Source organism: Cryptosporangium aurantiacum (assembly GCF_900143005.1).
GTDB lineage: Bacteria > Actinomycetota > Actinomycetes > Mycobacteriales > Cryptosporangiaceae > Cryptosporangium > Cryptosporangium aurantiacum.
In genome coordinates this window covers 1-55,308 of record NZ_FRCS01000016.1, presented here as the reverse complement: position 1 = coordinate 55,308, position 55,308 = coordinate 1, and the positions used below count along the sequence as shown (strand labels likewise).

The following is a 55,308-nucleotide window of genomic DNA, read 5'->3' as shown; positions in this document are numbered from 1 at the left end:
GGTTCTCGACCGCGGGCGAGCGGTCGGCGTCGCGGTGGGGGACGAGCTGATCCGGGCCGGTGAGGTCGTGCTGTCCGCCGGGTCGGTGAAGTCACCGCACCTGCTGATGCTGTCCGGGCTCGGCCCCGCCGACGCGCTGCGGGCGGCCGGGATCGCCGTCGTCGCGGACCTGCCGGGCGTCGGCCGGGACTTCTCCGACCACCCCGACGTCTACGTGGGGTTCACCGCGTCCGGCGACGTGCCGTTCGACCCGGACACGCTCACCGCCCAGGTCGCGCTGAACCTCGACTCCGGCTCCGACCCGGCCGGTGACCTGGAGCTGCTGCTGTTCGTCATCCCGCTCGGCGCGATGATGACCGACACCGGCAGCGGCCGGACGTCGTTGCGCAAGGGGGCCGCGGACGTCCTGCGCCGGCCGCGCCGGACGTTCTCCGCGCTGCGCGGCGTCTCGCTGCGGCGCCTGGCCACCCAGATGATCCGCCAGGGGGATCTGAACCTGATGGTCGCGCTCCAGCACCCGGAGAGCCGGGGGCGGTTGCGGCTGATCTCCGCCGACCCCGGCACGCCGCCCGAACTGCACTTCGACTACCTGGCGCCGGCCGGCGACCGGGCCCGGTTGCGCACCGGCGTCCGGGCGGCGGTCGAGCTGCTCCGCACCCGGCCGCTCGCCGACCACGTCGCGTCGATCACCGCGCCGGACACCCGGACGCTCGCCGACGACGCCGCACTCGACCACTGGCTGCGGCTCAACCTCAACTCGAACTTTCACCTGTCCGGCAGCGCCCGGATGGGTCCGGACGGCGACTCCGGCGCGGTCGTCGACCAGACGCTCGCGGTCCGGGGCGTCACCGGCTTGCGGGTCGTCGACACGTCGGTGCTGCCGGTCGTGCCCCGGCGCGGCACCAACGCGACCGCCGTGATGCTCGCCGAACGCGCGGCGATGTTCTACTGACCGCGCGGGGTGCTACCTCGCCCGTCGTCCACCAGACAACACCCCTGTCGGCTGCCCGAACGGCGGGTTAGGTTGACCGGCGTGACGTTTGCCCTGGTCGTACGCGGTGTACGGAAGACGTTCGACCAGGACTCCGCCGCCCCCGTCCCGGCGCTGCGCGGTGCGGACCTGACCGTCGAGCCCGGCGAGTTCGTCGCGGTGACCGGTCCCTCGGGGTGCGGCAAGTCGACGCTGATCAACGTCGTCGCCGGGCTGGAGCGGCCGGACGACGGGACGGTCGAGGTCGGCGGCGTCCGCGTCGACACGCTCGGGGCCGACGCCGCGGCCCGGTTCCGGCGGCGCCACGTCGGCCTGGTGTTCCAGTTCTTCGAGCTGCTGGACGACGTGTCCGCGGCCGACAACGTCCGGCTCGCGGCGCTGCTGGGCGGTGTCGGCCGACGCCGCGCGGGGCAGCGGACGCTCGACGTGCTCGACCTGCTGGGCCTGCTGGACAAGGCCGACGCCGCTCCGCACGCGCTGTCCGGCGGGCAGCGGCAGCGGCTGGCGATCGCCCGCGCGCTGGCCAACGAGCCGCCGCTGCTGCTGGCCGACGAGCCGACCGGTGCCCTCGACTCGGCCGGTGCCGCCGAGGTGCTCGAGCTGCTGCAGCGGTTGAACGCGTCCGGCCAGACGATCGTCGTCGTGACCCACGACGCCGCGGTCGCGTCCGCCGCCGCCCGGGTCGTCCGGATGCGCGACGGGTGCGTGGTGACCGAGGACGTCCCGGCGTGAGGTCTCGGCTCACGGTGCTGCTCGCCGGGGCGCTGTCCGGGCTGGTCGCGGCGGGCGGGGCGGTGGTGCTCGGGTGGGCGGGGTGGCTGCCCGGCGTCGTCGCGCCGCTCTGCCTGGTGGCCGGACTGGTGGCCGGCGCGCTGGGTGGTTTCGTCCCGGTCGCGCGGCGGCACGCGACCGCGACGCTCACGGTCGCGGCGTCGGTGGCCGCGGTCGGGACGGCCGCGGCGATCGGACCCGCGGTCGCGCTGCTGGCGCTCGGCCGGCTTCCGGACGCCAGGGAGAGCCGGATCGGCGCGGCGGTCGGGCTCGGCATGCTCGCGGTGGCGGCGATCGCCCCGGTGCTGCTGCGCTGGGCCCGGCGCGCCGCGGGGCGGGTCGGACGCGGTGGCCGCCACACCACCGAGGCGGTGCTCGACCGGTTCGTCAGCCAGGCCGCGACCGGCGTGCCGGTCGAGGAGCTGCTACGCGAGCTGGCAGTCGCGGTGCGGAGACAGTGGCGGGCGTCCAGCGTGGAGATCTGGGTCGGTGACGGAGGCGCGCTGGAGCGCCGGATCCGGGTTCCGGGGGGCGGCCCGGTCCGGGCGGACGCGGTGGGGGTGGCGGCGGTCGAGCGACTGCGGCGGGTCGGCGTGGTCGGCCCGGGCTGGCTGCGTACCTGGGTTCCCGAGCTGCTCGCCGACGAGCCGGGTCCGCAGGTCCGCGCGGCCCCGGCCCGGCACGGCGACCATCTGCTCGCGCTGCTGGTCGTGCGCCGGGCCCGCGACCAGGAGCGGTTCAGCCCGCCCGACGACCGCGCGCTGGCCGAGACCGCCCGGCGGCTGGGCGGCGTCCTGCACAACCGCCAGGTGGACGGGCGGCTCCAGCAGACGCTGCGCGAGCTGCGCCGCTCCAACGCCGAGCTGCGCGCGTCCCGGTCACGCCTGGTCTCGACCGCCGACGCCGAACGGCGGCGGATCGAACGCGACCTGCACGACGGTGCCCAGCAGCATCTCGTCTCGCTGGCGGTCGGGCTGGGCCTGTTCCGCGAGCTGCGGGCGGGCGACGATCCGATGCTGGACCAGCTCGACGCGCTGGCCGAACGGGCGCTGGCGGACCTGCGGGACCTCGCGCACGGCGTCTACCCGGCGCTGCTGCGGGATGCCGGCCTCGCGCAGGCGCTGCCCGGCGCGGTCGAGCGCAGCGGGCTGCGCGCCGACGTGGACTGTGTCGACGAGCGGTTCGCCCCGGAGATCGAGGCGGCGCTGTACTTCTGCTGCCTCGAAGCGCTGCAGAACGTCACCAAGCACGCGCCGGGTGCGGCCGTGACGATCCGGCTGTGGCGCGCCGGGGACGGCGTCCTCACCCTGCGGGTGGCCGACGACGGGCCCGGCTTCGACCCGGCCGCGAGGCCGACCGGGGCCGGCGTGCAGAACATGACCGACCGCGTCGGCGCGGTCGGCGGCGAACTGGACGTCCGGTCCGGCCCGGGTGCCGGCACCGCGGTCACGGCCCGGGTGCCGGTCGCCGACGAGGTGGCCTGACGTGTCGTGGGCGGCGATAGTCCTGGTGGCGCGCCTCGAGTGGCGACGCCGCCGCGCGGCCCTGCTCGCGCTCGGGCTGGTGATCGGGCTCGCCGGCGGGCTCGTCGTCGCCGGTGCGGTGGTGACCCGGCGGACGACGTCGGCCTACCCCCGGCTGGTCGAGGCCGTTCACCGCGACGACGCCCGGGTGTTCGCCCCCGTCGATCACCCCGGGCTGAGCGAGGCCGTTCCGAGCCTTCCCGAGGTCCGCGCGTCGTGGACCGCTCGCATGTGGGTCGGCGAGGTCGCGGCGACCGGGCTCGACCTGCGGTATTCGACGGTCACCGCGCCGGTGGAACGCGAACGGCCCGACCTGGCGAGCCCGGTCGTCCTGCGCGGGCGGGCACCGGATCCGGCGGCAGTGGACGAGGTTCTGCTCTCCGAGGCGTTCGCGGGGCACGCGGGCCTGTCGGTCGGCTCGGCGTTCACGCTCCGGATGCTGACGCTCGACCAGTTCCACCGGTTCGCCACCGGCTTCGGCGCCCCGGCCGGTCCTGCGATGCCGGTGCGGGTGGTCGGGATCATGCGGATGCCGTCGTGGGGAACGCTGACCTCGCACGTGCTGTCCACTCCGGCGTTCGCGGCCCGGTACGCCGCCGCCGAGCTGGGCCGGATCACCTACGTCCGGCTCGACCGGCCGGTCGCCGACCGGACCGCGTTCCGCACCGGGCTCGACCGGCTCGCCGCGGCCCGGCCGGTGGTGCGGCGGGAGGGCGCCGGACACACCGACTACGAAGTCGTGTTCCCGGCCGAGTCCGAGGACGCCCTGGTGCGGCCGGCCCGGCGCGCCGCTGCGGCCGGGCTGCTGCTCGCCGACGCCGTGGCCGCCGCCGTCGTGCTGCTCGTCGTCGTCCAAGCGCTGGCGCGCCATCACGCCGGCTCGGCCCGGGCGCAGCGCATCGAGGCGATGCTGGGCCTGACGACGGCGGAACGGGTCACCGCGCGGCTGCTGCCGATCGTCGTCACCGCCGTCGTGGCGACGGCCACCGCGCTGGCCTGCGGAATCGCGGCAGGCCTGGTGCAACCGATCGGCGGGCTCGCCGGCTTTGATCCCCGGCCGGGGTTCCGCGCGGATCCGGCGGCGGCGGGCCTGGGCGCCGCGGCGGTCGGCCTGACCGTGGCCGTCGTGGCGGCCGGCGCGTCCGCGCTCGCCGGTCGGTCGGCCCGCGGCCGGCGCCGGCCGGGGCGGGGGCCGGTGCCGGGTGGTCCGGCGGTGCTGGCCGGGCTACGGCTCGGTGCCGCCGGAACGGGCCGCGGAACGGTCGGGCTCACCGCGGCGATCGCGGTCGCGGTCGCCGCCCTGACCGTCGGTCTCAGCCTCGACCGGCTGGTCTCCACACCGGACCGCTGGGGTGGCTCGGCCGACCTCGTCGTCTCCGACGTGCTCGACGAGGACCTCGTCCGGTTCCGCGCCGACCCGCGGGTGGTCGGGCTCGCCGAAGCGCTCTCGGGGTCGGTGCTGATCGACGGCGAACGGGTCGAGGCCTACGCGCACCGGTCATGGAAGGGGTCCGTCGGCCCGACCGTCGTCGACGGCCGGCTCCCCGCCACCGTCGACGAGGTGTGCCTGGGCGTCCGGTTCGCCGAGCGGCACGGGCTCCGGGTGGCGGATACGCTGACGGTCACGGCCCGCGACGGCACGACGCGGCGGCTGCGTGTCGTCGGCGTGGGCGTCGGGGCGTCGCTCGGTGACGGCAGCCGGCTGGGCGGCGGCGTGCTGCTGCACCCGGACACGATCGGCACCGTGGTGTTGTCCGAGGGGTACCGCGAGGGCCACCTGCGGGTGGCGCCCGGCGCGCTCGACGACCTGGTGGACGACCTCGGAGCGGACCGGGAGATCTACCCGCGTGAGCTGCCGCCGGAGATCGGGGTGCTGGACGGGCTGCGGGTGGTGCCGTCCGCGGTCGCGGCGGTGATGGCGCTCGCGGTCGTCCTCGTGCTGCTGCACGCGCTGCGCGGCGCGCGCCGCCGGTCGCGGCGGAACCTCGCGGTGCTCGGCGCGCTCGGGTTCACCGCGGCCGGGCAGGCGACGGTGCTCGCGATCGTGGCGCTGCGGATCGCGCTGCCCGCCGTGCTGGTCGGTGTTCCGGTCGGGTACGGCGCCGGGCGGATCGTCTGGCACGAGGTCGCGACCGGCTCGGGCGTCGGCGGTGACGCGTGGCTGCCGGTGCGGATCGCGGTCGCGGGGGCGGTGGCCGTGCTGGGCCTCGCCGTGGTGCTGGCCGTCGCCGGGCGGCGGACCGGCCGCGATCGGAGTGCCCGCTACTTGCGGTGATCGAGGAACATCAGCACCGCCCTGACCCGGCGGTTGATGTCGGGTTCGGTGGCCAGGCCGAGCTTGCCGAAGATCTGGTTGGCGTGCTTCTCCACCGCGCGTTCGGTCAGGTGCAGCGTTCGCGCGATCGCGAGGTTGTTCTTGCCCTGCGCCATCTCGGCGAGCACCTCGGTCTCGCGCGGGCTGAGCACGTCGAGCGCGGTGCGGGTGGCGCCGTGCGTGCGGACCAGCGTGGCCACCACCGCGGGATCGATCACCGAGCCGCCGTCGGCGACCCGGTGCACGGCCTCGGTGAGCTCCCGCACGTGGGCGACGCGTTCCTTGAGCAGGTACCCGCGGCCCTCCACCCCGTCGCCCAGCAGCGCCAGCGCGTAGGCCGGTTCGTGGTACTGGCTCAGCACGATGACGCCGATCGCCGGGTGGTCGCGCCGGAGCCGGGTGGCGAGCTGGATGCCCTCGTCGGTGCTGGTCGGGGGCATCCGGACGTCGGTGATCACCAGGTCGGGTCGCTCGGCCTCGACGAGCTCGACGATCGAGGGCAGATCGGCGGCGGCACCGACCATCTCCAGCCCATCGGCGATGGTGATGAGCTGCGACAACCCCGCCCGCAGCAGGACGTCGTCTTCGGCGATCGCCACCCGGACCGGCACCGCGTCATGATAGCCGCGCGCGCCAGATGTCCCGGAGCAGCGCCGGGCGCAGCGCGGACTTGTGGAAGTAGCCGGCCACCTCCGTGGTGCGGACCGCGGCGGGCAGGTCACCGGGGTAATACGTCGAGAAGACCACGACCAGCACGTCGGGGCAGACAGCCCGCAGCCGCCGGGCCGCCTCGACGCCGTCCACGCCGGGCAGCCGCAGATCCATCAGCACCAGGTCGGGCCGGAGCGCGGGTCCGCGGCGGACCGCGTCCTCCCCGCTGGTGGCGGCGCCGACGAGCGTGAACCCGCCGGTGTGCGTGACGACGGCGGTCGCGGCGGCGCGGAACGGCTCCTGGTCGTCGACGACCAGGACCCGGACCGTGCCGCTCTCGTCCACGGAAACAGCATCCGCTCCTCGCGGGCGTCCGCGCGGGGGTGCTGCCACCCCATCCGGGTCGCCAGGCAGCACCCGCGCGGGCGACACCCGTCCGCCGACATGCTCGTCGGCAACGGTTTCCGCAGGTCCCGCACCCCCGAAGGAGCACCATGACCACCTACACCGCTGCGCACGACCGGAGCACCGCGCCGCCGGACGCGGCCCGGCGCCGTCGGCCCTGGGCGGTCACCGGCGTCGTCACCGGCGTTCTCGGTCTCGTGGCCACGATGAACGTGTTCGCGAAGAGCGTCTACCCGGAGGACGGCAGCGGGCTCGACATCACGGTCGTCGACCGGGTCGACTCGGGTGGCACCCGGATCGGGTTCGTCCTCGGCTACCTCGCGGTCGCCGGGCTGCTCGTGCTCGCCGGGCAGTGGCGCCGTCACGTCGAACCGCAGCTGCCCGGCAGCTCGGCGAGCCGGGTCGTGAGCAACGGGCTCCTCGCGTCGGCCGCCGCGCTGACGTTCGCCTACGGCTGGATGGGCGCGCTCGCGCTCTACTCCGCCGACGGTCCGGAGGCGGGCAGTTTCGACCAGCAGGGCCTGTACGTGTACTTCATGCTGACCGACTTCGGTGCGTTCATCGGGTGGCTGGGCGTCGTCGTCGCGGCCGGTGCCGCCGCCTGGATGGGGCTGGTCGAACGCAGCCTGCCGCTGTGGATCGGGATCGTCAGCGTGCTGCCGGTCCTCGGGACGCTGCTGATGATCGTGCTCACGTCCGTGCCCGGCGCGCCCGGCCTCTTCGGCGCGCTGTGGCTGATCGTCACGTTCCTCGGCGTGGCGCTGAGCCGGCGCCCGTTCACCGCCGGGTCCCGCGCGGCCTGAGCGTTCGACGGCCCGGCGCCCGGTGACCGCCGGGCCTCCCCGACGGCCCGGCACCCCGTCGGGCCCGGTCCCGGCCGGCTTGGTCCCTGCCGGCCGGGACCGTTTCTCGCGCGCCGTCGCCGGCCGGGTGGCTGCTCACCCGGCCGGCGACGGCGTGCGTGTGTCACGGTGAAGGGACGGCCACCGCGGAGGGACGGTCACCACGGGTGGGCGGTCACTCCGCCCAGGCGCCGGAGGCCGCGGCGTCCCTGGCGTACGCGGCGAAGTCCTTCGGCGGACGCCCGAGCGCGCGCTGCACACCGTCGCGCACCGACTCGTTACGCCCGTCGAGCACCTCGGTGAACAGGAACGTGACCAAGCCGATCACCTCGTCCGGGTAGCCCGCCGCGCGCAGCCCGGCCTCGTACTCCGCGAGGCTCACCGGCTCGAACCGCACGGTGCGCCCGGACGCGGCGGTGATCGCCTCCGCGGCCTCCGCGAACGTCAGCGCCCGCGGCCCGGTGAGCTCGTACAGCTGCCCGGCGTGCCGCGGATCGGTGAGCGCCGCGACGGCGACGTCCGCGATGTCGTCGGCGTCCACGAACGGCTCGCGGACGTCGGTGACCGGCACCCGGAGCGCACCGCCGAGCACGTCGTCGAGGAAGTAGTCCTCGCTGAAGTTCTGCGAGAACCAGCTGCAGCGCACGATCGTCCACTCCCGAGCGTTGGCCTGCACGATCCGCTCGCAGTGCTCGGCCTCGGCTTCGCCTCGCCCGGAAAGCAGAACCAGGCGGTGGACGCCCTGGCGAGCGGCCTCGGCGGTGAACGTCTCGATCGCCTTCGGAGCGTCCGGGACGGCGAGGTCCGGGACGTACGCGACGTACGCGGCGTCGACGCCCGCCAGCGCGTCGGCCCAGGTAGCGGGGTCGGTCCAGTCGAACGGCGGCGTCCCGGAGCGGGAGCCGATGCGGGTCGGGACGCCGAGGGCGTCGAGGCGGGCCGCGATGCGGCGGCCGGTCTTACCGTGTCCTGCGGTCAGGAGAATTGTCATGTCTTGAGGAAACCGTCCGGCGTGAGACGGAACCATCGCTGCGAGCCGCATCCCCATACGCGAGCGTCTAACCTGTCTTCGTGGACACTCTCGCGGGTCTGCTCGACGGGCCGAGGGCGCGCGGCGCGTTCCTGCTCCGCTCGCTGCTGACACCACCGTGGTCGCTGCGGATCGAGGACGAGTCGCCGCTGGCGCTCTGCGCGCTCGTCCAGGGAAGTGCGTGCATCCTGCCCGCGTCCGGCGGTCTCATCCGCGTCGAGGCGGGCGACGTCATGATCTTCCGCGGGCCGGACCACTACACGGTCAGCGACCACCCGGACACCGTGCCGCAGGTGCACATCCTGCCCGGCCAGGAGTGCCGGACGCCGGACGGGATGCCGGTCGGGCAGCTCACCGACCTGATCTCGCCGCCGGGCGCGTTCGGCGTCCGGACCTGGGGCAACGACGCGACCGGTGGCACCGAGATGGTGACCGGTGCCTACCAGGTGCACAGCGAGGTCAGCAGCCGGCTGCTCGCGACGCTGCCGCCGGTGCTGGTGATCCGGCACGACAGCTGGGACAACCCGCTGGTGGGCTTCCTCGCCGACGAGATCGTCAAGGACGCGCCCGGGCAGGCCGCGGTGCTGGACCGGCTGCTCGACCTGCTGCTGATCGGCGCGCTGCGGACCTGGTTCGCCCGTCAGGACAGCGCCGCACCCGGCTGGTACCGCGCGCACAGTGACCCGGTCGTCGGCCCGGCCGTGCGGATGCTGCAGAGCGAGCCGGCCCGGCCGTGGACCGTCGCGCTGCTAGCCCGCGAGACCGGCGTCTCCCGTGCCGCGCTCGCCCGACGCTTCACCGAGCTGGTCGGCGAGCCGCCGATGGCGTTCCTGACCGGCTGGCGGCTGGCCCTCGCCGCGGACCTGCTGCGCGAGCCGGACGCGACGCTCGCCGCGGTCGCCCGCAAGGTCGGGTACGGCAGCCCGTTCGCGCTCAGCTCGGCGTTCAAGCGGTTTCACGGCGTCAGCCCACAGGAGTTCCGCTCAGCCGGGTGACGTCCGCCGGTGGCCGGGGTTACGTTCAGCTGATGAGGGAACTACCGCACGTGGTGGCCCACGTCGCCGTGTCGCTGGAAGGTGCCACCACCGGATTCGAACCCGACCTCGCCCGCTTCTACGCGCTGGCACAAACCTGGCACGAGGACGTCACGCTGGTCGGCGCCGACACGATCCTCGCGCAGAAGGCCGCGCTCGCCCACGGTCCGCGGCCGGGCCCGGCGCCGGACGGCCCGCTGCTCGCCGTCGTCGACAGCAGCGCGCGGGTCCACGAGTGGAGGGCACTGCGCGACGCCGGCCACTGGTCGGGCGTCCTGGCGCTGCGGGCGGCGTCCACACCGAAGAGCGGGGGCGAGCCGCCGGAGAAGCTCGTCGTCGGCCGGGAGCGCGTCGACCTCCGCGCGGCCCTGGCCGCACTCGCCGCCCGCGGCGCCGCGACGGTGCGGGTCGACAGCGGCGGTGCGCTGATCGGCGCGCTGCTCGCCAAGGGCCTGCTCGACGAGGTGAGCCTGCTGGTCCACCCGGTGTTCGCCGGCCACGGCGGCGGCCACCACCACTGGTACGGGCCGTCGCACCCGCCCGCGGGAACGTTCGTGCTGGCCGGCAACGAGACGATCGGCGACCTCGTCTGGCTCCGCTACCAGGTCTCCCGCTGAGCGCGCGGGCTGCAGTGTGATTGTGGCCGTTTCCGTGTCCTGGCACGGAATCCGTCGCAACCATGGGGCGAGGCAGGCGGAGAACGCCGCAACCATTCCCGCGCAGCCCACCCGTACCACCCGGCTCCCCGCTCCCCACGGCCGGCGTTTCGGGGTGAGGAGTGGTTGGTACGGAGACCGTACGGACGAGACGCAGGGGAGCAGCCATGGCTCAGGTCACCCAGGAGCACACTGCGGAACTGCGGAAGGGCCTGCGTCCACGTCACCTCCGGATGATCGCGATCGGCGGCGTGATCGGCGCCGGGCTGTTCGTCGGATCTGGCGCGGTGATCAACGACGTCGGCCCGGCGGCGTTCCTCACCTACGCCGTCACCGGGGTGCTCATCGTCCTGGTCATGCGGATGCTCGGCGAGATGGCCACCGCCCATCCGTCCACCGGCTCGTTCGCCGACTACGCGCGGCAGGCGCTCGGGAGCTGGGCCGGGTTCTCGGTCGGCTGGCTGTACTGGTACTTCTGGGTCATCGTCGTCGGGTTCGAGGCGGTCGCCGGGGCGGAGATCCTCCGCCGCTGGGTCGACGCACCGCTGTGGACGCTCGCGCTGGTGCTGATGGTCCTGATGACCGTGACGAACCTGTTCTCGGTCCGCTCCTACGGCGAGTTCGAGTACTGGTTCGCCGGGGTCAAGGTGTTCGCGATCTGCGCGATGCTGGCGCTCGGCGCCTGTTTCGTGCTGGGGCTCTGGCCGGGACGCGGTAGGGACTTCTCGAACCTCACCGACGAGGGTGGCTTCCTGCCGAACGGGCCGGGCGTGATCTTCTCGGCGATCGTCGTCGTGATCTTCTCGATGGTCGGTGCGGAGATCGCGACGATCGCCGCTGCCGAGTCGGACGACCCGGCGCGCGCGATCTCGAAGGCGACGAACTCGGTCGTCGTCCGGATCTCGATCTTCTACGTCGGTTCGGTGTTCCTGCTCGCGGCGATCCTGCCGTGGAACTCGACGCGGCTCGGGGAGTCGCCGTACGTCAGCGCGTTCGAGGTGATGGGCATCCCCGGTGCCGCCGACCTGATGAACGCCGTCGTGCTCACCGCGGTGCTGTCCTGTTTGAACTCCGGGCTCTACACCGCGTCCCGGATGATTTTTGTCCTGGCCGCGCGGAACGAGGCGCCGCAGCGGCTGACGCGCGTGTCCGGCCGCGGGGTGCCGGTGGCGGCGATCTTGGTGTCCACAGTGGTCGGGTTCGCCTGCGTGGTGGCGGCCTACGTCGCTCCGGACACCGTGTTCCTGTTCCTGCTCAACTCGTCCGGAGCGGTCATCCTGTTCGTCTACCTGTTCATCTGCGTCTCGCAGCTGATCCTGCGACGACGGACGCCGGACGACGAACTGCCGGTGAAGATGTGGGGCTTCCCGGCGCTGACGCTGATCGTCATCGTCGCGATCGTCGTCGTGCTGGCGTCGATGGCGATCGGCTCGGACACCCGTTCCCAGCTCCTGTTGAGCCTGCTGTCGCTGGGGTTCGTGCTGGGTGCGCACGCGGTGGTTGCCCGCCGTCGGCGCGCTGTATCGGTCACGCGTTGACGCCGCGCGACGCGCGCGGCTAGCGTAAATAACGCTCGCGTTACTTACCTGGCGGGGATGGGGCGACGTGAAGGTTCCGTTCACCTGGAAACCCACCGGCTGGTACATGATCGGCTGGTCGGCGGAGTTCACCCAGGGAGAGGTCCGCCCGCTGCACTACTTCGGCGAGGAACTCGCGGCCTACCGCGACGACAACGGCGAACTGCACGTGCTGCAGGCCCACTGCCGGCACCTGGGCGCTCACCTCGGGCACGGCGGGAAAGTCGAGGGCGACTGCGTCGTCTGCCCGTTCCACGGCTGGCGCTGGGCCCCGGACGGCACCAACCGCTCGATCCCGTACCAGGACCGGCCCAACCGCGCCGCCCGTATGCGCGTCTACCCGGTCGTCGAACAGCACGAGTGCGTGTTCCTCTGGCACCACCCCCACGGCGAACCGCCGAGCTGGCAGGTGCCGGACATCTTCGAGTCGTTCCCGCAGTTCGACACCGACGACACGCATTTCTACCCGGCCTACCCGACGTTCTCCAGCCGGGCCGAGAAGGAGCCGGTCCACCCGCAGATCGTCGCGGAGAACGGCCCGGACAGCGTGCACTTCGAGTACGTGCACCACGCCACGGTCACCCCGCGGATGCTGAAGTACGAGGCCGTCGACCACGAGTGGCGCTTCCTCACCGGCTGGCCCAATACCCGCAGCGCCGACCCCGACGCGATGGTCTTACGCATCCACAGCAACATGTTCGGGCTCGGCGGCGCGATCAGCGCGTTCGAAGGGGTCCAGCAACACCGGCTGATCTTCGCCTGCACACCGGTGGACGACGGCGTCTCCGACCTCTTCTACTCGATCTGGTGGCCGCGTCTCGAGGGCGACGAGAACCCGGTTCCCCCCGACGACCTCCGCGAACGCATCGAGAAGCAGTTCCTCTCCACGGTCTGGGACGACCTGTCGATCTGGCGTTACCAGGAGTACATCGAGCACCCCACGCTGGCGACCCAGGACGCCGCCGCCTACACGAGCGTCCGCCGCTGGGCCAAACAGTTCTACGACATCACTCCGGACCGGTGAACCAGGGTGGGCGGTCGAAGAACAGCTCGATGCCGTGCAGGATCTGCTGACGGACTTCCTCGTTCGGTGCGGTCGCCGCTCCCGACCCCACCATCCAGATCAGACCGGCGACCGCCTGGATGATCGCGGCCCGGTCGACGCCCGGCGCCAGCTCCCCGCGCTCCTCGGCCCGCGCGATCAGCTCGACGATCACGACGCGGACCTGCCGGGACAGCTCGCGGAACGCCGCCGCGATCTCCTCGTCCTCGGGGGCGAGCCGGCCGATCTGGTAGTAGCCCATCGACCGGTCCGGGTGCTCGAACGCGTAGTTCGCCGCGACCCGCACGAGGGCCCGCAACTGGTCGAGAAGCCCGCCGGCCGGATAGACCTGGCCCTCGATCGCGCCGTCGAACGCGGCCGAGGCTTCCCGGACGGCGTTCCGCGCCAGGTCCAGCTTCGAGCCGAAGTAGCGGTAGATCGCGCCCCGGGTGATGCCGACCCGGTCCGCGACCGTCTCCAGGCTCAGCCGCTCGTAACCACCGGCCGCCAGCTCGGCCGACGCCGCGGCCAGGATCGCCCGCCGCGTCGCCGCGCTGTCCGCGTTCGCCGGCCGCCCGAGCGTCCGACGCCGAACCGGTCGTTCGTCGCCGGAGGAAACAGGCATGTGGGCTCCGCGGAGTAGTTCTCGGGACAGGCGACCCCATCGTTTCATCAGGGCTTGCGGGCCACTCCGCCGTACACGGACACCAGGGCGTCCGGCTGGTCGGCCTGCTGGTCGCGCTCGTCGGGACGCCAGCGGTGGACCACCGTCAGACCCGGCTCGACCAGCTCCAGCCCGTCGAAGAACCGGGTGATCTCGGCCCTCGTCCGCGGTCGGAGCACACCGCCCCGGCTCGCGAAGTCGGCCTCGACCGCGCGCCAGCCGTCCGGCGCCAGGTCGGGCGTCACCTGGGAGAGCGCCAGGTACGAGCCGGCGGGCAAGGCCGCGAGCAGCCCCGCCACCAGCGCGTGCGGGTCGTCCTCGTCCCGCAGGTGGTGGGTCACCGAGAGCAGCAGCAGCCCGACCGGCTGTCCCAGGTCGAGCGTGGCTGTGGCACGCGCCAGGATGCGCTCGGGTTCCCGCAGGTCACCGCTGATGTACTCGATCGCGCCGTGGTCCGCGGGCAGCGCGCGGCCACGCTTGACGACGAGCGGGTCGTTGTCGACGTACACCACGTGGGACTCCGGCGCGATCGCCCGGGCGACGAGGTGCGTGCTGCCGGCGGCGGGAATGCCGCTGCCGATGTCGAGGAACTGCCGGAGCCCGGCGTCCCCGGTCAAATGGGTGACCGCGCGGCGGAGGAACTCCCGGTTCGCGCGGGCGGCGACGCGCGCGCCAGGGTTCACCGCCAGCCCGGCCTCGGCTGCCGCCCGGTCGGCCGGGAAGTAGTCCGACCCTCCGAGCAAGTAGTTGTAGATCCGCGCCGGATGCGGACGATCCGAGCGCAGCGCGGTGGGGTCTGGTGTGGCGGCGTCGGTCATGGCCGCCATTCTCGAACAGCGCACCGATTCAGATCGCCGCTTGCCGGTATGCGGGGCGGTGCTTGAGTCGATAATGAACCGAAGGCACCGCCGACTCTCGTCCCGGGAGGGCATCCGTGTCCGACACCGTCTCCCACGCCTCGGCCCCGCACACTCCCCTCGACTCGACCGATTCCCGTAACTGGGAGCGCGTGCTCTGGTGGCTCGCGCTCGCCGGCGCCGCCGCCTCGGTCGTCGTCGGTCTCCTGATGACGTTCTGGCCGGACGCCACGCTGTACCTCGGCGCCGTCCTGTTCGGTCTCTGGCTGATCGTCCACGGCATCATCCATCTCGCCCGCGCGATCACCAGCCACGCCGACGCCGCGATCCGCGCGCTCGACGGCGTCCTCGGTGTCCTATTCGTCGTCGCGGGCATTGTCTGCCTGCGGCACATCGTGACGTCGCTGCTCGTGCTGGCCACCGTGATCGGCCTGACCTGGCTGATCGAGGGTGTCATCGTGGTCGCGTCGACGTTCGGCAGCCGCTACACCGGACGGACCAGGGTGGTCGTCGGTGTGCTCGGCGGCGTCGCGATCCTCGGCGGCCTCGTCGTCCTCCTCTGGCCCGAGCTGACGCTGGTCGCGATGGTGGTCTTCACCGGGATCTGGCTGATCGTCGTGGGGCTCGTCCAGCTGTTCCTGGTCCTGCAACTGCGCCGCGAAACCGCCTCGTGAACTAAGAACTCAGTGCCCGATGTCATGGGCCCCGGGCTCGACCAGCGCGCTCTCGTAAGCGAACACGACGATCTGGGCCCGGTCGCGCAGGCCCAGCTTCGTCAGGATGCTGGACACGTGTGACTTCACGGTGGCCGGACCGACGAACAGACGCTCGGCGATCTCGGTGTTCGTCGCACCGCGTGCGACCGCGACGACGATGTCGCGTTCGCGCTCGGTGAGCCGGTGCACCCGCTCGGCGACCGCCGAGTTCACGCCGGGACCCGCGGCGAACCGGGCGATCAGGCGGCGCGTGATCGACGGAGCGATCAGAGCGCCGCCGCCGGCGACCGTCCGGACGGCCGTGGCCAGCTCCGCGGGCGGGATGTCCTTCAGCACGAAGCCGCTGGCGCCGGAGCGGAGCGCCCGGTAGACGTACTCGTCCGGGTCGAACGTCGTCAGGATGAGGATCCGCACCGGCCAGTCGGCGTCGGCGAGAATGCGTGCGGTGGCCTCCAGCCCGTCGAGCTCCGGCATGCGGATGTCCATCAGGACGACGTCCGGATGGTGTTTCTCGGCGGCCGTGATGGCCTCCAGCCCGGTGCCGGCCTCCGCCACGACGTCGATGTCGGGCTGGGCACCCAGGATCATGCTGAACCCGCCGCGGACCAGGGCCTGGTCGTCGGCGACGACGACGCGGATGGTCACGCGGAGGCCCCGTCCCGGGGGAACCGGGCGAGGACCCGGAAACCACCGTCGGGGCGCGGAGCGGCCACGAGCGAACCACCGAGGAGCGTCGCCCGCTCCCGCATCCCGACGATGCCGTGCCCGGCCGCCTGCGGACGGGTCACGCCCGGCGCGGCGTCGTCGGTGACCTCGATGACCACGTCGGTCCCTTCCTCGCGCAGGTGCACGTCGGCCCGGGTGCCGGGCCCCGCGTGTTTCACGACGTTGGTCAGTGCTTCCTGGACGATCCGGTAGGCCGACAGCTGCACCCGGGTCGGGAGCGGGGTGGCCAGCTCGTCGGTGATCCGGACGTCGAGCCCGGCGGCGCTGACCTGGTCGATCAGTCGCGGGACGTCGGCGAGCCCGGGCTGCGGGCCGACGCCGTTGCGCATCGACTCCGGCCGCAACACCCCCAGCAGGTGCCGCAGCTCGTCCAGCGTCTGGCGTCCGGCCTGCTCGACCGCGGCCATCGCCTGCCGGGCACCGACCGGATCGGTGTCGGCGACCGCCTGGGCAGCCCCGGCCTGCACGGTCATCATGCTCACCTGGTGGGCGACGACGTCGTGCAGCTCCCGGGCGATGTGGGTGCGTTCCTCCGCGACGATCCGCCGCAGTTCGTCCGCGCGTTGGCGTCGTTGTCGTTCGGCGTTGTCGGCGCGGAGCCGCAGGCGACGCCCGATGTACCAGACGACGAACAGGAACACGAAGCCGAACGCGGTCTCACCCCAGGGCAACCCCAGCACGAGGATGTCGAGCACGAGCACGGCGTACGTGGCCCCGAGACCGGCCAGCGCCCGCCTGCTGTTCGCCTCGTAGCGCCCGACGCTGTACAGCGCGGCGACCATGAGGAACCCGACGTCATACTCCTCGGCCAGGGAGTTGTCGGTCGCGACCAGGAGCGCCCAGCAGACCAGCACCACGCCGAGCACCGGCAGCGGCGCGCGCCGGCGCCGGTACAGCGCGACGGCGGCCCCCACCTGGACGGCGAGCACCGCGAGCGGGACGTCGGTGATCGGCCGGTACACGAGCTGGTCGTCGGGACCGTCCCTCAGCAGCGCCACGGACGCGAACAGCACGACGGCGAGCACCGCGTCCGAGGCGCGCGGCCAGCGCGCGAACGGTCCACGGAAAGCAAGATTCATCGCGCCTCCGTTCCGATGTCCTGCACGGTAGGGCGCGGCGGCGTCGCCGTCATCCGTCGCGCGGGGGAGGCGCATCCGGTGGTCACCCGCCCCGCGGGGGAGAGCGCGGCCCGTCCCGCGCCGGGCGACGGTACCCCGGCCCGCCACCCACGCTGACGGCCATGAATACGTTGACTCGGCGCCTGGGCGCGGCCAGCGCACGCAGGCCTCTTCGCACTCTTCTCGCGTGGGTGGTCGCTGCGGCCGTCCTCCTCGTACTGGGCAGTACGGTCGGCGGATCCTTCGCCGACGACTTCGCCGCACCCGGCAGCCAGAGCGACCGCACGATGCGGCTGCTCGAGGAACGGTTCCCGGAAGCGGCCGACGGCGTCGCGATCGCGGTGTTCGCCGCGGACGACCTGGCGCAGCATCGCGCGGCCGTCGACGCTGCCGTGGACCGGATCGCGGACGTCCCGCACGTGGCGCGCGTCGCGGACCCGTTCGCGGCGGGCACGATCTCGCCCGACGGGCGGATCGGCTACGCCGAGATCACGTTCGACGTTCCCTCCACGCGGGTGGGTACACCGGCCATCACTGCCATTTCGGACGCTCTGGAGCCGGCCACCGCGGGTGGACTGACCGCCGAACTGGGTGGGGACACGGCGTTCATCAACTCGGAGGACGCCACGTCGGGCGCCGAAGCGGCCGGGATCCTCGCGGCGCTGGTCGTGCTGCTCGTCGCGTTCGGGACCGTGGTGGCCGCGCTGATCCCGATCGTGCTGGCGCTGATCGTGGTGGGTGCCGGGCTCGGGGGCATCGCGGTGCTGGCCAACACGATGGACGTGTCGAACGTCGCGCCGACGATCGCCGCGATGATCGGGCTCGGCGTCGGCATCGACTACGCGTTGTTCATCACGGCGCGGTACCGGGAGGCGCGCGGGGTGCGATCCCGCGAAGCGGGGTCTCGTGACGAAGGGCCTCGGGATCCTCGGCGGGACAATGCTGCGGCGCTCGACGTCGCGATGGGGACGGCCGGCACGTCCGTGCTGTTCGCCGGCGGCACGGTCGTCGTCGCGATGCTGGCGTTGCTGGTAACCGGCATGGGGTTCCTGATCTCGATCGGGCTCGCCACCGCGCTGGTCGTGCTCGCCGCCGTGCTGGCCGCGCTCACGCTGCTGCCCGCGATCCTGAGCCTGCTCGGGGACCGGATCGACCGGGGGCGGCTGCCCCTGCGGCGGCGCGAATCGTCGGGCTCCCGGTGGGAACGGGTGGCGCGGCACGTCTCGGCGCGGCCCGTGCGCTACCTGCTCGCCGCGCTGGTGTTCCTGCTCGCGCTGGCCGCACCCACGCTGAGCATGCGGCTCGGGTTCCCCGACGCCGGCGACGACTCGACGAACATCGGCCATCGGCGCGCCTACGACCTGCTGGCCGAGGGCTTCGGGCCGGGCGTCAACGGTCCGCTGCTGGTCGTCGTCGACCTGCGCGAGTCCGGGGCCGACGCCGGTGACGTGCCCGCGCTGTCGCAGCGCCTCGCCGACGACCCGGGCGTCGCCTCGGTCGGCGAACCCGTGACGTCGTCCGACGGGTCCACGGTCGTCCTCCGCGTGCTCACCACGACCTCGCCGTCGGACGAGGCGACCTCGGACACGCTCGACCGCCTCCGCGACATCGTTCCCGCCAACGCCGGGATCGCCGGTCTGACCGCGATGACCGACGACCTGACCCACCATCTCGGCCGTGTCCTGCCGATCTTCGTCGGCGGGATCCTGGCGGCGTCGTTCGTCCTGCTGCTCCTGGTGTTCCGCTCGATCGTCGTGCCGCTCAAGGCCGTGCTGATGAACCTGCTCTCGATCGGCGGCGCCTACGGCGTGGTGGTCGCGGTGTTCCAGTGGGGCTGGCTCAAGGAGCTGGTCGGGCTGGAGCAGACGATCCCGATCGCATCGCCGCTGCCGGTGATCTTCTTCGCGGTCCTCTTCGGGCTCTCGATGGACTACGAGGTGTTCCTGCTGTCCCGGATCCGGGAGGCGTACCTGCAGAGCGGCGACCCGGTCGGGTCGGTGGCGCGGGGCATCGCGTCGACCGGGCGGGTGATCACGTCGGCGGCGCTGATCATGGCCGCGGTGTTCCTCGCGTTCGTGGCCAGCCCGTCGCCGCTGTCCCGGATGGTCGGGCTCGGGTTGGCGACCGCGGTGCTGCTCGACGCCACCGTGGTGCGGATGATCTTCGTCCCCGCCGCGATGACGTTGCTCGGCCGGGCGAACTGGTGGCTACCCGGCTGGCTGGATCGTCGTCTGCCGAGCCTGGGCCGCGAGGACGCGACCGCGCTCCCCGCCGAGAAGCCGAAAGCCGCCGTCGGCCAACCCGGCTGAACGGGGGCCGGGCGGCGGGGTCAGAGCGTGACGAACGCGTCGTCGATCGTGGCCGGGAGCGGGTTGGTGGCGCCGCACTGCTCCCGGACCAGGTCGAGCAGCAGCTCGAGCGTCACCCGGTTGGCCGGCACCAGCCCGTACTCGCTCACCGGCGACCCGGCGTGCTTCCAGGACCGGACGAACCAGTCGGAGAGCTCGGCGGCCAGCGTCGGACGCTCGGCGAGGACGTCCTGGCGCACCGCGATCGTGTGGTTGATCGTCTCGGCGCCGGTGAGGTCGAACCACGACCGCTCGGCGGCCGTCAGGTCCGCGAACAGCGGCCCGACCGCGTCGTCCTTCACGGCCAGGCCGAGCCCGGCCACCAGCGCGCCGTCGCGGAGCTGCTGCGGCAGGTCGGCGCCGGGAACCGGCTCGGCGGTGGCCGGGAACCGGAAGCCCGGCGCGTGTTCCTGGGCGCTGACCACCCAGGTCAGGCCGTCCAGGTCGACGCCGTACTGCCTGTTCAGGATGCCGCGGATCCAGAAGCCTGTGGTCTGGCTGAACGCTTTGGTGCCGATCCGCGCGCCCGCCAGGTCGGCAGGCGTGCGGATCCCGCTGTCGCGGCGGACCTGGAGCCCGTGGTGCGGGTAGCGGCGCAGCGGGAACACCGGCAGGCCGACGATCGGCACCCCGCCGCCGACCGCGAGGAGGAACGCACCGGCCGCGATCTCGCAGACGTCGAACTCCAGGTCGTCGGTCATCCGCCGGAACGCGGTGTTGATCGGCGCGACTTCGACCCACTCGACCTCGACCCCGGCGGGCGCGGGCACGAGGCCGTCGATCATCGCCGCCGTGTGGGGACGACGTTCCAGGACGACGCGCAGCGGCCGCGGCATTCCGACTCCTCGGGGGTTCGCAGTTGGGGGGCGCAGTGGTGGTGGGGGGTCGCAGTGGTGCCGTCACGCTAGGGCGACCACCGCGGGCTCCGGAACGTCCCACCGCTCAGGCTTAGGTGAACCGGCCGCAACCGATCAGGAATCGAGAAGCGCCCGCCCGGGGCGCGCACCTAGCGTTACCGGCATGGACATCAGCGTTTACCACGCGTTTCTTCCGCACGAGGACCCGGACGCCTCGCTGGCCTTCTACCGCGACGGGCTCGGCTTCGAGGTCCGCAACGACGTCGGCGGCGGCACGATGCGGTGGATCACGGTCGGCCCCAAGGAGAAGGGCACGACGTCGATCGTGCTCTGCCCGCCGGCCGTCGACCCGGCGATCACCGACGACGAGCGCCGCACGATCGCCGAGATGATGGCGAAGGGCGTCTACGCGATCCTCACGCTCGCCACGCCGAACCTTGACGACACGTTCGCGCGGATCGTGGCCTCCGGCGCCGACGTCGTCCAGGAGCCGACCGACCAGCCGTACGGCGTCCGGGACTGCGCGTTCCGCGACCCGGCGGGCAACCTGATCCGCATCAACGAGATCCGCCGGGAGGACGTGTCATGACCGTGATCGAGTCGCTCATCGTCGAAACGCCCGACACCGCGGCCGCCGAGGCGTTCTACACCGCGCTCGTCGGGCCGGACGGTCCGGTGGCCGTGCGGAGCTCGGACGCACCGTCGTCCGGCTTCCGCGGGTTCACGCTGTCGCTCATCGCGTCGCAGCCGGACAACGTCGACGCGCTGTACGACGCGGCGATCGCGTCCGGCGGAACGCCGCTCAAGCCGGCCAAGAAGAGCCTCTGGGGCTACGGCGGGCTGGTCACCGCACCGGACGGGACGATCCTCAACATCGCGACGTCGACGAAGAAGAACACCGGGCCCGCCGCCCGCGAGTTCGACAAGATCGTCCTGCTCATCGGCGCCGAGGACGTCGGCGCGAGCAAGCAATTCTACGTCGACCACGGGCTGACCGTGGGCAAGAGCTTCGGCCGCAAGTACGTCGAGTTCACCAGCGAGAAGGAGCACATCCAGCTCGGCCTCTACACCCGCCGCGCGCTGGCCAAGACCGCGGGAGTCTCGCCGGACGGGTCCGGGTCGCACCGGATCGCGATCGGCAGCGACGCCGGGCCGTTCACCGATCCGGACGGGTTCGCCTGGGAATCGGCATAGTTCCGGGGTATGCCTGGGGGGACCTGACGCGACTCGGCGTAGAGGAGCGGATCGTGGACCGGATGAGCGCGATGGATGCCGGGTTCTTCTTCGCCGAAGGCGAGACGACGCCGATGCACGTCGGGTCGGTGGCGGTGTTCGACGGACCCGCGCCCTCCTACGGCGACGTGGTGCGCCTGCTGCTCGGCAAGCTGCCCGAAGTGCCCCGCTACCGACAGCGGGCGATGCGGGTGCCGCTGGATCTCGGCCGGCCGGTCTGGGTCGACGATCCACACTTCCAGATCCTGTACCACGTCCGGCACACGGCGGTGCCCCGGCCGGGTAGCGACGAGCAGCTGCGGAACCTCGCCGGGCGGGTGCTCGGCCAGCGCCTCGACCTGTCCAAGCCGCTCTGGGAACTCTGGCTGGTGGAGGGGCTGGCCGAGGGCCGCTGGGCGATGATCAACAAGGTGCACCACGCGATGGTCGACGGGGTGGCGGGCACCGACCTGATGCAGCTCGTGTTCGACCTCGATCCGGCGGCCACACACCCCGAGCCGCAGCCGTGGGACCCGCAGGAGCCACCGTCGCCCGCGGCCGTGGCGGTGGAGGCGCTGACCGATGCGGTGGCCCGGCCGGTGCGGCGGTTCGCCGGGGTGGCCCGTGCGGCGGCGTCCTTACCCGGCTGGTCGGGCGCCGGCGCACTGGCCCGCCAGGCCGGGGTCCTGGGTGGTGCGGCGGCGAACGTCGGCAGGCAACTCGTCACGCCGGCGGCCTCGTCGCTCAACGGCAGGCTCGGCCCGCACCGCCGGTGGGCCTGGACCCACACCACGGTCGACGAAGTGCGCCGCGTCCGCCGGGCGCTCGGCGGCTCGATGAACGACGTCGTGGTCACCGCCGTCGCCGCCGGGCTCCGCGACCTGCTCGCCGCGCGCGGTGAGCTGACCCAGGGCCTTCTCGTCCGGACGATGGTCCCGGTGTCGATCCGGCGGCCGACCGAGCGCGGCACGCTGAACAACCAGATCTCCGCGGTCTTCGTCGACCTGCCGGTGGCCGAGCCGGACGCGACGGCGCGGCTGGCGTCGGTGCGGTCGCAGATGGACGCCAACAAACGCGCGCTGTCGGCGTACGACCCGCGGGCGGTCACCGGCGCCGCGGACCTGGTGCCCGCGCCGCTGCTCGCGGCCGCCGTCCGGACCCTGCTCCGGTCCGGGCAGCCGTGGGTGCAGGCGGTCACGACGAACGTCCCCGGCCCGCCGATCCCGCTGTTCGTGCTGGGTAGGCACCTGCGGTCGCTCTACCCGTACGTGCCGCTCGGCAGCGGCGTGCGTTTCTCGATCGGGATCTTCTCCTACGAGGGCGTGGTCAGCTTCGGGGTCACCGCGGACTTCGACGCGGTGCCGGACATCGACGTGCTGGTGGACGGCATCGCCCGCGGTGTCACCGAGCTGGTGGCGGCGGCCGAGCCGGTCCTGACAGTCTGACTAATCTTGTCGTATGAGCACACCCACCCCGGACCGGCGTGACCGCTATCTGCGCGCCGCCGTCGGGTGTTTCGCACGGTACGGCTACCGGCGCACGTCGATGGACGTGATCGCGCAGGCGGCCGGCGTCTCCCGGCCGACGCTGTACCAGTACTACCGGGGCAAGGAGGAGATCTTCCGGGCCGCGGCCGAGTGGGGCTTCGAGGACCTCGCCGAACGGGCCGAGACCGAGGCGCGGATGCCGGGGGAGCCCGCCGACCGGCTCTGCGCGGTCCTGGTCGTGATGCTCCGCATGCACGAGCCCGCCGATCGCACGCTCGACCGGTTCCCGGCCGAGCTGATCGACGAGGTGCACGGCCGGGCCGACGACCTGTGGCTGGCGTTCGAGGAGCGGTTGCTCGCGGTGCTGGCCGCGCTGCTCGACCGGTTCGCCGACCGGCTCGACATCTCCGGGGCGCCTGCGCTCCCGGTGGTGCTGCTCTACGGCGCCAAGGGCATCGCGCTCCGCGCCGGGTCGGCGGGGGAGCGCCGGGAGTTGCTGCGGCAGCTCGTCGGGATCACGGTGCGGGGACTGGCCCGGGAGCCGGTGACTAACTGACGTTTCCCGTCTAGAGTGTCAGCCATGACGACCATCGACGACGCACGCCACCGGATCACCGAGGTCCGCGCAGCGGGCGGCACGGTGACGATCGACGAGCTGGACGCGCTGTGGGCGGCGCTGGAGACCGTCCGGCCCGAGCAGCTCCTCGGCTCCTGGAAGGGCAGCGAGTTCGTCAGCGGGCACGGCTTCGAAGGACGGCTCGAGCTCGCGCGCTGGTACGGGAAGCGCTTCGACTCGCTCACCGACGTCGCGCCGCTGGTGTGCCGGGACGACGAGGGCAACCTGTTCGACAACCGGGAGATGGCCAAGGGCGGCGCGAGCCTGTGGACGGTCGAGTTCCGCGGTGAGCCGACCGCGACGATGGTCTACGACGGTCAGCCGGTCCTCGACCACTTCAAGAAGATCGACGACACGACGCTGCTCGGCGTGATGAACGGCAAGGGCGTGCTCGACAAGGGACGGCACTACTACTTCGTCCTCGAACGCGACTGACGCCCGTGCGCATCCAGGCAGCACTGGTCGAGTCACCGGGCGGCCCGTTCACGGTCCACGAGCTCGACCTCGAGAAGCCCCGACCGGACGAGGTGCTGGTCCGGATCACCGCCGCCGGCATCTGCCACACCGACCTGACGATGCGGCACGGCTGGCCGGCGGCCCGGACCCCGATGATCTTCGGCCACGAGGGTGCGGGCGTCGTCGAAGCGGTCGGCGACGCGGTCACCACGGTCCGGCCCGGCGACGCGGTCTGCCTGAGTTACCGCAGCTGCCGGGCGTGCGAGCAGTGCCGAGCCGGGCACCCGGCCTACTGCCTGCGGAGCGACCTCAACCTGCGAGGCGTGCGCGCCGACGGCAGCACCCCGCACACCCGCGACGGCTCGCCGGTCTACGGGAACTTCTTCGGCCAGTCCAGCTTCGCGACGTACGCGCTGGCCGACGAGAGCAACACGGTGCCGATCCCCGACGACTTCCCGCCGGTGCTGGCCGCGCCGCTCGGCTGCGGGATCCAGACCGGCGTCGGCACCGTGCTCACCGTGCTGCAGCCGGACGCCGGGAGCACGGTCGTGGTCTTCGGCGCGGGCAGCGTGGGGCTCAGCGCGGTGATGGCCGCGGTCGCCGAGCGCTGCACGGTGATCGCGGTGGACCCGGTGGCGTCCCGGCGCGCGCTCGCCTTCGAACTCGGCGCGAGCGGCGTGGTCGACCCGGCGGGGGGCACCGACGTCGCGGCGGCGGTGCGGGAGCTGACCGGCGGCGGCGCGCACTCCGCGATCGACACCACCGGCCGCCCGGACGTCATCCGGCAGGCCATCGGCTCGCTGCGGCGCCGGGGGACGCTGGCGCTGGTCGGCATCGGCGGCACCGCCGAGTTCGACCTGATGACCGTGCTGTCCAACGGCATCCGGCTCCGCGGCGTCATCGAAGGCGACGTCACCCCGGCCGATTTTGTCCCCCGCCTGATCGACCTGCACCGGCAGGGCGCGCTACCGATCGAGACGCTGATCGTGGAGTACCCGTTCGCCGACATCGAGACCGCGGCCAGGGACGCGGCGTCCGGCCGCGTCGTCAAGCCCGTCCTCGTCCACCCCGTATCCGGCTGAATTCCGGTACCTTCGCCGCGACCTGGACGCACTGCGAGGAGAAGCGATGATCACTGGGGCGCACGCGATCCTGTACAGCTCGGCAGCCGAGGAGGTCCGCACGTTCCTCCACGACGTGCTCGGATTCGGCTCGGTGGACGCCGGTGGCGGGTGGTTGATCTTCGCACTGCCGCCGGCCGAGCTCGCCGTCCATCCGACCGGCGGTGGGAGCTCGACCGAGCTGTACCTGATGTGCGACGACATCGAGGCCACGCTGGCGGAGCTGAAGACCAAGGGTGTGGAGTGTCAGCCGGTCACCGACCAGGGCTGGGGCCTGCTGAGCCGGCTGACGCTGCCCGACGGTAGCGGTCTCGGCATCTACCAGCCGCGCCACCCGTCCCCTTAGTCCCTTTCGTACCGAAGAAAGCACGGAACGAATCGTTCCTTCCTCGGGCAATAACGGGCCAATCGAGGGAGTGGCACGTTTCCGGGATATCGGACCTACCGGCCATCGCCAGGATCAGGACCGACCGCAACGCAGGAGGCACATGAGGCTCCTGAGAACTACTGCGGTCGGCAGTTATCTGTCCTGTCCGATCGATGGAGGTAAGTCGTGCGAACTAGCACCGGAGCAACTCTCCACGCCGAGCCACGGGGGCTCGCGACCGCACTCCACCACCGGCCGTTACGGCTGGCCGTTCTGTTCCTGGCGATCGTCACCGCTGCGGTGTTCGGCGTCGGGGCGGCGCCGGCCCAGGCCAAGGTGACCTACAAGGGTTACCTGACGTTCGACAAGAACCCGCAGAACCCGCAGAACTCCACGTTGACGTGGGAGCTGTACCGCACCGACCTCGACCCGCCGCGGCGCACGACGAAGGTCAGCTGGCGAGCCGGATCGGGCGTCGGGGTCACGAACCCCTGTACCAGGCAGCGTGGCTGGCTCCCGAACGGCCAGTACAGCGTGACGCTGCTGGAGGGATACAACGGCTCGAAGATCTGGGGCACCGTGTTCCGCCTGTCCGACAAGGCGTGCAAGCCCGGCAGCAAGATCAAGCGAACCGAGCTGTTCATCCACAGTGAGATGACCAAGTCCGGCAAGCAGGGCAAGACCGAACCGCAGCGGTGGGACGGTAACGGCGACTTCAAGTCCGCCGGGTGCATCAAGCTGCGGCCGGCGGACATCAAGTCGCTCGCGAAGTACTACAAGATCGCGTACAAGCCCGGCAAGACGTACGCGAAGGTGCTGACGGTCAAGAGCTGACGCTCCGATCCCGACGGTCGAGGCGCCCGCCGACCCACCTGGGTCGGCGGGCGTCTCGCTGCAGCTACGTCACATGACCCACTAAAACCACATTTGACACGGTGTGCACTCTGGCCATATGAGACTAAAACCACGCCTCTTAGGGCGTCTCAGCAAGCGGGCGGTCGCGGGGGCCGCCGCGCTGGTGGTCCTGTTCACCTCACTCCTGCTGGTCGGCGCGCAGCCGGCCTCGGCCGCACCCGGTGGTCAGAGCCTGCGGCTGGTCAAGAGCCAATGCATGCAGCGCAACGCCGACGGCAAGCCCACGTTCCAGTGGTGGGGCGCCGGGCCCACGAACGGCACGAAGGCCATGGTGCAGAAGGCGCGCGTGCGCGGGACGATGTTCGTCTGCGTGTACAAGTTCCGGTTCGCGGACAACGACAAGAAGTTCGACTACTGGGGCGCGAGCGTCCAGAGCTACTGGGCCCGCAACGGCGGATCGGCGAACTACCCCGCCAAGGCGCTGCACCAGATCGGGTCGACGCGGACCGCGCAGAAGGCGGTCTTCGACGGGACCGAGTCCTACACCTCCAAGAAGAGCTGTGGCGCCGAGGTGAGTCTGGGCGTCCAGATCGGCATCTTCTCCGCCTCCGCGCCGGTGCAGGCGTGCAAGAGCTACAAGCTCGAGGCCACCCGTGTGTCGGACGCCGCCGGATCCTGGCGGATCCAGAAGATCGGCGGCTGGCGCAAGGTGGAGACCGTCTACTCGCAGATGGTCCCCAGGGGTAAGGTGCCGACGTTCTACGTCGGCGTCACCGTGCCGCGCTACAACCTGGTGTGGCAGGACATTCCGGGGCTCTGGCGGTCGGTGCCGAACTTCACCAGCGTCTCCGCCAAGCTCTGACCCACTGTCCGTTCCGGCCGGCACCGCCCGTGGGCGGTGCCGGCCCTCCCTCACACCGCACTGCCTTACTCCGCGCGGCGCAGGTCGCGGCGAGCCAGGGCCAGCAGCCCGGCGAGTGCGCAGAGCAGCGCGCTGCAGCCGAGCACGGCCTGCGCGGACACCTGTTCCAGCGCGACCGCTCCGATCGCCGCGCCGAGCGGGGACGCGGTGCCCAGCAGGCTCCGCTGCAGCCCGAAGACCCGGCCGTGCTGCGACGGCGGCACCCACCGCTGCAGCGCGGCGGTCTCGATCGACGCGTACGGGCCCCAGACCGCGCCGCCGAGCAGGAACAGGCCGGCGGCGAGCGGGACGTCCTGCACGACGAGGACCGGCAGCATCACCAGGCCCCAGAACAGCGCGCCGAGCGCGTTGACCAGCCCGGGGCGTCGCCGGCCGAGCCGCGGCACCAACGGCAGTGTCGCGATCGCACCCAGGCCGAACACCACCCACAGCAGGCTGTAGATCGCCTCGCCGGAGTCCAGCCGCGCGCGGACGAGCGCGGGCGTGGCCGACTCGAACGGCCCGTACACGAAGTAGTACGCGGTGGACAGCGCGATCAGCGCGGTCACCCGGCCGGGCAGCCGCCCGGCGTGCGGTGCGTCGCGGACGGCCTCCGGTGCGGCCGGGGAGGCGACGGCCGGAAGGCCGCGGGCGAGTACGAGGGCCGCGACCAGCAGGCCGATCGGCACCAGCAGGCTGACCGACGTCCCGAACAGCGCGAGCGCGGGTCCGACCAGCGCGGGGCCCAGGACGAGCGGGGCGTGGTCGCCGAACGCGACGACCGCGTTCGCCCGGCCGAGCGCGTCGTCGGGGACGACGCGGGGCAGCAGCCAGCGCGCACCGGCGTAGCTGGCCGGTGCCAGGCACCCGGTCGCGGCGCCGACCAGCAGGACCGCGATCAGCGGCAGCCGCCCGGTGAGCGCGAGCCCACCCAGGAGCGCCGCGCGTCCGGCGAGGTCGATCAGCATCAGGCGGCGGGCTCCCCAGCGGTCCACCGCTCGTCCGAGCAGGACTCCGGCGGCCAGCGTGGGGAGTCGCAGCGCGAGGATCACCAGCGCGGTCTGCAGGCCCGTCCACCCCTGCGGCCCGGCCACCCACAGCAGGAGCAGCAGGAAGAAGCTGTCCGCCGAGGCGGCCAGGAACGACACCGCGGACAGCCGCCAGGCGACGCCGGGAAGGCGGGCCCGGGGCGCCGCGACGGCCGCCGGCATCACGGCGCGACGCTCAGGTCGACCGGGCAGTTCTGCCCGCAGGCGGCCCACGTGCAGGTGCGGCAGGTGGCGTCGGCCTCGGGGCGGCGGCGCGGGTCCGCGGTCAGCAGCGCGGCGACCGCGTCGACGAACGATGCCCGCTGCTCGGGCGTCAGACCGGAGAGCAGCGAGTCGACGGTCGCGTCGCGCACCCGCTCCCAGGATGCGAGCACGGCCGCGCCCTCCGGGTTCACGTGCAGCGGGACGCCGCGCCCGGTCGAGCGGCCGCGGCGCAGCAGGTTCCGTCCGGCCAGGCGGTCGACGAGGCGCACGGTGCCGGACTGCGTCAGCCCGACCCGCGTGCGCAGCCAATCCACCGAGCACCCGTCGTGCTCGGCGACCAGCGTCAGCGCCGCGAGTTCCCGGGGGTCGAGCCCGGCGTCCTGTGCGGCGGCGCGCACCCGGTCGTGCACGGTGAGGGCGAACGCGACGACGACGTTCCCGGTATGCATGAGTCATACATAGCCGCATTCGCGGCACTCAATCGGGTACCCGGCGGTACCATTTGACCCACCCCGTCCTAGGAGCTTCTGTGCGCGCAGTCCAGATCACCAGCCTCGCCGGTCCGTCCGCGCTCGAGGTGGCCACCATCGACGAGCCGGCCGCCGGCCCGGACTCGGTCGTCGTCGACGTCCACGTCGCCGGCGTGACGTTCCCGGAGGTGCTGCAGAGCCGCGGCGAGTACCAGGTGAAGCCGCCGCTGCCGTTCGTCCCGGGGTCCGAGGTGGCCGGGGTGGTGCGCTCGGCGCCCGAGGGCTCGGGTCTGTCGGCGGGGCAGCGCGTGGCGGCGTTCCCCGGGCTGGGTGGGTTCGCCGAGACCGTCGCGGTGTCCCCGGCGATGGTGTTCCCGCTGCCGGACGCGGTGACGTTCGAGGCCGGGGCGTCGCTGCCGATGAACTACCTGACCGTGCACTTCGGTCTGGTCCGCCGGGGTCAGCTGAAGGCCGGCGACACCGTGCTGGTCCACGGCGCGGCCGGTGGCGTCGGCACCGCGGCGGTGCAACTCGCGTCCGCGCTCGGCGCCCGCGTGATCGCGGTCGTGTCGTCGGACGAGAAGGTCGGCACCGCCAAGGCGGCCGGAGCCGACGAGGTCGTGCTCGCGGACGGCTTCAAGGACGCCGTGAAGGGGCTGACCGGCGGCCGGGGCGTCGACATCGTCGTGGACCCGGTCGGCGGCGATCGCTTCACCGACTCGCTGCGCAGCCTCGCCCGCGAGGGCCGGCTGCTCGTCATCGGGTTCACCGGCGGTGAGATCCCGCAGGTGAAGGTCAACCGCCTGCTGCTCAACAACATCAGCGTGGTCGGAGTCGGGTGGGGCGCGTTCTGGATGCCGCAGCCCTCGTACCTGCAGGAGCAGTGGGCCGACCTGCTGCCGCTGATCGAGGCGGGCAAGCTCGACCCGGTGGTCGGCCGGTCGTTCCCGCTGGAGCGGGCGGTCGACGCACTGCTCGAGCTCGATGAGCGTCGCGCCGCCGGCAAGGTTCTGCTCAGCGTCCGCTGATGTGACCCGGCTCACAGCGGATCGGAGATCCGCAGGCTGGTGATCCGGGACGCCGCCGGGCTGCTCGGGCTGACCGCGCTGGGCGCCGCGACGATCGGCGTGGCGCGGTCCTGGTTCCTGCCGCTGGGGTGGACGCTGCTCGCCGTCGTCCTGCCCGCCCTGGTCACCCTGCGGGACGGTCCGCTGGCGTCGGCCGAGACCTGAACGGGGTGCTCGTGCGGTTCTGTTCCGGCCGCCTGCTCGTTCAGGAGACCAGCGCGTCGGCGTCGTAGTCGTAGAGCCAGGCCTGGGCGTTGAGGGACCAGGCCTGGGAGCCGTCCGCGATCTGCCGGTCGCGTTCCTCCTGGTCCGGCCCGTCCGGCAGGTGGAAGCGGGTCTTGTTGCCCGCCGACATCGCCTGCAACTGCGACGTGCGGGGCAGCCGTACCCGCTCGTACCGGGTGAGGGCACCGGCGACGTCCGCGGGTGACCGGATGTCGCGCAGGCACGCGGCGAGCGCCGCTCCGTCTTCGATGGCCTGCGCGGCGCCCTGCGCCATGAACGGCAGCATCGCGTGGGCGGCGTCGCCGAGGAGCGTGACCCGCCCGACCGACCAGCGCGGCAGCGGCGGCCGGTCGAACAGCGCCCAGACGTACGTCTCGTCGGCCGCGCCGAGCAGGTCGCGCACCTGCGGGTGCCACCCGGCGAACGCGGCGAGCGCGTCGGCGATCTCGCCCCGGTCGGTCCACGACTCCCGGGTCCACTCGTCCTGCTCCACGACCGCGACGAAGTTGACCAGCCGCCTGCCGCTGATGAAGTAGTGCACGAAGTGCCGGCCGGGGCCCATCCAGATCTGCGCGGTCACCTCGAGGCCCAAATGACGCAGCCGCTCGGCGGGCACTACCGCCCGGTACGCGACGCAGCCGGTGAACCGGGCCCGGTCCGGCCCGAACAGCGCCTGGCGCACCGGTGAGTGGATGCCGTCGGCGCCCACCAGGACGTCGGCCCTGGCCCGGCGGCCGTCGGCGAACCGCAGCTCCACCCCGTCGGTGTCCTCGGCGAACCCCGCCAGCCGGTGGGAGAGGAACACCACGCCGGGAGGGAGCGCCGCGGCCAGCGCGTCCAGCAGGTCGGCGCGGTGCATCTGATAGTGCGGAAAGCCGAACGTCGCTTCGAGCGCCTCGGCCAGCGGCGCGCGCAGCAGCGTCCGGCCGTCGTCCCAGCGGCGCTGGTGCCACGCGAGCGGCTTCACGCCGGTCGCCGCGAGCGCCTCGGCCAGTCCGAGCCCGTGCAGGACGCGGGAGGCGTTCGGGCTGACCTGTACCCCGGCGCCGACCTCCGACAGCTGCCCGGCCTGCTCGTACACCCGGACGTCACACCCGGCGCGGACCAGGCAGAGCGCGGCGGTCAGCCCACCGATCCCGCCGCCGACCACCGCCACCGACAACCGCTCGGTCACGACGTCGAACGCTCCAGGCCGACGAGGTCCGCGAGGACCTCGAACGTGTCCAGCGCCTCGACGGCCGCGGCGGCGCGCTGCACGCCGGAGCGCGCGACCTCGCGGGACTGCATCCGCTCACCGGCCCCGGCGGTGGCCACCGCCGCGATGTAGGCCTCCGCGGCCAGCGCCCGGTAGGACGTCCACAGTGTCTCCGGGTTCGCCGCGACCCCGGCGGCGCCGAGCCGCGCGGCGTACCGCTCGACCAAGTCCCGCTCGTGTTTCCGCGCCTCCGGCACCCGCATCGCGGTGACGACGAAGTAGACGACGTCGCGGACGCCCGGCCCGATCGTGGCGACCTGCCAGTCGAGGAAGCCGGGGGTCGGCCCCTCGAAGAACAGGTTGCCCAGATGCGGGTCGCCGTGCGTCAGCGTCTGCGGCTGGGCGGCCCAGTAGGCGTCCACCGCGGGCAGGTTCTCGTACAGGACGCGGCTGCGACGCACGACGTCGGCCGGGATCAGGTCGGTCACCGACGCGGCGGGTTTCGCCAGCCCACGGCGGACGACCGCGCCACCCAGGTAGCCGACGACGGGGGAGCGGAGGCGCAGCGGCCCCAGCGGCGCCAGCTCGCCGGACAGGCGGGGCGACTCCCAGAGCGCGGCGTGCAGGTCGGCGAACGCGTCGACGACGGCTTCGGCCTCCCGGAGGCTGACGTCGTCCCGGACGTCCCGGAACGTCGCACGGCCGGAGAGGTCCTCCAGCACCAGCGCGATGCGTCCGAGCGCCGGGTCGACCCGCACCGCGTGGCAGCCGGGCACCCGGATCGGCACGTGCGGCGCCACCGCCCGGTAGAACAGCGCCTCGCGGGTTCCCAGCCCGACGACGTTCATCATCACGTGCTGCGCGAAGTTGTGCGGCGTCAGCTTGAGGAACACGTGGCTCGGCGCGTCGTGGCCGGGCCGGACGTCGAGCGCGAACCGGGCACGTGCGGCGGTGCCGGAGTCCTCGCTGACCAGGTCGATCGAGCGCAGCGCACCGGAGGGGAGACCGAGCGCGGCCTCGAGCCAGCCGGTCGTGACGCGGCTGCCGCGGTCGGGCAGCCGGCCGCGGACCACCCGGCTCGCCCCGCACCGGGCCACCTCCCGGCCGAGCGTGGCGGCGCAGCGCAGCGCCAACGACGGGTTCACGGGCGGGCGGTCCGGGGCGCGGTCGGAGTGAACGCGACGGGTAACTCCTCGTATCCGCTGACGAACATCGCCGGGCGCAGCGGCGGCTCGGCGGCCCCGGTCAGGTGCAGGTCGGGGAACCGGTCGAGCAGCGCGGTGAAGACCGCCTCCAGCTCCAGCCGCGCGAGCGAGGCGCCGAGGCAGAAGTGGGTGCCGATGCCGAACGCGAGGTGGTTGTTCGGGCTGCGCGTGAGGTCGAACCGGAAGGGGTCGGTGAACACGTCCTCGTCGCGGTTGGCCGACGGGTAGAGCAGCAGGAGCTTCTGCCCCTCGCGCAGCTCGCGGCCGTGCAGCGTCAGGTCGCGGGTCACCGTGCGCGCCATGTTGCGGATCGGGGTGACCCAGCGGAGCATCTCCTCGATCGCGGACGGCAGCAGCGACCGGTCGGCGCGCAGCCGCTCCCAGCGGTCGCGCTCGGCCAGCAGCTGGTACAGGCCTCCGCTGATCACGTGCCGGGTGGTCTCGTCGCCGCCGATCAGCAGCAGCAACGAGTCGAAGTACAGCGCGTTGTCGTCCAGCCGCTCGCCGTCGACCTCGGCGTGGACCAGGGTCCCGATCAGGTCGTCGGTCGGGGTCGCGCGCCGGTCGGCCAGCACACCGGTGAAGTACTCCCGGGACTCGGCCATCGCGGTGGCCATCCGCGCGGTCCGCACCGGGTCCGCGCGCTGCCCCTGCACCGCCATCATGTCGTCGGACCAGCGCAGCAGGTCGTCGTAGTGGTCCGGCCGGACGCCGAGCTGGTCGCCGATCACGATCAGCGGCAGCCACGCCGCCACGGCGGACACGAACTCGCACTCGCCGCGCTCGCAGATCCGGTCGAGCAGCCCGTGGGTGATCTCGTCGATGCGCGGACGCAGGTCGGCGACCCGGCGCGGCGTGAAACCCTTGCTGATCAGCTTCCGGCGCAGCAGGTGCTGCGGGTCGTCCTTGTCGATCATCATCGGGGTCGCCGGGGTCTCCGGCCGGATCCCACCGGCGCTGGAGAACAGCTCCGGGTGCAGCGAGGCGTACTTCACGTCGGCGTACCGGGTGAGCCCCCAGACGCCGCCGTGCGGGTCCCAGTACACCGGGTCGTTGGCCCGCAGCCAGGTGAGGGCCGTGTGCGGGTCCGCGCCCCAGAAGTCGCCGCTGGTCAGCTGGGGTTCTTCCGTCGTGGTCATCCGTGCACCTCGCGGGGGTCGCCGGTGCCGGGAGCATAATCGAGCGACGCCACCGTCCACCCAGGAATCGCAGGGTCGGGACGCGGGAAGCTCTCACCGGAGGACCCGGCGCAGCCCCGCGGCTCCCACCAACACTGCCAGCAGCACCGCCGTCCACGACGCCACCACCCACGGCGGCGGCCCGCCCGCCGCCGCGCCCAGGTAGTCCAACCCGGCCAGGCCGTTCACCACGCACCACCACAGCCCGAGGTACAGCGCCTGGAACAGCCGCGCGGCGCCGCTCACCAGCCCGAGCACCGACGCGAGCGCGGGTACGAACACGGCGCCCGCGACCCAGGCGGCCAGCCCGGCGGCGTCACCGCCGAGCGCCATCCGCAGCGCGGGCCCCGCACCGACGGCGGCCGTGAACACCACGCCGGCGGCCCACGTCGCCGCGATCCTGGTCACCGGCGCCGGGCACGCGTCGAGGAGCGCGTCGACGCCGTGCTCCCGCCCGGCCAGTCCCAGCCGCGACCAGATCAGCACCGGCCAGCCCCAGGCGGCGAGCAGCAGCGCTGCGGCGGTTCGCTCGGGTGCCACCAGCGGTGCCACGACCAGCAGGGCCGCGACCAGCCACCACCACCGGGACACGCCGGCGGTCAGGACGCGCAGCTCGCCCACGACCAGCCGGGGAAACACGATCCGCGCCCGTGCGGCGCCGCGCGGGTAGGCCACCGGCGCGGCGGCGGCGCGCGGCGTCTCGTCCACCTGAAGAACGCGGACCGGACCGCCGGACGCCCGCACCGGGTCGGACCGGCCGAACCAGAGCGCGGGCACCACGGCCACCACGACGGCGAGGAGCGCGAGCAGCGCCCGTTCGCCGACCAGCCCGGCGGTGACCGGGAAGCCGTCCCAGACGAACGTGGCCGGCAGGTCGTCGAGGTACATGAACCCGATCGCGGCGTCGGACGCGCGCAGCCCCTGCGCGGCCATCGTCTCGCGCAGCGACGCCGCGACCGCGGGCGTGCCGAGGCCGCCGAGCGGCGCGGTCGGTGACTGGGCGGCGATGATCGCGACCATCGAGCCCGCGCACCAGACGACGTTGCCGAAGCCGCCGCGGAGCAGCGGAACGGTCTCCCAGAACACGGCCAGCGCCGCGGTCACCGCGAGTACCGGCAGCGTGAACAGCACGAACGGTAGCAGCAGGTCGCCGGGCACGATCGCCAGCGACTCACCGCGCGCCAGCTGGAGGACCAGCGCCGTGACCGCGAGTACCGCGGCCATCGACCCGAGCACCAACAGGTTGCCGAGGAACGTGCCGAGCAGATACGAGTGCGTGCGCAGGCGGGTGACCGCGAGCAGTTCCCGGACTCCGGTGGCCCGGTCCTGCGCCAGCGCGGTCCGCACCACGAAGAACCCGCCGACGGTGAGCCACAGCGCACCGGCCAGCGCGGCGATCGTGCCGGTGTAGGCGCTGTTGTAGACACCCCGGTAGCCGCCGAGGCTGACGATCGTCCAGTGCGAGTCGGTCGCGGGGACCGCCAGGTACCCCAGCCCCACCGCGGCGAGCAGCACGACCGCGTAGGCCGGGCGTCGTCGTCGTTCGCGGAAGCCGGCCAGCGCGACTGCGAGCGCGCTCACCGGGTCACCACGCCCAGGTAGGCGTCCTCGAGGTCCGGATCGACCGGCCGGGCCCGGGAATCCGGCGGCTCGGGAGCCAGCAGGCGGACGCGCACCCCGGACGCGGCCCGGACCAGCCGGGTCACCCGCTGACCGGCCTGGAAACGCGGCACCTCGGCCGGGTCGATCGTCAGCTCCCAGACCTGCCCGGCGACGGCGTCGAGCAGGCGGTCGAGGCCGCCGCGGTGCACCAGGCGCCCGCCGACCAGCACCGCGACGTCGTCGGTGACCGTCTCCAGGTCGGAGACGATGTGCGTGGAGAGCACGACGACGCGGTCGGCCGCCAGGTCGCTGAGCAGTGTGCGGAACCGGACCCGCTCCTGCGGGTCCAGGCCGGCGGTCGGCTCGTCCACGACGACGACGCGCGGGTCGGTGAGTAGCGCCTGCGCGATGCCGACCCGCCGCAGCATGCCGCCGGAGTACCCGCCGAGCGGACGCTTGGCGGCGCCGGTCAGGTTGACCAGCTCCAGCAGCTCCGGGATCCGGATGCGCGCCGACCGCGCGGACAGCCCTTTCACCGCCGCCAGATAGGAGAGGAACTCCCGGGCGGTCAGGTGCGGGTGGACACCGAAGTCCTGCGGCAGGTAGCCCAGCGTCCGCCGCAGCGCGTCCGGGTGGGCGACGACGTCAACGCCGTCGAACAGCACCCGCCCGCCGGTCGGACGCGTCACGGTCGCGGCGATCCGCAGCAGCGACGACTTCCCCGCGCCGTTCGGGCCGAGCAGCCCCAGCACACCGGGCTCGAGCCGCAGCGTCACCGCGTCGACCGCCCGGGTGCGTCCGGAGTAGACCTTGCTGACGTCGAGGAGTTCCAGCATCACGCGGCCTTCCGGACCGAGGCGGTGGTCCCGGTCGCACTGACCGTGCGCGGGCTGGACGGGTCGCTGGGCACCGCGGGGGAGCCCGGTGAGCAGGTGACGCGGTAGGTCTCCGGTCCGGCAGGCAGCGTCACGGCCACCGCGCCGCCCGGCGCGCGGGCGTCCACGCGCTCCGGGGCGCGGCGGAACGTCAGCGCGACGCCCCGGGTGTCGGAGGACGCCGTGACGTCGGGTGACGTCGCGCCGGTGACCGTCACCGCCGCCTCGGCGCGCAGCGTCAGCCGGCCGGACGGCCGCTCCACGGTCAGCCAGCTGCCGTCGACGGTCGCGGTGACCGCGCCGGACGGTTCGACCAGCCGCGTCGGCGCGTCGTTCGTGACGGTCACCGCGGTTCCCGGGGGCACGTGGACGATGTGCCTGCCGCCGCAGTCCGGGACGAACCCGCTGCACGTGACGCGCAGCGTGAGGCGACTCCCGTTCATCGACCAGGCGGCGTTGCCGTCTGCGGTCGCCTTGCCGGTCAGCGTGCGGTCGACGGTCACGCCGCCCGGCTCACCGGTGACCAGGCGCAGGTCGGCACCGCCGCTGTCCACGGTGAGCGCGGTCCCGGGCAGATCGAACGTCCGCTGGTCGGCGGTGGACTCGTTGATCGACCCGAGGTCGGTGCAGGCGGTGACGCTCAGGAGAGCGATGAGTATCAGTGCGGTGGCGGGTCGGGGCACGTGGGCTCCTGTGCTCAGTCCGTCTGGGGTGGATCGAGCACACCACCGTCGCGGCCGGCGGACACGGAGCGTAGCTATCGGACCGGGGTGGAGCTGGCTCTACCCCGCGAGTGGGCCCAGGAGGCTGGGGAGGCCCGGGCGGGCGCGGCTAGCGTTGCCGCCGTGCTACACGCGTTGAGTGATCGCCGGTTCCTGATCAGCGCCTGGCCCTGGCGGGCATGGGCCTTCCTCGTCTCGACGGTGCCGGTGGGGATCGCCGCGGGCATCGCGGTCGGGCTGCTCGGCCTGCCCTGGCTGGTCGTGGCGGATCGGGTGCTCAACGGAGAACAGCTGACGCTGTCCGGATTGCTGCTGGTCCCGGTCGGACTGGTCCTGCTGGGAACGCTCGGCCCGCTGGTCGCCGCGCCTCTGGCCGACGTCGAACGGGTCCGCCTGCGGCTGGTGGACGCCCGGCCGCTGCGGTACTCGCGCGGCGGCTACACCGATGCCGCGACCTGGCGCGCGCTGGGCTACGTGCTGCTCCTCGTGACGGCCGGGCCGGTGGTGTACGGCGGGCTACTGCTGATCGTGCTGGTGGACGTCGTCTGGATCATCGCCCCGGCGGTGGTGGCTGACGGGACGGTGTCGCTCGGGATCGGCACCGCGGCGACGACCCGGGAGGCGGTGCCGTACGCGGTGGCCGGGCTGGTGCTGCTGCCGGGCGTCCCGTACCTGGCCGGGCTCGTCGCCGGGCTGCACGGGGCGGTCGCGCGCGCCCTGCTCGGAACGCCGGAGACCGAGGGCCTGCGCACCGAACTGGGGGAGGTCGCCCGGTCGCGCGCCCGGCTGGTGGACGCGTTCGAGGCCGAACGGCGCCGGATCGAACGGGACCTGCACGACGGCGCGCAGCAGCGGCTCGTCGGTCTCACGCTCCAGCTCGGCCTGGCCCGCGTTCAGCTCGCTGACGGCTCCCCGGAGAGCGCCGCGGTCGCCGACGCCCACGAGCAGGCGAAGGGCCTGATGGTCGAGCTGCGGGAACTCATCCACGGCATCCACCCGCAGGTGCTCGCCGACCTGGGCCTCCCGGAGGCGCTGCGGGACCTGGCCGACCGCGCCCCGATCCCGGTGAGCGTGCGGGCGGAGCTGACCGACCGCCCGGCCGCGCACCTCGAGTCGACCGCGTACTTCATCGTCGCCGAGGCGCTGACGAACGTCGCCAAACACAGCGGGGCCTCGTCCGGGCAGGTGACCGCCGAGCGGTCCGGCGACACGCTCGTCGTCGAGGTGGTCGACGAGGGCGGCGGCGGGGCCGACCCGTCGCGCGGCACCGGGCTGACCGGGCTCGCCGACCGGGTCGCGGTGGTGGGCGGCCGGATCCTGCTGTCCAGTCCGGACGGCGGGCCGACCCGGCTCCGCGTCGAGCTGCCCTGGAGCGACCGGTGAAGGTGGTTCTCGCCGAGGACGGCGTCCTGCTCCGCGAAGGACTGGCCGGCATGCTCGACCGGTACGGCTTCACGGTGGTGGCCGCGGTCGGCGATGCGGACGCTCTGGTGGACGCCGTCGCACGGCACATGCCGCAGCTCGTGGTGACCGACATCCGGATGCCACCGGGCTTCACCGACGAGGGGCTGCGTGCCGCGGTGTCGTTACGCGCGCGGTACCCGGAGCTTGCGGTGGTGGCGCTCAGCCAGTACGTGCAGCACGCGTACGCTGCCGGCCTGCTCGCGTCCGGCGGCGGGCGCGGCGTCGGGTACCTGCTCAAGGACCGGGTCGTCGACGTCGCCGAGTTCGTGGACACGCTGCGCCGGGTCGTCGACGGTGCCACGGTCGTCGACCCGGACGTCGTCCGGAGACTGCTGCGGCGGCGCCGGGACCCGGTGACCCGGCTCTCGGAGCGCGAGCACGAGGTGCTCGGCCTCATCGCCGAGGGCCACTCCAACGCGGCGATCGCCCGGCGCCTGTTCCTGTCCGAGGCCGCGGTCGGCAAACACGTCGGGAACGTGCTGGCCAAGCTCGATCTGCCGCCGACCGCGGACTCCAATCGGCGGGTGCTCGCGGTCCTGACGTACCTGCGCAGCGTGGCGCAAGGGGAGTGACAGGAGTGGACTAGGCTTCCGGCCGTGCACCGGCCGCCCGACGTCCCTGGATACGTCATCCGCGATGTGCTCGGTTCCGGTGGCTGCGCCACCGTCTACCTGGCCACCCAAACGGTCGTCGGACGCGACGTCGCGGTGAAGATCGACAACCGGACGCTCACCACGGACCGGGACCGGCGCCGGTTCTACCGCGAGGTCAACGCCGCCGGGCGCCTGTCCGACCACCCGCACGTCATCGGCCTGTACGACGCGGGCACGCTGCCGGACGGGCGTCCGTTCCTGGTGATGGAGCTGTGCCCCGGCGGGTCGCTGGCCACCGTGCTGCGCGCCCGGGGCGGGTTACCGCCGGACGAGGTGCACGACATGGGTGTGAAACTGGCGGACGCGCTGGGCGCCGCGCACGGCATCGGCGTGCTGCACCGCGACCTCAAGCCGGGCAACATCCTGGTCAACCGGTACGGGATGGTGGGGCTCGCGGACTTCGGGCTGGCGTCGATCATCACCGCGGACACCGAACAGTCCGCGACGCTGGAGTCGCTCACCCCCGCGTACGCGCCACCGGAGGCGTTCGCGCTGGCCGAGCCCGCGCCGACCGCCGACGTGTACTCGTTCGGCGCGACGCTCTACGCGTTGCTGAACGGGCGGCCGGCGCGGTTCCCGGACACCGGGTCGCCGAGCCTCTACACGATCATGCAGATGCACACCGAGCCGCTGCCGCCGCTGCCGTGGGTGCCGCCGGCGTTGATGGCCGTGATCGAGCGGGCGATGGCCCCGGAGCCGTCGGATCGGTACGTGGACGGCGTCGCGATGCGCGATGCGCTGGCCCGGACGCCGCTGGGCGCGACGACCGGCGAGGTGTTCCACACCGGCGGCCGCATCGCGGACGGCCCGCCCGGGAGCCCGCCGCCCGAGCGCGGGCCGGGCGGCGCGGCGCCGTCCGGAGGGTTCGGGGCGCCGGTTTCGCCGGCGGTCTCGCGGTCGCCGCGGAACGGGGCGCCGCAGGCCGGGCAGTACGGCGGGGCGAACGCGGGGGCAGCGCACGCGGGGGCGGCCCACGGAGGTTTGTCGCACGGAGGTTTGTCGCACGGAGGTTTGTCGCACGGGGAGTCGCCGCATGTGGGGGCGGCGCATGGGGGGCAGCCGTACGGCGCTTCTCAGTCGGGGCCGCAGGCCTTCGCGCACGGGGCGCCGCCGCACGCGGGGCCGCACGGGTTACACGGGTCGCAGGGGTTGCACGGGTCGCAGGGGTTGCACGGGTCGCAGGGGTTGCACGGGGTTCCGGGACAGCAGGTGGCCGGGGCGGGCGGCGGCAGCGGCGGCGCCTCGCAGCGGAGCATCGCGCTGATCGCGGCAGCGGCCGTGGTGCTCGTCGCGCTGATCGCCGGTGTGGCGTGGGTGCTCGGCCCGTGGGGCGACTCCACGACGGGCGAGCGCACCCTCGCCACCCAGGAGTCCGACGCCGGCGACACCGTTCGCGGCTCGAAGGATTCCGGCGACTCGAAGGAGTCCGCGACCAGCGTCGATGGCGTCGAGTACGGCGTCGAGACCACGACGACCGACTGCCCGGCCGCCGACCAGGGCGGCCGTTGCATCGTCGAGCCGGAGTGCTGGTCGGGGATGGTCGTCATCGTCGGTCAGGTGACGATCGAGCGCCTGTCCTGCGACGACCTGCACCGCTGGGAGACGTTCGCGGTGGCGCCGCTGCCCCAGGACGCGCTGACGTCGAACCAGAAGACGCTCGCCGCGCACCCGGACGTCCGCAAGCTGTGCACCACCGAGCTCATGACCGCCTCGCTGCGGTCCGGCGCCCCCTCGATCCCGGCCGCGGAGTGGCAGGTGGACGTCCTCCCGCCGAGCGAGCAGGCGTTCGCCGACGGCGCCAGGGTGTACCGCTGCGTCGCCGCGGTCATCAGCCCGGACACCGAGGGCAGCACCGGCACCGCGTTCACCGGCTAAATCCGCGCGGAACGCCCCCATGCGCAGACCGCCGGCTTCGGGTGACCTCAGCCGCCGTCCGGCGCCCCGGGACTCACTACGCCGTTCTCGTAGGCGTACACGACGGCTTGGACGCGGTCGCGGAGATCGAGCTTCGTCAGGACCCGGCTGACGTGGGTCTTCGCGGTGGCCTCGGAGATGTGCAGCCGACCGGCGATCTCGGTGTTGCTGCGGCCGGCGGCGAGCTCGCGCAGCACGTCGAGTTCCCGCTCGGTGAGCGTCGCGGCGAGACGTTCGGCCGCGCGGTGGGAGGGCGGCACCCGCAGGAAGCGGCTGATCAGGCGCCGGGTGACGGCCGGTGCGAGCAGCTCCTCGCCACCGGCGACCGTCCGGACCGCCTCCGCGAGCTGGCCCGGCGGGGCGTCCTTGAGGAGGAATCCGCCCGCGCCGGCCCGCAGCGCCTCGTAGACGTACTCGTCCAGGTCGAACGTGGTGAGCACGAGGACGCGCGGTGCGTCCGGTGCGCGGCGGATCCGGCGGGTGGCGTCGATACCGTTCACGCCGGGCATCCGGATGTCCATCACGACGACCTCGGGACGCAGCCGCTCGGCGGCCGCGATCGCCGCGGCACCGTCGGCGACCGCGTCGATCACCTCGATGTCCGGCTGCGCACCGAGCATGCCGCTCAGCCCGGATCGGATCAGCGCGTGGTCGTCGGCGATCACGACCCGGATCGGCGCACCGCCCCCGACCCCCACCTCCTGCCCGCCCCCGGCGCCGCGCCCGGCGGCAGGCCCGTTCGCGCCGCGCCCGGCGGCAGGCCCGTTCGCGCCGCGCCCCGCGGCAGGCCCGTTCGCGCCGCGACCGGCGGCAGGCCCGGCCACGCCGCGACCCGCGGCTGCATCGTCACCCGTGGACGGCGTGCTCATGCCGTCACCCGGGGTAACCGTGCCCGGACGGCGAAGCGGGAGCCGTCGACGCCGGCCTGCAGCGACCCACCGTAGAGGCGCGCCCGCTCCCGCATCCCCACCAACCCGCGCCCGGTGCCGTCCCGGCCGGAACCGGCGGCGTCGCTGCTGTAGGTGTTCGCGACGTCGATCGTGATCTCCTCCCGGTCGTAGCCGATGCGGACCTCGGTGGACGCCGTTCCCGCGTGCCGGCGGACGTTGGTCAGCGCCTCCTGGATGATCCGGTACGCCGCCAGGTCGACCCCCGCCGGGACGTCGCCCCGGGCGCCGTCCACCGTCAGCGAAACCGGTAACCCGGCCGCTCGCAGCTCCGCCACCAGCTCGGGGACGCGCTCGAGCGTCGGCTGCGGCGCCAGCTCGGCGGCGTCCGGCTCGGAAGCGTCCTGCCTTGTCACGTCGAGCACGTGTCGCATCTCCGCCAGCGCCTCACGGGCGGTCTGCCGTGCCGCGGCGATGTGCGCGCGGGCGACGTCCGGATCTGCTTCGATCAGCGATTCGGCCGCACCGGCCTGCACCGCGACGATCGACAGCGAGTGCGCGACGACGTCGTGGATCTCCCTGGCGATCCTGGCTCGCTCGACGGCCACCGCTTCCTCGGCGCGCTGTGCCGACTCCGAGCGTGCCGCCGTGGCCTGCGTCATCCGGAGCCGGACGAGCCAGCCGCCCACCCCGGCGCCGGCCACGAAGAACCCCAGGATGAAGAACTGTCCGACGGTGATCGGACCCTCGTAGTACCCCAGCGGCAGCGCCGCGATCATTACCGCGACGGTCGTGCACCCGGCGAGCAAGGCGCCCCACCACACCCGCGCGTAGACCGCCGCGGAGTACGTCGCCACCAGCAGGCTCGGGAACGGGAACGTGCTCTCCTCCAGGCCCGGCAGGTACTGCACCCGCACCCAGAGCACCAGGACGAGGACCGCGACCACCGCCAGCGGCGCCCGGCGGCGAGCCACCAGCGGGACGGTCACCGCGACCGCGAACAGCAGCCGCTGCCCGGTCGACCCGGGCCCGGCGGCCGCGAGCGCTTCGATGACCGCCCACACCAGCAGCAGCCCAGCGGGCGCGAGGTCGGTGAGGAGGTGGGGCACGGACCTCACCTGGGGTTTCACGTCCGCAGGCTAACGAGTCGCCGGGCTACCCGGCATCCGCCCCGGGGTGTACGGGCGTCCTCCGTGCGCGGTACCACCGCGCCCCCGCCGGCCGACGACCGGAGCCGGACGCCCGGCTTACGGTCCCGGCCATGACATCTTCTTCGACGCCGGCCCCATCACCCCGAGAGGTGCCGGCCCCGTCACCCCGAGTGGGAGGGCCTTCGCAGCTCGCGGGCCTGGCCGCGGGGCTCGGTGCGGTCGCGTCCGCGATCGCCGGCGCCATCCAGGCGACCCGGCCGACCGACACCGACCCGCTGATCGACGGCGGTGAGCACGTCGGGCTGACGCTCGTCGCGCTCGCGCTCGTGCTGTGGATCCCGGGTTATCTGCGCCTCACCGACGGAACGTCCCGGGTGGGACGGGCCGGCGGGGTGGCCGCCGCGATCGGCTGCGCGCTGCTGGCGTTCGGGATGACCGCGACGAACCTGCACGGACAGGACTACAGCTGGTTCCCGGCGGTGGCGGTTCCCGCGAACCTGCTCTGGCTGGTGGGCTCGATCCTGCTCGCGGTCGGCACCTGGCGGGCCCGGACGCTGCCCAAGCCGCTGGCCGCCGCGTTGCCGGTCATCTGGCTCACCTCGATCATCCTGTCCCAGCTCGGCGGCAACCTCATCGCCGGAGCGCTCTGGGGCGTGCTCGCGTATCGGATGGCCACGGCCCGGGACCGGGTGGCCGCACAACGCCTCGGCTGAGCGTCCACATTTATTGTCTTTTTTGCGACGCGCAGTGGCGCATCGCGCCCGGACCCCGCACCCTCGGCGGCGTCGCTGGCCCCAGCGGCATTCACGGGGAAACGGGGAATTATGTCCATGAGGACCAGACGTGTCATGGTCGGGGCGGTGGCGCTGCTCGGGGTGACCGCGGCTTGTGCCGGTGGCGAGGACACCGTGGCGTCGCCCGGCACGCCGCCGAGCAGCACGGACGAGCGGGCTCCGGGCGCCGGTGCGAGCGAGACCTGGCTCGTGCCCTACGTCGGCACCTGGACCGGGCACGGCAGGCAGCTGGTCGTCCGCGCTGACGGGTCCGGGACGATGGGCGGCCGGACCTATGTGGCCTGCGCGAGCGACGACGCGCCGCGGAACCCGGGCGTGCCGTGCGAACCGAGCGGTGGCCACCCGTCGGACGTTTCGCGGCAGTCGGTGCAGGTCACGGTGACCAAACGCAAGCCGGGCGTCCACCTGACGATCGTCCGGACCAACGACGTGAACCGTGCGGTCGGCACGTACCGCACCGTGCTCTCGCACGCGGGCAACGTGCTGACCGTGACGCTGGGGGAGGGGACGCTGGGGGAGGGCCGGAACGTGACGTTCTGCGCGTCCGATCTGGACGATGCGACGTCGCGAGACGTCTGCGGCTGAGCTGACGTGCCGTTTTGCCGCTTCTGAAACGGTTTGGATAGCCGGGAATGCTGCGGTTGGTGGGGTTGCGCTGGCACACTCGCGACCCCGCCACCTCAGTAGGAGGCTCCCGTGCCGTTCGGTCGTCCCTCCCTCCGTCGCGCGGCCGTCGCGACGACCGGCGCAGCGCTGGCCGCGATGCTCGCGGTTCCGGGCGGCGTCGCCGTCGCGGCGCCGACCGCCACCCGCCTGCCGGTTCCCGCCGGAACGACGAACGCCGACGTCTCCGATATCAACAACGCGGGTGTCGCGGTGGGCGCCGCCGAGGTCGACGGTGTGTCTCGCGCGCTCCGCTGGCCGGGCACCGGGTTCACCGCGCTGCCCGGGACCGCCGAGTACCCCTCGACGTTCGCGTCCCGGATCACCGACGCGGGTCAGATCGTCGGCACCGCCACGTCCGCCGACGGCACGCAGCGGACGGTCCGCCGCTGGCTGCCGGACGGCACGGCCGCCGACTGCGCGCTCTCGGGGGCGTTCCCGCTCGGTGTCGTCGACCTCAACGAGCGCGGCGATGCGCTGGTGAGCGGGCTGACCGGGCCGCGCCGGTTCACCGCGCTGGTCTGCCGACCAGACGGAACCAGCGTGCTGACCGGTCTGTGGACCGCGTCCGCGATCGGTGACGACGGACGGGTGGCGGGCGCGCTGAGCGGAACCGTCCAGAACAACTTCAACTTCGTGCCCGCGGTGGTGGCTGCCGACGGCACGCTGACCCGGCTGCCGGTGCCCGCCGGCCAGTCCGGCGTCGCCTATGACGTCGGGCCGCTGGGCGCGGTCGTCGGCGCACTGGGCAGCATCAGCCTCGCGACCGGCATCCCGGTGTTCGTCCCGCGGGTCGCGGTCGTCTGGGTCGGCGGCCGGACCGTCGAACTGGGCACGCTGGGCGGAGACACCAGCCGTCCGGCCGACACCGGCCGCGCGGTGTCCCGCACCGGCGACATCGTCGGCACCAGCACCACCGCGGCGGGGGAGACGCACGCGTTCCTGTGGCGCGCGGGTCGGCTGACCGATCTGGGCACGCTGGGCGGGCCCAGCAGCACGCCGACCGCGGTCAACGACCGGGGCCAGGTCGTCGGGTTCAGCACAACCCGCTCGGGCGCGCAGCACGCGTTCCTCTGGAGCGGTGGCCGGATGGTCGACCTCGGCGCGCCCGGAGGCGCCACCAGCACCGCCCGCGACGTCAACAACGCCGGTCAGGTCGTCGGAACCGTGACGACGTCCGGCGGCCAGCGTCACGCGGTCCGCTGGACGGGCCGATAGACACTGGACGGTCCGATAGACACTGGGGGCATGTACCTCATCAAGGAGCGTTTCTTCGACATCGGCGACGACTACGACATCACCGATGAGGCCGGTCGGAAGGTACTGCACGTCGACGGGAAGGTGCTGAGCCTGCGCAACCGGCTGGTGATCGAGGACCCGTCCGGACGCGAGGTGGCGTCCGTGCACCGCCACCTCGTCTCGATCCGCCCGACCTACGAGGTGCGGATCGGGGGCGAGAAGGCGGCCGAGGTCCGCAAGAAGCTGTTCACGCCGTTCCGCGAGCGCTTCACGATCGACGTCCCGGGCCCGGACGACCTGGAGATGACCGGAAACCTCTTCGACCACGAGTTCGTCATCGAACGCGGCGGCCGGGAGGTCGCCGCGGTGTCCAAGCGGTGGGTCTCGATCCGGGACACCTACGCGGTGAACATCGCGCCCGGCGAGAACGACCTGCTGATCCTGGCCGGTGTCCTCGCGCTCGAACTGGCGCTGTCCCGTAAGGATGACTAAAGGTTCAGCCGACGAGGACGGGCGGGCTTGACTCCTCCGGTTCAGTGGTGTCCGCAGTAGACGCAAAAGCGCGGATACACCCGAGAGGAACCTATGCCTACCCGTCGTACGGTCCTTGCCACCGCCGCCGGAGTGCTGGCCGGATTACCCGTCCTCGGCTCGGCGTCCGCGAGCCTCGCGGCACCCGTTCCGGCGGCGGGGTCGCCGATCCCGGACACGCTGGCCAGCCGGATCGCGGTGGGCGCCCGCCGCAAGGCCGACGAGGCCAGGTTCCCGCTCACCCATCTCGCGGTGGGCTGGACCGGCGCAGCGGAGGGCGCCGCCGTCCGGATCCGCACCGCCAAGGGGTGGGGCGACTGGCGTCCGCTGCACGGCTGTGACGGCGGCCGCGATGGCCGCGCGACCGCACGCCGGGCGCTGCTCTCGGTCCCCGGCGGCGTCGGTTACGAGGTGCAGCTGCCCGGCGCCGGAACCGTGACCGAGCTGAACACCGTCGACGGGCCGACCCGCACCACGGCCGCCGCGACCGGTTCGTCCACGCCGCTCTCCACCCGGACGGTCGGCCGCCCGTACCTGAGCCGGGCCGCCTGGGGCGCGGACGAGTCGCTGCGCTTCACCGAGGACGGGACCGAGCGGTTCCCGGCCGCCTACTTCCCGGTGCAGACGGTCACCGTGCACCATTCGGCCGGGATCAACGACGACCCGGACCCGGCCGCGACGATGCGCGCGATCTACTACGACCAGACGATCACCCGCGACTTCGGTGACTTCGGCTACCACCTGGCGATCGACGAGGACGGCCGGGTCTACGAGGGGCGCTGGTCGGGCACCGACCGGTTCCCCGTCTACGGTGGTGCGCTCGGGCCGAACGGCCGGCCGCAGATGAACAACGCCGCACACGTCGGCGGGTTCAACGCCGGCAACGTGGGCGTCGTGCTGCTCGGCGACTTCACCAGCAGGCAGCCCACCGCCGCCGCCCGGCAGTCGCTGGTCGGGGTGCTGGCGGCGATCGTGGCGCTCGGCGGCCTCGACCCGCTGGGCACCACGAACTACGTCAACCCGATCAGCGGCTCGACGAGGACCGTGCCGACGATCCCGGGCCACCGCGACTGGGCGGCGACGCTCTGCCCCGGTGACCTGTTCTACCCGGAGCTGCCCGGGGTGCGGCAGGACGTCGCCGACCTGATCGGCTGAGCCCTTCGCTCGACGCCCGGTGCTCACGGGTTGATCAGCCGGAGCAGCGCCGCGTCCTGGTCCGGGCCGTACTTCGCGGCGTAGAGGGCCAGGGCACGCTCCCGGGTCTCCGGGCTCGCGTCGGCCAGCACGTACCGCTCGTCACCGCGTCCGCACACCGTCACGTCGTGCGCGGGCCCGACCGCGTGCGGGCCGACGTCGACCCAGTGCTCGCCGTCGTGGAGCACGTACCGAAGGTCGTGCTCCACGACCTCGCCGGGCGCGGTGAACCGCAGGCACATCGTGTAGTGCTCCGCGATGCCCTGCAGACCGGCGCTGTCCCACCGGTTGGCGAACGCCTCGAGGGCGAGCTCGCCGAGATCACCGCGGACGCGGACCTCCCGCTGGGAGTTCTCGCTGACCCGCCGGTCGCGGAAGAGCCCGTAGGAGAGCCAGTCGTCGACCCGATAGATGGCGTGTGCGGGTCCGAAAGCGCTGATTCGGACGCCGAACAGCTCCGCATTCCGGGACGGTAACTCCGCAGTGAGCTCCGCGAGCTGCTCGATGTTCTGGCGCATCGCGGTCACGGCGTCGGTGGGGGCGACCTGCCGTGCGCGTTCCGCGGCATCCGGGCACGACGGGTCGGTGAGCAGGATCCGGAACCGCACACCGCGGTCCAGCGCCGCGCGGACCGCGGTGACGAACGCCTGCCGGTGCGGTGGTTCGAGGAGCCCGGTCCAGTACTTCCAGAGGTCGACGCGGTCCTCGGCCTTATTGATGCGGCGGATGACGTCGCGGTAGTCGAGGCGGTTGCGCCACCGCACCGCGTTCCGGTTGAGCGAGAGCACCAGCGGCTGCAGCACGAGCACCGCGAGCACCAGGTCGATGAGGTTCGACCCGATGCTGATCCGCAGCTCGGTCGCGAAACCCTCGACGTGCCGGACCGGGTAGAGCAGGACGAACCCGCTGAACAGCAGCAACGCGCCGACCAGCACGTAGACGTACGAGAGCCAGTACCTGCGCCGCGGCATGGGCCCATCGTCGCAGTCCACATGCGAGACAGCCAGCCGCGCGGGTCCCCCCGAACCGGGCATTTTTGCTTACTGACATACTTCCTGCACCGATGTGTTACAGGTCGGACCTGGAAGGAACAACCATGCTCCTCCGCGCCTCCGCCTCCGGCGTCATCCTCGACGCTCCGCGGGACTTCACCACGCTCTCGCTCATCCTCGAAGGCCCCACTGCCGAGGCCGAAGCCGCCCGGGTGGGGCGGTGGGCCGACCGGGATCACCTTGTCGTGCCCGCCGAGACGCTCGTCGAGCTGGCCGGGCCGGTGGTCACGGAGATCGGCTGGCGGGACGGGTTCGACACGATGATCGGCCACGCCACCCGCAAGGGATGGGTGGACGAGAACGGCGGTGTCCGGATCCACGTCGAGCAGCGCTGACCGGTAGCGCCCGGTGCCGCTGACGTACCTGGCTCACCAGGTACCGGTCTTCGCGCTGAAGCTCGGACGCCCGCGGTGGTTCGACGGCACGGCGCTCGCGCTGGGCTCGATGGCGCCCGACTGGTCCTATGCCCTGGAGGGGTCCCGCTTCGCGGTCGATTTCCACGGGCCGGTGAACGTGCTCCGGGCCGTGCCGGTCGCGGTGGTCGCGGCCATAGTGCTGAGGCGGGTCGCGCCGACGGTCGCGGGCTACCTGCCCTCGCTGCCCAGCCTGCCGCTGCGGCGCCTCGGTGCGATCGGCTCCCGGCGTCCGCCGCTGCTGATGACCGTGGTCAGCGCGCTGATCGGGGCACTCACCCACGTATTCTGGGACTCGTTCACGCACGCTGGCCGCTGGGGCGCGCGGACCGTGCCGTGGCTCCGCGAGACGCACGACGTGCTCGGATACACCGCGACCGGCGCGAAACTCGCACAGCAGAGCAGCACCCTGCTCGGGGCCGTGCTCGGCCTCGTCCTGCTCGGGATGCTGTTGCGCCGCCTGCCGGAGGGCGGCGAGCCCGGGCCGGCGCCGGGGCGCTTCTGGGCCGCGGTCGCGGCCGGGACCCTCGCCGGCGCGGTATGGGGCTACGACGCCGGGACGTTCGTGGCCGGTGCGGTGATCCGGTGCAGCCTCGGTATCGCGGCCGGGGTGGTGTTGGGGGCGCTGATAGCGCAGCGCGGTCGGGTCCGGTCCGCGGTGCACTGACGCGCTCGCCCGCCCGCCCGCGCGGCGTGGCCCGGGGTGCGCAGGGCGCGACGTGGCCCGGGGTGCGCAGGGCGCGACGTGGCTCGGGGTGCCCGCTGCGGGGCGCGACGTGGCCCGGGGTGCCCGCTGCGGGGCGCGGCGCGGCCCCGCGCGAGGTGCGCTGACGCGCGTCCGCCATCGCGTGGGGACCCAGGGGTGCGGCGCGGCCGCGCGCGAGGGCGCGCTGATGCGTCCGCATGCCCGCGGAGGGCCGGCGGTGCGCGGCGCGGCTGGGGTGCACCCGTGCGCCCGCAGCGGCGTGGCCCGCGTCCTAGGGCCGCGTTCTTAGACGTCCAGGGGGCGGCGGGCCAGGGCCAGCGCGAGATCGACCGCACTGTCGACGACCGCGTCGAGGTCGGTGCCGAGCAGTCCGTCGGCCCACTGCTGGGCCAGTTCGGTCATCGCGCCGGTGAACATCGTCGCGGCGACCAGCACCGGCAGCGACGGGCTGTGGACGCCGCTCATCGCGATCAGCCCCTCCAGCAGGCTCGTCTCCGCGGCCCGGCGGCGCGCGGCCAGCGACTCGGCCACCGCGAACAGCACACGACCGCGGCGAGGATCGTCGCTGATGAACTGCAGGACGCTGCGGATGCCGGCGCGCGTCCGCGCCTCGGTGCCCGGCCCGGCGTCCGCCAGCGCGCCGGCCAGGACGTCGCCGAGCGCGGCGGCCTGCTCGTCGTAGACCGCGGCCAACAGCTCCCCGGTGTCGGCGAAGCTCTCGTAGAAGTAGCGCGTATGCAGCTCCGCGCTCCGGCACACGGCCCGGACCGTCAGCGCGCCTTCGCCGTCCTCGCCGAACAGGCGGAAACCCGCCTGCACGAGCATCGCGCGGCGTTCGGCCTTCCGGCCCGCCGCGGGCACGCCGGCCCATCGGGTGGGGACGTTCGGCATGCCGCCAACCGTAGCAAGTCTGGACACAGTCGTAACCAGGTGGCTAGTCTGGCTACGGTCGTATCCAGAAGGTGAGGACACCGATGGGCAACCTGGTCGCGGAGCGGTTCGAGCGCTCGTTCGACGCCGACATCCGGTCGAAGTTCTTCCGCGGGATGGAGTTCCGCGAGCCCGAAGGCGACCCGGGGTGGTTCGGCCCGGACAGCGCGGTCTGGTACGTCCACTCGCACCTGCCGACGCTGATCCTCGGCCTGGTCGCCGCCGCGTACATCGAAGGGCTCGACCCGAGCATCAGCTGGATGGGGTACGACCACTCGCGGCTGGTCGAACGGGTGGACGGGGTGCCCACCGGCAACGTCGACCCGGAGGGCGCCGCCGTCCGGCTCGGCCACTCGGTCGCGTTCTTCATCGGCACCGCCTACGGCACCACCCGCACCGCGGAGAACCTGGCCCGCACCGTGCGCGCGATGCACCACACGGTCAAGGGCGTCCGGCCGGACGGCCTGCCCTACGACGCCGACGACCCCGACTGGCTGCGGTGGAACTATGCGACCGTGGTGTGGGGCCTGGCCACCGCACACGAGCGTTACCACCGCACTCCGCTGCGCGGCGACGACCTCGAGCGCTACTACCGCGAGTTCGTCCGGGTCGGTGAGGCACTCGGCGGCACCGACCTGCCCGCCACCAAGGGCGAGGTGGCCGAGTGCCTGGAGTCCTACCTCCCGCGCCTGGCCGTGACGCCGATCAAGGCGTTCGGCACCGGCCCGAACCTCCGCGACAGCAAGGTTCCGCCGTGGCAGCCCGGCAGCGCGTTCATGGACTGGGCGGCCCGCGACATGCTCCCGCGCTGGGCGCAGAAGCTGGCGCTCTACCAGCCGCCGAACCGCGTGACGCTGCGCGCCCGCCGGTCGGCCCTGTGGCTGGCGGTCAACGGCCTGCACCGCGCGACCGGTCCGTTACCGGAGTTCCGCGCCGCGCAGGCCCGGGTGGCCGGCGGTACCACGGCCCCGGTTGCTGTCACCGCACCGACCGGCCCCGATCCGGCGCTGACCAGGGCCGAGGTTGAAGCGGCCACCCTGGCCGACCCGGCGGCCCCAACCGCTGCCCGTCCCGAGGGCGCGGTCCCGACTGCTGCCCGCCTGGAGGCGGCCGTCCCGGTCGAGCCGGCCGCCCAGCCCGAGCGGGCCGCCGCTCAGGCCTAGTCGGTCGTCCGTGTCCGTGCGGCCGGCCGGACTGCGCCCGTGCCCGGTCGGGTCGGGCCGCCGCTAGGCCGAGCCGGCCGTCGCTGGCCGGGCGGCTGGTCAGTAGGTCGCGATCACTTCGTCCGCGAAGCGGCGGGCCGCGTCGATCATGCCGGCCCGGTCGTCCAGCGGGACGCCGTACTGCCACCAGGGCGCGGCCTGGCACTCGGTGACCCCGGCCTCCTCCAGACGCCGGTAGTCGTCCCGGCTGACGTCACCGACCGGCCCGGCGATGATTTCGAACGGCTCGTCGTCCCGGCCGTACTCGGCGCGGAGCGCCGCGAGCCGTTCGCAGGCCGCGATGATCTTGTTCGGCGAGGTGTTCACCGAGATCCAGCCGTCGCCGATGCGAGCGGTGCGGGCCAGCGCCGGTTCGCTGTGCCCACCGACGAAGATCCGCACCGGCCGGGTCGGCGCGGGGGAGATCATCAGCCGGTCGAAGTCATAGTGGCGCCCGTGGTACTCCACCCACTCCGGTCCCTTGCCCGCGCACACCGCCTTGATGATCTCGATCGCCTCGTCGGTGCGAGCCCCGCGCGTGCGCATCTCGGTGTGGGTGAACCGGAACTCCTCCGGAATCCACGACAGCCCGACGCCGAACGCGAACCGGTTGTCCGACATCACCGCGATCGACGCCACCTGCTTGGCCGTCAGCAGCGGGTCACGCAGGGGGAGTTTGTAGACGTTGGTGTGGAACTCGAGCTGGGTGGTGACGGCCGCCATCGCAGGAATCGCCACGAACGGATCGATGAACTCGGTCTCCGCCGGCCAGAACCGGCTGCCGTCCTTCGTGTACGGATACTTGGCCGACACCTGTTCCGGGTAGAACACCGAGTCGGGGAGGGCGAGCGAGTTGTAGCCGTTTTCTTCGGCTGCGCGAGCGAGGTCGAGAAGCTGTCCGGCCGGAACTAGCGCCGCTGCCAGTGTCCATTTCACGGGCGATGACGTTACCGGCTCGACGCGGCGTTTTGGAACGTGTTCTAGAACCTACCGGCTGCGGCGAACGGTGCGCACGCCGTACACCAACGTCGCGACGACGATCAGCGCGCCGATCAACTGCAGCCCCGGCGAGTCGTCGGCCTCGCCGTGCACGACCCCGAACACGCCGACCGCAATCGCGAGCGCGCCCACCAAGGCAAGGAAAAACAGCTTCATAACGCTTCCTCTCCGTCTTCGACCCACTCGAGGAGGTCGCCCGGCTGACAGCCGAGCACCCGGCACATCGCTTCCAACGTGCTGAACCGCACCGCTTTCGCGCGGCCGTTCTTCAGCACCGCCACGTTCGCGGGGGTGAGGCCGACGCGTTCGGCGAACTCCCCGACGCTCATCTTCCGTTTCGCCAACTCGACGTCGATGCGGACGACGATGGGCATCAGATCACCGCTTGCATGTCGGTGTGCAGGTTCGTGGCCTGCCGCAGCAGCGCCCGCATGACGACCATCAGCAACCCGACGACCGCGACACCCACCAGCAGGAGGAACAACAGCAGCGGCAGGCCGGGGTCATTCGCGTTGAACCCGACGTAGAGGAATACGCCCAGCAGCACGACCCAGCCTGCGGCGATCGCGCCGAGGATCGCGTTCACCCAGGTGAACGAGTCCTCGCTGAAGATCCTCCCGTGCTTGACCCGGGTGAGCAGCATCCAGGTCGCCACGATCACCACCTGGACGCACAGCAGCCAGAACGCTGACACGATCGTCGCCGGCCAGCGCAGGTAGGCGAAGTCCGGGTCTTCCTTCGCCATGTGCGCGAACTGTCCGGGCAGCGAAAAGGTCTGAAACATGACCAGGATGCCGAACAGGACGACGAGGAAGACTCGAAGCGCCGCCACCGCTCGTTGCTCAGTGAACATGCATCGACTATCGCTAGACACCTATCGAAAGTCAATAGGTCACGCGGCTAGGGGGTGCGGCCCCGGGGCTGGTCGGTGTGCGGGTGCCCTGCTCGGGCGGCGCGTTGGTTGGTCGTACCCTCGCGGCGTGACGGACGAAGACGCTGCGCAGAACGTCATCGAACGCCTACTCCTGGCCCTGGCAGCGCAACTGGACTCGTCGGAAAATCCGGTTCTGGCGACTGGTGCGGCCGAGGCGCTCGCTGACCTGAGCAGGTCCGAGGCGGAGACGATCTTCGGCCAGGCGGGCCTTCTCGTTCACTACGGCGCGGACACCGGACCGCTCGAGACCCTCATTCGCGCGATGTCGGCCGTCCAACGCGACGAGGCGCCAGAGGATGCCGTGGTCAAGCCGGGCGACGAAGTGCGACTCGTGGGCGAGCTGCCCGAGAGCCTCAGCGGGTACGGCGAAGCATGGCTGCGCGAGACCGTGTTCGTGGTCCGCCACGTCGGCAGGGGGCCGACGGTCGCCGTGCAGTCGGACCTAGCGCAGGACTACATGATCGCGACGGTGCCGGCCGCTGCCGTGGAGCGCTTCGCTCGCTGAAGCGCGGTGAACCGGTTCGCAACAGCCTTGAACGCCCGCGCGCAGAGGGCGGCGCTTGCTCCCGCGGGTCTGGCAGGAGTTCTGAGCAGCACGAGTGCCCCGGAACGCATCTCGCGTTCCGGGTTGCTCGGTGCTGGGCCCCTGATCAGGGTGGGTCGAGGATGGTGCCGTCGGGTCGGCGGATGGTGAGTTCTTGTCCGTCGAGTTGGAGGGTCCAGCCTTCGTCGTGGACGCGGTGGTGATGGAAGCCGCACAGGAGGATGAGGTTGTTCATGTCGGTTGGTCCGCCGTGGGTCCAGGGGATGATGTGGTGGGCTTGGGTCCAGTGGGGTGGGCGGGTGCAGTAGTGGAATCGGCAGCCCTGGTCCCTTACGACCAGGCCGCGGCGCATGGTGGGTGGGACGAGGCGGGTGCGGCGTCCGACGGCGATGGGGACGTCGTCGGGTCCGAGGATGATGCGGTTGATCGCGGCGTCGCAGGCGATGCGGTCGATGGCTTCGAGGGGGAGGGTGTCGCCGAAGTCGGTGCGGCCGCCGTCGCCGGGTCCGGGGACCCAGCGGCTACCGGGAACCCAGACCCGGGGACCACGGCCGGAGCCACTTCCCGAGCCGCCCGAGCCACCGCCGGAGCCGCCGAGGCCATCGCTTCCCGGGCCGCCGCCGGAGCCACGGCTGGCGCTGTTACCCCGGTCGCCGCCGGAGCCACTGCTGGAGCGGCCGAGGTCACCGTTACCCGGGCCGCCGCCGGGGCCACCCGGGCCGCCGGGCCCGCTGCCGGAGGCGCCGGGGTGCGTGTCGGGGCCGCTGGGTCCGGTGTCGGGGTGGTTGCCGGTGGGGGTTGCGGGTTGGGGTTGGTGCTGGGGGTCGGTGAGCCAGTCGGTGACCACGTCCCAGTCCCAGTCGCCAGCCCGGATCTCGTCGGCGGCTTGATCAGGGTCCGCGGCGCAGTCGGTATCCGGGTCCCACATCCGGTCGAAGCCCCGGTCGGCATCCGAGCCGAGATCCCAGCCGGACACACCGCTGTTCGGCAGCGGGCCGTCCGGGCCGGAAACTCGGGTGTCGGCCAGGACGGTGCGGCCGGCCGGGGTGCGGCGCAGGTCGCTGGCGTGGACCAGCACGGTGAGGTGGGGTTGTTCACCGGCGGTGGTG

At 72.9% G+C, this 55,308-nt stretch carries 59 protein-coding genes (1 of these 59 only partly in view); 34 read left to right on the top strand and 25 right to left on the bottom strand.

Annotated elements, in window-relative coordinates:
• From BUB75_RS35360 to BUB75_RS35345, 4 genes are all read left to right on the top strand, one after another.
• A protein-coding gene (locus tag BUB75_RS35360) for a GMC family oxidoreductase (RefSeq protein WP_073263588.1) crosses the window boundary here: on the top strand, positions 1–952 show its 3' portion. 674 nt of this gene lie to the left of the window's left edge; 952 of the gene's 1,626 nt are visible here — the last part of the coding sequence; its start codon lies off the left edge, out of view; it ends in the stop codon at positions 950–952.
• An 81-nt stretch (positions 953–1,033) separates the two neighbouring features.
• Positions 1,034–1,723 (top strand): ABC transporter ATP-binding protein, encoded by a 690-nt coding sequence (locus tag BUB75_RS35355; protein ID WP_073263586.1) that lies wholly within the window; start codon positions 1,034–1,036, stop codon positions 1,721–1,723.
• Complete coding sequence (locus BUB75_RS35350) at positions 1,720–3,246, top strand: sensor histidine kinase (protein ID WP_073263584.1); 1,527 nt, start codon at positions 1,720–1,722, stop codon at positions 3,244–3,246. Before BUB75_RS35355 ends, BUB75_RS35350 begins: the two co-directional genes overlap by 4 nt.
• 1 nt (position 3,247) lies before the next feature.
• The gene (locus BUB75_RS35345; RefSeq protein WP_073263582.1) at positions 3,248–5,560 is read left to right on the top strand and encodes an FtsX-like permease family protein; all 2,313 of its coding nucleotides are present in this window, start codon (positions 3,248–3,250) and stop codon (positions 5,558–5,560) included.
• Here BUB75_RS35345 and BUB75_RS35340 read toward each other — a convergent pair.
• Both BUB75_RS35340 and BUB75_RS35335 read right to left on the bottom strand, forming a co-directional pair.
• Entirely contained in the window at positions 5,548–6,210 is a 663-nt protein-coding gene (locus BUB75_RS35340; protein ID WP_073263580.1) for a response regulator transcription factor, read from the bottom strand. The genes BUB75_RS35345 and BUB75_RS35340 overlap by 13 nt on opposite strands.
• Before the next feature lie 4 nt (positions 6,211–6,214).
• A complete protein-coding gene (locus BUB75_RS35335; RefSeq protein WP_073263579.1) occupies positions 6,215–6,595 on the bottom strand; it encodes a response regulator in 381 nt (126 codons plus the stop codon).
• Positions 6,596–6,744: 149 nt separating this feature from the next.
• Between BUB75_RS35335 and BUB75_RS35330 the strand changes: the two genes are divergently transcribed.
• The gene (locus BUB75_RS35330; protein ID WP_073263577.1) at positions 6,745–7,458 is read left to right on the top strand and encodes a hypothetical protein; all 714 of its coding nucleotides are present in this window, start codon (positions 6,745–6,747) and stop codon (positions 7,456–7,458) included.
• A gap of 214 nt (positions 7,459–7,672) precedes the next feature.
• Here the strand turns inward: BUB75_RS35330 and BUB75_RS35325 are convergent, their stop codons facing one another.
• Positions 7,673–8,488 (bottom strand): NmrA family NAD(P)-binding protein, encoded by an 816-nt coding sequence (locus BUB75_RS35325; protein ID WP_073263575.1) that lies wholly within the window; start codon positions 8,486–8,488, stop codon positions 7,673–7,675.
• An 80-nt stretch (positions 8,489–8,568) separates the two neighbouring features.
• Here BUB75_RS35325 and BUB75_RS35320 point away from each other — a divergent pair, with 80 nt between their 5' ends.
• The 4 genes from BUB75_RS35320 to BUB75_RS35305 all read left to right on the top strand — a co-directional run bounded on the left by BUB75_RS35320 (position 8,569) and on the right by BUB75_RS35305 (position 12,818).
• Entirely contained in the window at positions 8,569–9,522 is a 954-nt protein-coding gene (locus BUB75_RS35320; protein WP_073263573.1) for an AraC family transcriptional regulator, read from the top strand.
• Positions 9,523–9,554: 32 nt separating this feature from the next.
• Entirely contained in the window at positions 9,555–10,178 is a 624-nt protein-coding gene (locus tag BUB75_RS35315; RefSeq protein ID WP_073263763.1) for a dihydrofolate reductase family protein, read from the top strand.
• A 206-nt stretch (positions 10,179–10,384) separates the two neighbouring features.
• A complete protein-coding gene (locus BUB75_RS35310) occupies positions 10,385–11,755 on the top strand; it encodes an amino acid permease (protein ID WP_178380067.1) in 1,371 nt (456 codons plus the stop codon).
• Positions 11,756–11,822: 67 nt separating this feature from the next.
• Positions 11,823–12,818 (top strand): Rieske 2Fe-2S domain-containing protein, encoded by a 996-nt coding sequence (locus BUB75_RS35305; protein WP_073263571.1) that lies wholly within the window; start codon positions 11,823–11,825, stop codon positions 12,816–12,818.
• Here BUB75_RS35305 and BUB75_RS35300 read toward each other — a convergent pair.
• Together BUB75_RS35300 and BUB75_RS35295 are read right to left on the bottom strand one after the other, a co-directional pair.
• On the bottom strand, positions 12,802–13,461 hold the full coding sequence (locus BUB75_RS35300) for a TetR/AcrR family transcriptional regulator (RefSeq protein ID WP_073263569.1): 660 nt from the start codon (positions 13,459–13,461) through the stop codon (positions 12,802–12,804). The genes BUB75_RS35305 and BUB75_RS35300 overlap by 17 nt on opposite strands.
• A 47-nt stretch (positions 13,462–13,508) precedes the next feature.
• The gene (locus BUB75_RS35295; protein WP_073263567.1) at positions 13,509–14,318 is read right to left on the bottom strand and encodes an SAM-dependent methyltransferase; all 810 of its coding nucleotides are present in this window, start codon (positions 14,316–14,318) and stop codon (positions 13,509–13,511) included.
• Positions 14,319–14,434: 116 nt separating this feature from the next.
• Here BUB75_RS35295 and BUB75_RS35290 point away from each other — a divergent pair, with 116 nt between their 5' ends.
• A complete protein-coding gene (locus BUB75_RS35290; protein ID WP_073263565.1) occupies positions 14,435–15,031 on the top strand; it encodes an HdeD family acid-resistance protein in 597 nt (198 codons plus the stop codon).
• 9 nt (positions 15,032–15,040) lie between these two features.
• On the opposite strand, the gene BUB75_RS35285 is transcribed toward BUB75_RS35290, so the two are convergent.
• Positions 15,041–15,718 (bottom strand): response regulator transcription factor, encoded by a 678-nt coding sequence (locus tag BUB75_RS35285; RefSeq protein ID WP_073263563.1) that lies wholly within the window; start codon positions 15,716–15,718, stop codon positions 15,041–15,043.
• Positions 15,715–16,878, bottom strand: coding sequence for a sensor histidine kinase (locus BUB75_RS35280; protein WP_073263561.1), 1,164 nt, complete (start codon positions 16,876–16,878; stop codon positions 15,715–15,717). The genes BUB75_RS35285 and BUB75_RS35280 overlap by 4 nt, the downstream gene beginning before the upstream one ends.
• A gap of 161 nt (positions 16,879–17,039) precedes the next feature.
• Between BUB75_RS35280 and BUB75_RS35275 the strand changes: the two genes are divergently transcribed.
• Positions 17,040–19,226 (top strand): MMPL family transporter, encoded by a 2,187-nt coding sequence (locus BUB75_RS35275; protein ID WP_073263559.1) that lies wholly within the window; start codon positions 17,040–17,042, stop codon positions 19,224–19,226.
• 20 nt (positions 19,227–19,246) lie between these two features.
• Here BUB75_RS35275 and BUB75_RS35270 read toward each other — a convergent pair whose 3' ends face one another.
• Positions 19,247–20,101 carry an ABC transporter substrate-binding protein gene (locus BUB75_RS35270; protein WP_073263557.1) on the bottom strand — a complete coding sequence of 285 codons (855 nt, stop codon included), beginning with the start codon at positions 20,099–20,101 and terminating at the stop codon, positions 19,247–19,249.
• A 184-nt stretch (positions 20,102–20,285) separates the two neighbouring features.
• Here BUB75_RS35270 and BUB75_RS35265 point away from each other — a divergent pair, with 184 nt between their 5' ends.
• From BUB75_RS35265 to BUB75_RS35225, 9 genes are all read left to right on the top strand, one after another.
• Positions 20,286–20,711, top strand: a complete 426-nt coding sequence (locus tag BUB75_RS35265) for a VOC family protein (RefSeq protein ID WP_073263555.1) — start codon at positions 20,286–20,288, stop codon at positions 20,709–20,711.
• Positions 20,708–21,316: a VOC family protein gene (locus BUB75_RS35260; RefSeq protein WP_073263553.1), complete on the top strand. Its 609-nt coding sequence runs from the start codon at positions 20,708–20,710 to the stop codon at positions 21,314–21,316. Before BUB75_RS35265 ends, BUB75_RS35260 begins: the two co-directional genes overlap by 4 nt.
• 62 nt (positions 21,317–21,378) lie before the next feature.
• Positions 21,379–22,779, top strand: a complete 1,401-nt coding sequence (locus BUB75_RS35255; protein ID WP_073263759.1) for a WS/DGAT/MGAT family O-acyltransferase — start codon at positions 21,379–21,381, stop codon at positions 22,777–22,779.
• A 13-nt stretch (positions 22,780–22,792) separates the two neighbouring features.
• Positions 22,793–23,377 carry a TetR/AcrR family transcriptional regulator gene (locus tag BUB75_RS35250; protein ID WP_073263552.1) on the top strand — a complete coding sequence of 195 codons (585 nt, stop codon included), beginning with the start codon at positions 22,793–22,795 and terminating at the stop codon, positions 23,375–23,377.
• Between the two features lie 24 nt (positions 23,378–23,401).
• The gene (locus BUB75_RS35245; protein ID WP_084742108.1) at positions 23,402–23,872 is read left to right on the top strand and encodes a DUF4334 domain-containing protein; all 471 of its coding nucleotides are present in this window, start codon (positions 23,402–23,404) and stop codon (positions 23,870–23,872) included.
• Between the two features lie 5 nt (positions 23,873–23,877).
• Complete coding sequence (locus BUB75_RS35240; protein ID WP_073263548.1) at positions 23,878–24,975, top strand: NAD(P)-dependent alcohol dehydrogenase; 1,098 nt, start codon at positions 23,878–23,880, stop codon at positions 24,973–24,975.
• A gap of 46 nt (positions 24,976–25,021) precedes the next feature.
• Positions 25,022–25,360 carry a VOC family protein gene (locus BUB75_RS35235; RefSeq protein ID WP_073263546.1) on the top strand — a complete coding sequence of 113 codons (339 nt, stop codon included), beginning with the start codon at positions 25,022–25,024 and terminating at the stop codon, positions 25,358–25,360.
• A 207-nt stretch (positions 25,361–25,567) separates the two neighbouring features.
• Entirely contained in the window at positions 25,568–26,215 is a 648-nt protein-coding gene (locus tag BUB75_RS35230; protein ID WP_073263544.1) for a L,D-transpeptidase family protein, read from the top strand.
• A 118-nt stretch (positions 26,216–26,333) separates the two neighbouring features.
• A complete protein-coding gene (locus BUB75_RS35225) occupies positions 26,334–27,098 on the top strand; it encodes a hypothetical protein (protein WP_143175627.1) in 765 nt (254 codons plus the stop codon).
• Between the two features lie 65 nt (positions 27,099–27,163).
• Here the strand turns inward: BUB75_RS35225 and BUB75_RS35220 are convergent, their stop codons facing one another.
• Both BUB75_RS35220 and BUB75_RS45765 read right to left on the bottom strand, forming a co-directional pair.
• Positions 27,164–28,348 carry an MFS transporter gene (locus BUB75_RS35220; RefSeq protein ID WP_073263540.1) on the bottom strand — a complete coding sequence of 395 codons (1,185 nt, stop codon included), beginning with the start codon at positions 28,346–28,348 and terminating at the stop codon, positions 27,164–27,166.
• Positions 28,348–28,839 carry a MarR family winged helix-turn-helix transcriptional regulator gene (locus BUB75_RS45765; protein WP_073263538.1) on the bottom strand — a complete coding sequence of 164 codons (492 nt, stop codon included), beginning with the start codon at positions 28,837–28,839 and terminating at the stop codon, positions 28,348–28,350. The genes BUB75_RS35220 and BUB75_RS45765 overlap by 1 nt, the downstream gene beginning before the upstream one ends.
• 80 nt (positions 28,840–28,919) lie before the next feature.
• Between BUB75_RS45765 and BUB75_RS35210 the strand changes: the two genes are divergently transcribed.
• Together BUB75_RS35210 and BUB75_RS46715 are read left to right on the top strand one after the other, a co-directional pair.
• Entirely contained in the window at positions 28,920–29,888 is a 969-nt protein-coding gene (locus tag BUB75_RS35210; RefSeq protein WP_073263536.1) for an NADPH:quinone oxidoreductase family protein, read from the top strand.
• A 39-nt stretch (positions 29,889–29,927) separates the two neighbouring features.
• On the top strand, positions 29,928–30,092 hold the full coding sequence (locus BUB75_RS46715; RefSeq protein ID WP_178380066.1) for a hypothetical protein: 165 nt from the start codon (positions 29,928–29,930) through the stop codon (positions 30,090–30,092).
• A 40-nt stretch (positions 30,093–30,132) separates the two neighbouring features.
• Here BUB75_RS46715 and BUB75_RS35205 read toward each other — a convergent pair whose 3' ends face one another.
• The 6 genes from BUB75_RS35205 to BUB75_RS35180 all read right to left on the bottom strand — a co-directional run bounded on the left by BUB75_RS35205 (position 30,133) and on the right by BUB75_RS35180 (position 36,890).
• Positions 30,133–31,326: an FAD-dependent monooxygenase gene (locus BUB75_RS35205; RefSeq protein WP_073263534.1), complete on the bottom strand. Its 1,194-nt coding sequence runs from the start codon at positions 31,324–31,326 to the stop codon at positions 30,133–30,135.
• The gene (locus BUB75_RS35200) at positions 31,323–32,492 is read right to left on the bottom strand and encodes a phosphotransferase family protein (RefSeq protein WP_073263532.1); all 1,170 of its coding nucleotides are present in this window, start codon (positions 32,490–32,492) and stop codon (positions 31,323–31,325) included. The genes BUB75_RS35205 and BUB75_RS35200 overlap by 4 nt, the downstream gene beginning before the upstream one ends.
• Positions 32,489–33,691 carry a cytochrome P450 gene (locus BUB75_RS35195; RefSeq protein WP_073263531.1) on the bottom strand — a complete coding sequence of 401 codons (1,203 nt, stop codon included), beginning with the start codon at positions 33,689–33,691 and terminating at the stop codon, positions 32,489–32,491. Before BUB75_RS35195 ends, BUB75_RS35200 begins: the two co-directional genes overlap by 4 nt.
• Positions 33,692–33,784: 93 nt before the next feature.
• The gene (locus tag BUB75_RS35190) at positions 33,785–35,311 is read right to left on the bottom strand and encodes an ABC transporter permease (RefSeq protein ID WP_073263528.1); all 1,527 of its coding nucleotides are present in this window, start codon (positions 35,309–35,311) and stop codon (positions 33,785–33,787) included.
• The gene (locus tag BUB75_RS35185; protein WP_073263757.1) at positions 35,308–36,168 is read right to left on the bottom strand and encodes an ABC transporter ATP-binding protein; all 861 of its coding nucleotides are present in this window, start codon (positions 36,166–36,168) and stop codon (positions 35,308–35,310) included. Before BUB75_RS35185 ends, BUB75_RS35190 begins: the two co-directional genes overlap by 4 nt.
• Positions 36,168–36,890, bottom strand: a complete 723-nt coding sequence (locus BUB75_RS35180) for a hypothetical protein (protein WP_073263526.1) — start codon at positions 36,888–36,890, stop codon at positions 36,168–36,170. Before BUB75_RS35180 ends, BUB75_RS35185 begins: the two co-directional genes overlap by 1 nt.
• Positions 36,891–37,052: 162 nt before the next feature.
• On the opposite strand from BUB75_RS35180, the gene BUB75_RS35175 reads away from it, so the two are divergent.
• The 3 genes from BUB75_RS35175 to BUB75_RS47350 are packed head-to-tail and all read left to right on the top strand — an operon-like array spanning position 37,053 to position 40,921.
• A complete protein-coding gene (locus tag BUB75_RS35175; protein ID WP_073263524.1) occupies positions 37,053–38,312 on the top strand; it encodes a sensor histidine kinase in 1,260 nt (419 codons plus the stop codon).
• Positions 38,309–38,965 carry a response regulator transcription factor gene (locus tag BUB75_RS35170; RefSeq protein WP_073263522.1) on the top strand — a complete coding sequence of 219 codons (657 nt, stop codon included), beginning with the start codon at positions 38,309–38,311 and terminating at the stop codon, positions 38,963–38,965. Before BUB75_RS35175 ends, BUB75_RS35170 begins: the two co-directional genes overlap by 4 nt.
• 24 nt (positions 38,966–38,989) lie before the next feature.
• Positions 38,990–40,921, top strand: coding sequence for a protein kinase domain-containing protein (locus BUB75_RS47350; protein ID WP_218617963.1), 1,932 nt, complete (start codon positions 38,990–38,992; stop codon positions 40,919–40,921).
• A 47-nt stretch (positions 40,922–40,968) separates the two neighbouring features.
• Here BUB75_RS47350 and BUB75_RS35160 read toward each other — a convergent pair whose 3' ends face one another.
• Both BUB75_RS35160 and BUB75_RS35155 read right to left on the bottom strand, forming a co-directional pair.
• Positions 40,969–41,658, bottom strand: coding sequence for a response regulator (locus BUB75_RS35160; RefSeq protein ID WP_073263755.1), 690 nt, complete (start codon positions 41,656–41,658; stop codon positions 40,969–40,971).
• 167 nt (positions 41,659–41,825) lie between these two features.
• Entirely contained in the window at positions 41,826–42,956 is a 1,131-nt protein-coding gene (locus tag BUB75_RS35155; protein ID WP_073263518.1) for a sensor histidine kinase, read from the bottom strand.
• A 152-nt stretch (positions 42,957–43,108) separates the two neighbouring features.
• On the opposite strand from BUB75_RS35155, the gene BUB75_RS35150 reads away from it, so the two are divergent.
• The 5 genes from BUB75_RS35150 to BUB75_RS35130 all read left to right on the top strand — a co-directional run bounded on the left by BUB75_RS35150 (position 43,109) and on the right by BUB75_RS35130 (position 47,380).
• A complete protein-coding gene (locus tag BUB75_RS35150; protein WP_143175625.1) occupies positions 43,109–43,711 on the top strand; it encodes a hypothetical protein in 603 nt (200 codons plus the stop codon).
• Positions 43,712–43,828: 117 nt separating this feature from the next.
• Positions 43,829–44,377 carry a hypothetical protein gene (locus tag BUB75_RS35145; RefSeq protein WP_143175624.1) on the top strand — a complete coding sequence of 183 codons (549 nt, stop codon included), beginning with the start codon at positions 43,829–43,831 and terminating at the stop codon, positions 44,375–44,377.
• A gap of 111 nt (positions 44,378–44,488) precedes the next feature.
• A complete protein-coding gene (locus BUB75_RS35140) occupies positions 44,489–45,673 on the top strand; it encodes an HAF repeat-containing protein (protein ID WP_073263512.1) in 1,185 nt (394 codons plus the stop codon).
• Positions 45,674–45,703: 30 nt separating this feature from the next.
• Entirely contained in the window at positions 45,704–46,186 is a 483-nt protein-coding gene (locus BUB75_RS35135; RefSeq protein ID WP_073263510.1) for an LURP-one-related/scramblase family protein, read from the top strand.
• Between the two features lie 93 nt (positions 46,187–46,279).
• Positions 46,280–47,380: a peptidoglycan recognition protein family protein gene (locus tag BUB75_RS35130; RefSeq protein ID WP_073263508.1), complete on the top strand. Its 1,101-nt coding sequence runs from the start codon at positions 46,280–46,282 to the stop codon at positions 47,378–47,380.
• Between the two features lie 23 nt (positions 47,381–47,403).
• On the opposite strand, the gene BUB75_RS35125 is transcribed toward BUB75_RS35130, so the two are convergent.
• Entirely contained in the window at positions 47,404–48,390 is a 987-nt protein-coding gene (locus BUB75_RS35125; protein WP_073263506.1) for a phospholipase D-like domain-containing protein, read from the bottom strand.
• A 125-nt stretch (positions 48,391–48,515) separates the two neighbouring features.
• On the opposite strand from BUB75_RS35125, the gene BUB75_RS35120 reads away from it, so the two are divergent.
• Together BUB75_RS35120 and BUB75_RS35115 are read left to right on the top strand one after the other, a co-directional pair.
• Positions 48,516–48,806, top strand: a complete 291-nt coding sequence (locus BUB75_RS35120) for a hypothetical protein (RefSeq protein ID WP_073263504.1) — start codon at positions 48,516–48,518, stop codon at positions 48,804–48,806.
• A 13-nt stretch (positions 48,807–48,819) separates the two neighbouring features.
• Positions 48,820–49,551 (top strand): DUF4184 family protein, encoded by a 732-nt coding sequence (locus BUB75_RS35115; RefSeq protein ID WP_073263502.1) that lies wholly within the window; start codon positions 48,820–48,822, stop codon positions 49,549–49,551.
• Between the two features lie 324 nt (positions 49,552–49,875).
• On the opposite strand, the gene BUB75_RS35110 is transcribed toward BUB75_RS35115, so the two are convergent.
• The gene (locus BUB75_RS35110) at positions 49,876–50,481 is read right to left on the bottom strand and encodes a TetR/AcrR family transcriptional regulator (RefSeq protein ID WP_073263500.1); all 606 of its coding nucleotides are present in this window, start codon (positions 50,479–50,481) and stop codon (positions 49,876–49,878) included.
• A gap of 83 nt (positions 50,482–50,564) precedes the next feature.
• Between BUB75_RS35110 and BUB75_RS35105 the strand changes: the two genes are divergently transcribed.
• On the top strand, positions 50,565–51,683 hold the full coding sequence (locus BUB75_RS35105) for an oxygenase MpaB family protein (protein ID WP_073263498.1): 1,119 nt from the start codon (positions 50,565–50,567) through the stop codon (positions 51,681–51,683).
• A 99-nt stretch (positions 51,684–51,782) separates the two neighbouring features.
• Here the strand turns inward: BUB75_RS35105 and BUB75_RS35100 are convergent, their stop codons facing one another.
• Genes BUB75_RS35100 through BUB75_RS35090 form a run of 4 tightly spaced genes read right to left on the bottom strand, consistent with a single transcriptional unit; the run spans position 51,783 to position 53,574 of the window.
• Positions 51,783–52,658, bottom strand: a complete 876-nt coding sequence (locus BUB75_RS35100; RefSeq protein ID WP_073263496.1) for a TIGR03619 family F420-dependent LLM class oxidoreductase — start codon at positions 52,656–52,658, stop codon at positions 51,783–51,785.
• 51 nt (positions 52,659–52,709) lie between these two features.
• A complete protein-coding gene (locus tag BUB75_RS46710) occupies positions 52,710–52,877 on the bottom strand; it encodes a hypothetical protein (RefSeq protein WP_178380065.1) in 168 nt (55 codons plus the stop codon).
• A complete protein-coding gene (locus BUB75_RS35095; protein ID WP_073263494.1) occupies positions 52,874–53,095 on the bottom strand; it encodes a helix-turn-helix domain-containing protein in 222 nt (73 codons plus the stop codon). The genes BUB75_RS46710 and BUB75_RS35095 overlap by 4 nt, the downstream gene beginning before the upstream one ends.
• Positions 53,095–53,574, bottom strand: a complete 480-nt coding sequence (locus tag BUB75_RS35090; protein WP_073263492.1) for a DUF2975 domain-containing protein — start codon at positions 53,572–53,574, stop codon at positions 53,095–53,097. The genes BUB75_RS35095 and BUB75_RS35090 overlap by 1 nt, the downstream gene beginning before the upstream one ends.
• Before the next feature lie 127 nt (positions 53,575–53,701).
• Between BUB75_RS35090 and BUB75_RS35085 the strand changes: the two genes are divergently transcribed.
• Positions 53,702–54,160: a hypothetical protein gene (locus BUB75_RS35085; RefSeq protein ID WP_084742105.1), complete on the top strand. Its 459-nt coding sequence runs from the start codon at positions 53,702–53,704 to the stop codon at positions 54,158–54,160.
• A 145-nt stretch (positions 54,161–54,305) separates the two neighbouring features.
• Here the strand turns inward: BUB75_RS35085 and BUB75_RS48275 are convergent.
• Positions 54,306–55,308 (bottom strand): HNH endonuclease (locus BUB75_RS48275; RefSeq protein WP_218617962.1); only part of this gene is annotated, 1,003 nt, incomplete at its 5' end.

Excerpts from the sequence above, each read along its gene's own strand:
- BUB75_RS35150 (WP_143175625.1), top strand. The coding sequence starts at position 43,109 with ATGACATCTTCTTCGACGCCGGCCCCATCACCCCGAGAGGTGCCGGCC.
- BUB75_RS35105 (WP_073263498.1), top strand. The coding sequence starts at position 50,565 with ATGGGCAACCTGGTCGCGGAGCGGTTCGAGCGCTCGTTCGACGCCGAC.
- BUB75_RS35235 (WP_073263546.1), top strand. The coding sequence starts at position 25,022 with ATGATCACTGGGGCGCACGCGATCCTGTACAGCTCGGCAGCCGAGGAG.
- BUB75_RS35300 (WP_073263569.1), bottom strand. The coding sequence starts at position 13,461 with ATGCCTGTTTCCTCCGGCGACGAACGACCGGTTCGGCGTCGGACGCTC.
- BUB75_RS35095 (WP_073263494.1), bottom strand. The coding sequence starts at position 53,095 with ATGCCCATCGTCGTCCGCATCGACGTCGAGTTGGCGAAACGGAAGATG.
- BUB75_RS35195 (WP_073263531.1), bottom strand. The coding sequence starts at position 33,691 with ATGACCACGACGGAAGAACCCCAGCTGACCAGCGGCGACTTCTGGGGC.
- BUB75_RS35295 (WP_073263567.1), bottom strand. The coding sequence starts at position 14,318 with ATGACCGACGCCGCCACACCAGACCCCACCGCGCTGCGCTCGGATCGT.
- BUB75_RS35330 (WP_073263577.1), top strand. The coding sequence starts at position 6,745 with ATGACCACCTACACCGCTGCGCACGACCGGAGCACCGCGCCGCCGGAC.
- BUB75_RS46710 (WP_178380065.1), bottom strand. The coding sequence starts at position 52,877 with ATGAAGCTGTTTTTCCTTGCCTTGGTGGGCGCGCTCGCGATTGCGGTC.
- BUB75_RS35110 (WP_073263500.1), bottom strand. The coding sequence starts at position 50,481 with ATGCCGAACGTCCCCACCCGATGGGCCGGCGTGCCCGCGGCGGGCCGG.
- BUB75_RS35315 (WP_073263763.1), top strand. The coding sequence starts at position 9,555 with ATGAGGGAACTACCGCACGTGGTGGCCCACGTCGCCGTGTCGCTGGAA.
- BUB75_RS35270 (WP_073263557.1), bottom strand. The coding sequence starts at position 20,101 with ATGCCGCGGCCGCTGCGCGTCGTCCTGGAACGTCGTCCCCACACGGCG.
- BUB75_RS35265 (WP_073263555.1), top strand. The coding sequence starts at position 20,286 with ATGGACATCAGCGTTTACCACGCGTTTCTTCCGCACGAGGACCCGGAC.
- BUB75_RS35280 (WP_073263561.1), bottom strand. The coding sequence starts at position 16,878 with ATGAATCTTGCTTTCCGTGGACCGTTCGCGCGCTGGCCGCGCGCCTCG.
- BUB75_RS35250 (WP_073263552.1), top strand. The coding sequence starts at position 22,793 with ATGAGCACACCCACCCCGGACCGGCGTGACCGCTATCTGCGCGCCGCC.
- BUB75_RS35260 (WP_073263553.1), top strand. The coding sequence starts at position 20,708 with ATGACCGTGATCGAGTCGCTCATCGTCGAAACGCCCGACACCGCGGCC.
- BUB75_RS35135 (WP_073263510.1), top strand. The coding sequence starts at position 45,704 with ATGTACCTCATCAAGGAGCGTTTCTTCGACATCGGCGACGACTACGAC.
- BUB75_RS45765 (WP_073263538.1), bottom strand. The coding sequence starts at position 28,839 with ATGCATACCGGGAACGTCGTCGTCGCGTTCGCCCTCACCGTGCACGAC.
- BUB75_RS35245 (WP_084742108.1), top strand. The coding sequence starts at position 23,402 with ATGACGACCATCGACGACGCACGCCACCGGATCACCGAGGTCCGCGCA.
- BUB75_RS35125 (WP_073263506.1), bottom strand. The coding sequence starts at position 48,390 with ATGCCGCGGCGCAGGTACTGGCTCTCGTACGTCTACGTGCTGGTCGGC.
- BUB75_RS35325 (WP_073263575.1), bottom strand. The coding sequence starts at position 8,488 with ATGACAATTCTCCTGACCGCAGGACACGGTAAGACCGGCCGCCGCATC.
- BUB75_RS35120 (WP_073263504.1), top strand. The coding sequence starts at position 48,516 with ATGCTCCTCCGCGCCTCCGCCTCCGGCGTCATCCTCGACGCTCCGCGG.
- BUB75_RS35310 (WP_178380067.1), top strand. The coding sequence starts at position 10,385 with ATGGCTCAGGTCACCCAGGAGCACACTGCGGAACTGCGGAAGGGCCTG.
- BUB75_RS35185 (WP_073263757.1), bottom strand. The coding sequence starts at position 36,168 with ATGCTGGAACTCCTCGACGTCAGCAAGGTCTACTCCGGACGCACCCGG.
- BUB75_RS35275 (WP_073263559.1), top strand. The coding sequence starts at position 17,040 with ATGAATACGTTGACTCGGCGCCTGGGCGCGGCCAGCGCACGCAGGCCT.
- BUB75_RS35255 (WP_073263759.1), top strand. The coding sequence starts at position 21,379 with ATGAGCGCGATGGATGCCGGGTTCTTCTTCGCCGAAGGCGAGACGACG.
- BUB75_RS35130 (WP_073263508.1), top strand. The coding sequence starts at position 46,280 with ATGCCTACCCGTCGTACGGTCCTTGCCACCGCCGCCGGAGTGCTGGCC.
- BUB75_RS35145 (WP_143175624.1), top strand. The coding sequence starts at position 43,829 with ATGAGGACCAGACGTGTCATGGTCGGGGCGGTGGCGCTGCTCGGGGTG.
- BUB75_RS35220 (WP_073263540.1), bottom strand. The coding sequence starts at position 28,348 with ATGCCGGCGGCCGTCGCGGCGCCCCGGGCCCGCCTTCCCGGCGTCGCC.
- BUB75_RS35225 (WP_143175627.1), top strand. The coding sequence starts at position 26,334 with ATGAGACTAAAACCACGCCTCTTAGGGCGTCTCAGCAAGCGGGCGGTC.
- BUB75_RS35090 (WP_073263492.1), bottom strand. The coding sequence starts at position 53,574 with ATGTTCACTGAGCAACGAGCGGTGGCGGCGCTTCGAGTCTTCCTCGTC.